General features: G+C 57.9%; 57 protein-coding genes (1 of these 57 cut by a window edge). 12 read left to right on the top strand and 45 right to left on the bottom strand.

Annotation, left to right across the window (positions count from 1 at the left end):
• From FZF01_RS03755 to FZF01_RS03705, 11 genes are all read right to left on the bottom strand, one after another.
• Positions 1-387 carry the start of a DNA polymerase III subunit delta' gene (locus FZF01_RS03755; RefSeq protein ID WP_150276792.1) on the bottom strand. Its footprint begins 600 nt before the window's first position, so the window shows 387 of its 987 coding nt (coding positions 1-387); the start codon lies at positions 385-387; its stop codon lies off the left edge, out of view.
• Positions 380-1,012, bottom strand: a complete 633-nt coding sequence (tmk, locus tag FZF01_RS03750) for a dTMP kinase (protein ID WP_150276791.1) — start codon at positions 1,010-1,012, stop codon at positions 380-382. The genes FZF01_RS03755 and tmk overlap by 8 nt, the downstream gene beginning before the upstream one ends.
• Positions 1,009-2,079 (bottom strand): endolytic transglycosylase MltG, encoded by a 1,071-nt coding sequence (gene mltG / locus FZF01_RS03745; RefSeq protein WP_188434452.1) that lies wholly within the window; start codon positions 2,077-2,079, stop codon positions 1,009-1,011. The genes tmk and mltG overlap by 4 nt, the downstream gene beginning before the upstream one ends.
• A gap of 2 nt (positions 2,080-2,081) precedes the next feature.
• Positions 2,082-2,927, bottom strand: coding sequence for an aminodeoxychorismate lyase (pabC, locus tag FZF01_RS03740; protein WP_373286446.1), 846 nt, complete (start codon positions 2,925-2,927; stop codon positions 2,082-2,084).
• Positions 2,927-4,165 carry a beta-ketoacyl-ACP synthase II gene (gene fabF / locus FZF01_RS03735; protein ID WP_150276790.1) on the bottom strand — a complete coding sequence of 413 codons (1,239 nt, stop codon included), beginning with the start codon at positions 4,163-4,165 and terminating at the stop codon, positions 2,927-2,929. Before fabF ends, pabC begins: the two co-directional genes overlap by 1 nt.
• Before the next feature lie 202 nt (positions 4,166-4,367).
• Positions 4,368-4,604 carry an acyl carrier protein gene (gene acpP, locus FZF01_RS03730; protein WP_092385036.1) on the bottom strand — a complete coding sequence of 79 codons (237 nt, stop codon included), beginning with the start codon at positions 4,602-4,604 and terminating at the stop codon, positions 4,368-4,370.
• Between the two features lie 184 nt (positions 4,605-4,788).
• Positions 4,789-5,532, bottom strand: coding sequence for a 3-oxoacyl-ACP reductase FabG (fabG, locus tag FZF01_RS03725; protein WP_150276789.1), 744 nt, complete (start codon positions 5,530-5,532; stop codon positions 4,789-4,791).
• A gap of 2 nt (positions 5,533-5,534) precedes the next feature.
• On the bottom strand, positions 5,535-6,482 hold the full coding sequence (gene fabD / locus FZF01_RS03720; protein ID WP_150276788.1) for an ACP S-malonyltransferase: 948 nt from the start codon (positions 6,480-6,482) through the stop codon (positions 5,535-5,537).
• Positions 6,483-6,584: 102 nt separating this feature from the next.
• Positions 6,585-7,607, bottom strand: coding sequence for a phosphate acyltransferase PlsX (gene plsX, locus FZF01_RS03715; RefSeq protein WP_150276787.1), 1,023 nt, complete (start codon positions 7,605-7,607; stop codon positions 6,585-6,587).
• A 3-nt stretch (positions 7,608-7,610) separates the two neighbouring features.
• The gene (rpmF, locus tag FZF01_RS03710) at positions 7,611-7,793 is read right to left on the bottom strand and encodes a 50S ribosomal protein L32 (protein WP_150276786.1); all 183 of its coding nucleotides are present in this window, start codon (positions 7,791-7,793) and stop codon (positions 7,611-7,613) included.
• 21 nt (positions 7,794-7,814) lie between these two features.
• Positions 7,815-8,336, bottom strand: a complete 522-nt coding sequence (locus tag FZF01_RS03705) for a YceD family protein (RefSeq protein WP_150276785.1) — start codon at positions 8,334-8,336, stop codon at positions 7,815-7,817.
• A gap of 115 nt (positions 8,337-8,451) precedes the next feature.
• Between FZF01_RS03705 and FZF01_RS03700 the strand changes: the two genes are divergently transcribed.
• Entirely contained in the window at positions 8,452-9,030 is a 579-nt protein-coding gene (locus FZF01_RS03700) for a Maf family protein (protein ID WP_150276784.1), read from the top strand.
• A gap of 6 nt (positions 9,031-9,036) precedes the next feature.
• Here the strand turns inward: FZF01_RS03700 and FZF01_RS03695 are convergent, their stop codons facing one another.
• Genes FZF01_RS03695 through rluC form a run of 3 tightly spaced genes read right to left on the bottom strand, consistent with a single transcriptional unit; the run spans position 9,037 to position 11,672 of the window.
• The gene (locus FZF01_RS03695; protein ID WP_150277101.1) at positions 9,037-10,005 is read right to left on the bottom strand and encodes a S49 family peptidase; all 969 of its coding nucleotides are present in this window, start codon (positions 10,003-10,005) and stop codon (positions 9,037-9,039) included.
• A gap of 46 nt (positions 10,006-10,051) precedes the next feature.
• Positions 10,052-10,720: an HAD-IA family hydrolase gene (locus FZF01_RS03690; RefSeq protein WP_150276783.1), complete on the bottom strand. Its 669-nt coding sequence runs from the start codon at positions 10,718-10,720 to the stop codon at positions 10,052-10,054.
• Positions 10,713-11,672 carry a 23S rRNA pseudouridine(955/2504/2580) synthase RluC gene (rluC, locus tag FZF01_RS03685; RefSeq protein ID WP_150276782.1) on the bottom strand — a complete coding sequence of 320 codons (960 nt, stop codon included), beginning with the start codon at positions 11,670-11,672 and terminating at the stop codon, positions 10,713-10,715. The genes FZF01_RS03690 and rluC overlap by 8 nt, the downstream gene beginning before the upstream one ends.
• Before the next feature lie 692 nt (positions 11,673-12,364).
• Between rluC and rne the strand changes: the two genes are divergently transcribed.
• Positions 12,365-15,667 carry a ribonuclease E gene (gene rne / locus FZF01_RS03680; RefSeq protein ID WP_150276781.1) on the top strand — a complete coding sequence of 1,101 codons (3,303 nt, stop codon included), beginning with the start codon at positions 12,365-12,367 and terminating at the stop codon, positions 15,665-15,667.
• A gap of 82 nt (positions 15,668-15,749) precedes the next feature.
• On the opposite strand, the gene murB is transcribed toward rne, so the two are convergent.
• The 7 genes from murB to FZF01_RS03645 form a co-directional block, all read right to left on the bottom strand.
• Positions 15,750-16,772, bottom strand: a complete 1,023-nt coding sequence (gene murB, locus FZF01_RS03675) for a UDP-N-acetylmuramate dehydrogenase (protein WP_150276780.1) — start codon at positions 16,770-16,772, stop codon at positions 15,750-15,752.
• Entirely contained in the window at positions 16,769-17,527 is a 759-nt protein-coding gene (gene kdsB / locus FZF01_RS03670) for a 3-deoxy-manno-octulosonate cytidylyltransferase (RefSeq protein WP_150276779.1), read from the bottom strand. The genes murB and kdsB overlap by 4 nt, the downstream gene beginning before the upstream one ends.
• 2 nt (positions 17,528-17,529) lie before the next feature.
• Complete coding sequence (locus FZF01_RS03665; protein WP_150277100.1) at positions 17,530-17,715, bottom strand: Trm112 family protein; 186 nt, start codon at positions 17,713-17,715, stop codon at positions 17,530-17,532.
• Positions 17,716-17,764: 49 nt separating this feature from the next.
• Positions 17,765-18,757 carry a tetraacyldisaccharide 4'-kinase gene (gene lpxK, locus FZF01_RS03660; protein WP_150277099.1) on the bottom strand — a complete coding sequence of 331 codons (993 nt, stop codon included), beginning with the start codon at positions 18,755-18,757 and terminating at the stop codon, positions 17,765-17,767.
• A 23-nt stretch (positions 18,758-18,780) separates the two neighbouring features.
• Positions 18,781-19,215: an ExbD/TolR family protein gene (locus FZF01_RS03655; RefSeq protein ID WP_150276778.1), complete on the bottom strand. Its 435-nt coding sequence runs from the start codon at positions 19,213-19,215 to the stop codon at positions 18,781-18,783.
• Positions 19,212-19,898 (bottom strand): MotA/TolQ/ExbB proton channel family protein, encoded by a 687-nt coding sequence (locus tag FZF01_RS03650; RefSeq protein WP_373286447.1) that lies wholly within the window; start codon positions 19,896-19,898, stop codon positions 19,212-19,214. The genes FZF01_RS03655 and FZF01_RS03650 overlap by 4 nt, the downstream gene beginning before the upstream one ends.
• 65 nt (positions 19,899-19,963) lie before the next feature.
• Positions 19,964-22,291 (bottom strand): DNA internalization-related competence protein ComEC/Rec2, encoded by a 2,328-nt coding sequence (locus FZF01_RS03645; RefSeq protein WP_150276776.1) that lies wholly within the window; start codon positions 22,289-22,291, stop codon positions 19,964-19,966.
• Positions 22,292-22,323: 32 nt separating this feature from the next.
• On the opposite strand from FZF01_RS03645, the gene FZF01_RS03640 reads away from it, so the two are divergent.
• On the top strand, positions 22,324-22,848 hold the full coding sequence (locus tag FZF01_RS03640; RefSeq protein ID WP_150276775.1) for a DUF2062 domain-containing protein: 525 nt from the start codon (positions 22,324-22,326) through the stop codon (positions 22,846-22,848).
• A 5-nt stretch (positions 22,849-22,853) separates the two neighbouring features.
• Here FZF01_RS03640 and lolD read toward each other — a convergent pair whose 3' ends face one another.
• A complete protein-coding gene (gene lolD / locus FZF01_RS03635; protein ID WP_150276774.1) occupies positions 22,854-23,540 on the bottom strand; it encodes a lipoprotein-releasing ABC transporter ATP-binding protein LolD in 687 nt (228 codons plus the stop codon).
• A complete protein-coding gene (locus FZF01_RS03630) occupies positions 23,533-24,777 on the bottom strand; it encodes a lipoprotein-releasing ABC transporter permease subunit (protein ID WP_150276773.1) in 1,245 nt (414 codons plus the stop codon). Before FZF01_RS03630 ends, lolD begins: the two co-directional genes overlap by 8 nt.
• 109 nt (positions 24,778-24,886) lie before the next feature.
• On the opposite strand from FZF01_RS03630, the gene FZF01_RS03625 reads away from it, so the two are divergent.
• Genes FZF01_RS03625 through FZF01_RS03615 form a run of 3 tightly spaced genes read left to right on the top strand, consistent with a single transcriptional unit; the run spans position 24,887 to position 26,531 of the window.
• Entirely contained in the window at positions 24,887-25,489 is a 603-nt protein-coding gene (locus tag FZF01_RS03625; protein ID WP_150276772.1) for a PilZ domain-containing protein, read from the top strand.
• Entirely contained in the window at positions 25,489-25,806 is a 318-nt protein-coding gene (locus FZF01_RS03620) for a phosphodiesterase (protein WP_150277098.1), read from the top strand. The genes FZF01_RS03625 and FZF01_RS03620 overlap by 1 nt, the downstream gene beginning before the upstream one ends.
• Complete coding sequence (locus FZF01_RS03615) at positions 25,803-26,531, top strand: glycerophosphodiester phosphodiesterase (RefSeq protein ID WP_150276771.1); 729 nt, start codon at positions 25,803-25,805, stop codon at positions 26,529-26,531. Before FZF01_RS03620 ends, FZF01_RS03615 begins: the two co-directional genes overlap by 4 nt.
• Positions 26,532-26,579: 48 nt before the next feature.
• Here the strand turns inward: FZF01_RS03615 and sthA are convergent, their stop codons facing one another.
• The 9 genes from sthA to FZF01_RS03570 form a co-directional block, all read right to left on the bottom strand.
• A complete protein-coding gene (sthA, locus tag FZF01_RS03610; RefSeq protein ID WP_150276770.1) occupies positions 26,580-27,977 on the bottom strand; it encodes a Si-specific NAD(P)(+) transhydrogenase in 1,398 nt (465 codons plus the stop codon).
• A gap of 55 nt (positions 27,978-28,032) precedes the next feature.
• Positions 28,033-28,281 (bottom strand): (Na+)-NQR maturation NqrM, encoded by a 249-nt coding sequence (gene nqrM / locus FZF01_RS03605; protein ID WP_150276769.1) that lies wholly within the window; start codon positions 28,279-28,281, stop codon positions 28,033-28,035.
• A 3-nt stretch (positions 28,282-28,284) separates the two neighbouring features.
• The gene (locus FZF01_RS03600) at positions 28,285-29,202 is read right to left on the bottom strand and encodes an FAD:protein FMN transferase (protein ID WP_223825376.1); all 918 of its coding nucleotides are present in this window, start codon (positions 29,200-29,202) and stop codon (positions 28,285-28,287) included.
• A gap of 106 nt (positions 29,203-29,308) precedes the next feature.
• Complete coding sequence (nqrF, locus tag FZF01_RS03595) at positions 29,309-30,535, bottom strand: NADH:ubiquinone reductase (Na(+)-transporting) subunit F (RefSeq protein ID WP_188434454.1); 1,227 nt, start codon at positions 30,533-30,535, stop codon at positions 29,309-29,311.
• Between the two features lie 13 nt (positions 30,536-30,548).
• Positions 30,549-31,157 (bottom strand): NADH:ubiquinone reductase (Na(+)-transporting) subunit E, encoded by a 609-nt coding sequence (gene nqrE / locus FZF01_RS03590; protein ID WP_150277097.1) that lies wholly within the window; start codon positions 31,155-31,157, stop codon positions 30,549-30,551.
• 6 nt (positions 31,158-31,163) lie between these two features.
• Positions 31,164-31,835, bottom strand: coding sequence for an NADH:ubiquinone reductase (Na(+)-transporting) subunit D (locus FZF01_RS03585; protein ID WP_150276766.1), 672 nt, complete (start codon positions 31,833-31,835; stop codon positions 31,164-31,166).
• Between the two features lie 2 nt (positions 31,836-31,837).
• Positions 31,838-32,614: a Na(+)-translocating NADH-quinone reductase subunit C gene (locus tag FZF01_RS03580; protein WP_150276765.1), complete on the bottom strand. Its 777-nt coding sequence runs from the start codon at positions 32,612-32,614 to the stop codon at positions 31,838-31,840.
• A complete protein-coding gene (locus FZF01_RS03575; protein WP_150276764.1) occupies positions 32,604-33,818 on the bottom strand; it encodes an NADH:ubiquinone reductase (Na(+)-transporting) subunit B in 1,215 nt (404 codons plus the stop codon). Before FZF01_RS03575 ends, FZF01_RS03580 begins: the two co-directional genes overlap by 11 nt.
• A gap of 3 nt (positions 33,819-33,821) precedes the next feature.
• On the bottom strand, positions 33,822-35,159 hold the full coding sequence (locus FZF01_RS03570) for a Na(+)-translocating NADH-quinone reductase subunit A (protein WP_150276763.1): 1,338 nt from the start codon (positions 35,157-35,159) through the stop codon (positions 33,822-33,824).
• 287 nt (positions 35,160-35,446) lie between these two features.
• Here FZF01_RS03570 and FZF01_RS03565 point away from each other — a divergent pair, with 287 nt between their 5' ends.
• Positions 35,447-36,007: a chalcone isomerase family protein gene (locus FZF01_RS03565; protein ID WP_150276762.1), complete on the top strand. Its 561-nt coding sequence runs from the start codon at positions 35,447-35,449 to the stop codon at positions 36,005-36,007.
• Between the two features lie 85 nt (positions 36,008-36,092).
• Here FZF01_RS03565 and FZF01_RS03560 read toward each other — a convergent pair whose 3' ends face one another.
• Entirely contained in the window at positions 36,093-37,532 is a 1,440-nt protein-coding gene (locus FZF01_RS03560; protein WP_150276761.1) for a glyceraldehyde-3-phosphate dehydrogenase, read from the bottom strand.
• Positions 37,533-37,684: 152 nt separating this feature from the next.
• On the opposite strand from FZF01_RS03560, the gene mfd reads away from it, so the two are divergent.
• Together mfd and FZF01_RS03550 are read left to right on the top strand one after the other, a co-directional pair.
• Positions 37,685-41,179: a transcription-repair coupling factor gene (gene mfd / locus FZF01_RS03555; protein ID WP_150276760.1), complete on the top strand. Its 3,495-nt coding sequence runs from the start codon at positions 37,685-37,687 to the stop codon at positions 41,177-41,179.
• Complete coding sequence (locus FZF01_RS03550; RefSeq protein WP_150276759.1) at positions 41,176-41,754, top strand: CsiV family protein; 579 nt, start codon at positions 41,176-41,178, stop codon at positions 41,752-41,754. The genes mfd and FZF01_RS03550 overlap by 4 nt, the downstream gene beginning before the upstream one ends.
• A gap of 11 nt (positions 41,755-41,765) precedes the next feature.
• Here the strand turns inward: FZF01_RS03550 and FZF01_RS03545 are convergent, their stop codons facing one another.
• From FZF01_RS03545 to FZF01_RS03525, 5 genes are all read right to left on the bottom strand, one after another.
• On the bottom strand, positions 41,766-42,506 hold the full coding sequence (locus FZF01_RS03545) for an S-methyl-5'-thioinosine phosphorylase (protein ID WP_150276758.1): 741 nt from the start codon (positions 42,504-42,506) through the stop codon (positions 41,766-41,768).
• Positions 42,503-43,651: a mechanosensitive ion channel family protein gene (locus tag FZF01_RS03540; protein ID WP_150276757.1), complete on the bottom strand. Its 1,149-nt coding sequence runs from the start codon at positions 43,649-43,651 to the stop codon at positions 42,503-42,505. Before FZF01_RS03540 ends, FZF01_RS03545 begins: the two co-directional genes overlap by 4 nt.
• Complete coding sequence (gene nagZ / locus FZF01_RS03535) at positions 43,648-44,658, bottom strand: beta-N-acetylhexosaminidase (protein ID WP_150277096.1); 1,011 nt, start codon at positions 44,656-44,658, stop codon at positions 43,648-43,650. The genes FZF01_RS03540 and nagZ overlap by 4 nt, the downstream gene beginning before the upstream one ends.
• A gap of 32 nt (positions 44,659-44,690) precedes the next feature.
• Positions 44,691-45,209, bottom strand: a complete 519-nt coding sequence (locus FZF01_RS03530; protein WP_150276756.1) for a L,D-transpeptidase — start codon at positions 45,207-45,209, stop codon at positions 44,691-44,693.
• Positions 45,210-45,338: 129 nt separating this feature from the next.
• The gene (locus FZF01_RS03525) at positions 45,339-46,028 is read right to left on the bottom strand and encodes a TetR/AcrR family transcriptional regulator (protein WP_150276755.1); all 690 of its coding nucleotides are present in this window, start codon (positions 46,026-46,028) and stop codon (positions 45,339-45,341) included.
• A gap of 167 nt (positions 46,029-46,195) precedes the next feature.
• Between FZF01_RS03525 and lexA the strand changes: the two genes are divergently transcribed.
• Complete coding sequence (gene lexA / locus FZF01_RS03520) at positions 46,196-46,804, top strand: transcriptional repressor LexA (protein WP_150276754.1); 609 nt, start codon at positions 46,196-46,198, stop codon at positions 46,802-46,804.
• Positions 46,805-46,815: 11 nt separating this feature from the next.
• Positions 46,816-47,340 (top strand): SOS-induced cell division inhibitor SulA, encoded by a 525-nt coding sequence (gene sulA / locus FZF01_RS03515; RefSeq protein WP_150276753.1) that lies wholly within the window; start codon positions 46,816-46,818, stop codon positions 47,338-47,340.
• Positions 47,341-47,415: 75 nt separating this feature from the next.
• On the opposite strand, the gene FZF01_RS03510 is transcribed toward sulA, so the two are convergent.
• The 7 genes from FZF01_RS03510 to FZF01_RS03480 all read right to left on the bottom strand — a co-directional run bounded on the left by FZF01_RS03510 (position 47,416) and on the right by FZF01_RS03480 (position 55,794).
• Positions 47,416-47,652, bottom strand: coding sequence for a hypothetical protein (locus FZF01_RS03510; protein WP_150276752.1), 237 nt, complete (start codon positions 47,650-47,652; stop codon positions 47,416-47,418).
• A 63-nt stretch (positions 47,653-47,715) separates the two neighbouring features.
• Positions 47,716-48,225 (bottom strand): DUF6586 family protein, encoded by a 510-nt coding sequence (locus FZF01_RS03505; RefSeq protein ID WP_150276751.1) that lies wholly within the window; start codon positions 48,223-48,225, stop codon positions 47,716-47,718.
• Between the two features lie 10 nt (positions 48,226-48,235).
• On the bottom strand, positions 48,236-50,860 hold the full coding sequence (gene topA / locus FZF01_RS03500) for a type I DNA topoisomerase (protein WP_150276750.1): 2,625 nt from the start codon (positions 50,858-50,860) through the stop codon (positions 48,236-48,238).
• 104 nt (positions 50,861-50,964) lie between these two features.
• Positions 50,965-51,183: a DUF1653 domain-containing protein gene (locus tag FZF01_RS03495; protein WP_150276749.1), complete on the bottom strand. Its 219-nt coding sequence runs from the start codon at positions 51,181-51,183 to the stop codon at positions 50,965-50,967.
• 505 nt (positions 51,184-51,688) lie between these two features.
• Positions 51,689-52,864, bottom strand: coding sequence for an acetyl-CoA C-acyltransferase FadA (fadA, locus tag FZF01_RS03490; protein WP_150276748.1), 1,176 nt, complete (start codon positions 52,862-52,864; stop codon positions 51,689-51,691).
• Between the two features lie 30 nt (positions 52,865-52,894).
• Positions 52,895-55,042 (bottom strand): fatty acid oxidation complex subunit alpha FadB, encoded by a 2,148-nt coding sequence (gene fadB / locus FZF01_RS03485; RefSeq protein ID WP_150276747.1) that lies wholly within the window; start codon positions 55,040-55,042, stop codon positions 52,895-52,897.
• 314 nt (positions 55,043-55,356) lie between these two features.
• The gene (locus tag FZF01_RS03480) at positions 55,357-55,794 is read right to left on the bottom strand and encodes a hypothetical protein (protein ID WP_150276746.1); all 438 of its coding nucleotides are present in this window, start codon (positions 55,792-55,794) and stop codon (positions 55,357-55,359) included.
• 114 nt (positions 55,795-55,908) lie between these two features.
• On the opposite strand from FZF01_RS03480, the gene FZF01_RS03475 reads away from it, so the two are divergent.
• Complete coding sequence (locus FZF01_RS03475) at positions 55,909-56,352, top strand: universal stress protein (RefSeq protein WP_150276745.1); 444 nt, start codon at positions 55,909-55,911, stop codon at positions 56,350-56,352.
• The last annotated feature ends 64 nt before the right edge of the window (positions 56,353-56,416 follow it).

Below are 56,416 nucleotides of genomic sequence, written 5' to 3'. Positions count from 1 at the left end.
CTTGAGCAAGGCGTTGGCCGCGTTCTGGTTCATCGCCTCGGCTGGATGCAGAACAATGACTTTGCTACCTCCCTGCTGCGCTGTCTGCCCCATAAAGTCGACCAACTGCCTGATAGCATCGACACGAATTGCTTTGCCTTCCTCCTCCGGCGTGATCAAAAGCAGGTCCGGGTGGGTACCGGCTTCGCGCAGCAGGCAACTGCGACAGCGCCCGCATGCCATGCCCTGGGCGGGTTTTTCGCATAACAGAAAAGCAGCAAACGCATGGGCGAAGCGCCGTTTACCTACGCCCGGCAACCCGCTGAACAGGTAGGCGTGGGCGTGCTCCTGCTGCTCGGTCAACTGCGACCAGACCTCCTGCTGCCAGGGAAAGGCGATCTCAGGCATGCCATTGCTCCAAGACCTGAGCAACCAGAGGCCGCATAGCCTGGGCAACCTGATCGAGCGTACCACTGGCGTCGATTATCCGGTAACGGCCCGGATCTGCCGAGGCACGTTCAAGGTAGGTCTGACGAACCGCCTCGAAAAACGCCGTTTGCTCCACTTCAAAACGATCCAGCTCACTGCGCGCCCGGGCTCGCTGCATACCAACTGCAACGGGCACATCGAAAACAACAGTCAGGTCCGGACGCAAGGGGCCCTGGACCCATTCCTCAAGTGCGGCAATACGCTGGACCGCTATTCCGCGGCCACCGCCCTGATAGGCATAGGTAGCATCTGTAAACCGGTCACTGATCACCACCTGGCCCCTGTCCAGGGCTGGACGAATAAGACGATCGATATGCTGCGCACGCGCCGCAAACATCAACAGCAGCTCTGCATCCGAGCACATGGGCTCATCGTGGTGGCTAAGCAGCACCTCACGAATCTTCTCGGCAATCGGCGTACCACCCGGCTCGCGGGTCAATAGCGGATCACAGCCAGACTCGCGCAACGCCGCGGCAAAGAGCTGCAAATTGGTCGACTTGCCTGCCCCTTCCGGCCCCTCGAACGTGATGAACAGCCCGCTCATTCTGCACTCTCCCCTGTGCCGCCCGATGCCGCCGGGCTCGACCTGTAGCTCTCGGCCCGCTGCCGTATCTGGTATTGCTGAACAGCACGGTTGTGCTCGCGCAGGGAGTCAGAGAACACATGACTGCCATCGCCGCGGGCAACGAAATAGAGACTAGTCCCGGATTTCGGATTCACCGCCGCTTCCAGCGCTCCGCGGCCCGGCATGGCGATAGGTGTCGGCGGCAATCCGTCAATAGTGTAGGTGTTGTAGGCAGTGGGTCGGCGCAAATCACTGCGCCGGATGTTGCCCTGGTAGGCATCGCCCATGCCATAGATAACCGTCGGGTCAGTCTGCAGGCGCATGCCAATCCGCAGGCGTCGGGTAAAGACACCGGCAATTTCGCCACGCTCCTGCGGCACCCCTGTTTCCCGCTCGATGATCGAGGCCAGTATCAGCGCCTCGTAGGGCGTCTTGACCGGCAGATCGTCAGCCCGCTTCTGCCAGACATCAGCCAACACCTCTTCCATGCGCTGGTAGGACCTGAGCAGAATGTCACGGTCACTCATGCCGAAGGTGTACTGGTAGGTATCGGGGAAAAACCGACCCTCCGGATGTACCCCCTCCAGACCCAATGTCGTCATGACCTGCTCGTTGCTCGCCTGCGGATCCAGTGACTGCTCAAGGCGCTCCGCCTTGGCCAGCTGTGCGCGAACCTGCTGGAAGTTCCAGCCTTCAACCAGCGTCACGCTGCGTCGCACTACCTCACCGGCATCCAGCCGGCGCAGAAGCTCCGCAGCTGACATGCCGGGCTCAAGCTGATACTCCCCGACCTGCAGCACCGAATCGGGCATCTGCCATTGCCAGTAACGACGCAGCCACTGGGCCCGATCAATCCGACCGTCATTCTCGAGGTTCGCAAGAACCCTGGCTGGTGTACTTCCCGGCACTACATCCAGACTGACGGGCTCATCCACACGAACAGGTTGCTCCAGCACATCCTCAAGGGTCAGATACGCCCAAAGCCCCACAGCAAGAAAAGAAAAAACCGATAAAACAATAAGTAAACGGACAATACGCAGAATCAACTTCACTTTATCACCTGCTCTGCCAGACGCTGCGCCTGGCGTGTTCGGGATCCGATCGACCAGCTTGTATCCGCCAGGCCAATTACCGGCCAGACACCGTAAAGGCTGTTGCAGCAGAATACTTCGGTGCTCTCAAGCAAGGTCGAAAAGTCGACTTTTCTGACTTCAACCGACTCACCGGCCTGCCCCAACCGGTCAATCAGGTAATCACGCATGACCCCCTGCACTCCACACCCGGACAGATCAGGCGTCACCCAGCGTTCTCCGTGAAGCATGAACAGGTTGCTCATGGTGCATTCGATCACGTTCCCCAGTGTATCGCGCACCATACCCTCAGCATGGATGGAATCGGACCATTCGCTTCGCGCGAGCACCTGCTCGAGACGGTTCAGGTGCTTGATTCCGGCCAGCAGGGGCTGAACGGCCAGGCGTGTCTGGCATTCGAACAACCTGATACCGGTGCGGGCATTTTCAATGGGGTAACCCGTGGGGGCAAAACTCTGACAGATGCGCGTGGGCTGGGCCTGTGCAGGAATGCCGTAGCCCCGCTTTCCAATCCCCCGGGTCAGGGTCATCTTGAGAACACCATCACCCAGTTGCCCCGCCAGCGCATTGAGCTCCGAGATAATGGCAGTCTGATCTGCATCCATCTTCAGGGCCAACAGACCACGACGTAACCGGGCCAGATGGTAGTCGAGCAACGCAATGCGTCCGTCAACGACGCGCATGGTTTCAAACAGGCCGTCACCATAGGCAAGGCCTCGGTCCAGCACCGACACCTCGCTACGCTGCTGACCGTTGACCATCGTTTGCGGCAACTGCAAATTATCCAGACTTGGGTCCGCCATCAGAGACGACGGAACACCAGACTGCCGTTGGTGCCACCAAAGCCGAATGAATTGGACACCACGACCTCAAGAGAACGCTGCTGAGCCTCATGAGCCACATAATCCAGATCACAGCCCTCATCGGGATTATCGAGATTGATGGTTGGCGGTGCTACCTGATCACGCAGAGCCAGAATACTGAAAATCGCTTCGACGGCCCCGGCCGCACCAAGCAAATGGCCGGTCATGGACTTGGTGGAGCTGATCGCCAATGCCTGAGCATGGTCGCCAAACACCGTTTTGACCGCGCGCGTCTCCGCCAAGTCGCCTGCCGAGGTAGAGGTACCGTGGGCGTTGATATAACCGACTGCCGAAGGATCCACACCGGCATCACGCAGTGCATTGGTCATGCACTTTGCACCACCACGTCCATCTTCCGGGGGTGCGGTCATGTGATAGGCATCGCCGCTCATGCCAAAGCCGATAAGTTCGGCGTAAATGTGTGCGCCACGTGCCTTGGCATGTTCGTACTCCTCGAGCACCAGTGCCCCGGAACCATCGGACAAGACAAAACCGTCCCGGTCGCGGTCCCATGGCCGGCTGGCAGCCGTCGGGGCATCATTGCGCGTGGAGAGTGCCCGGGCAGCGCTGAACCCCCCCAGACCCAGACCACTGGTAGCCATCTCCGAACCACCGGTAATCATCACGTCCGCTTCACCGTAGGCAATATTGCGGGCGGCCATGCCGATGCTGTGGGTACCTGTGGTACAGGCTGTAGTCAGTGCATAGTTCGGGCCTTGCAGGCCGTACTGTATGGAGAAGTAACCGGCAACCATGTTGATGATCGAGCCGGGCACGAAAAACGGTGAAATGCGCCGCGGCCCACTGGCCAGCAACAACTCGTGATTCTTCTCGATATTGGTCAGGCCACCAATTCCCGACCCCATGGAAACGCCGATCCGGTCGCGATTGTCGTCGGTAACCTCCACGCCCGAGTCGGTGAGCGCCTGGATGCAGGCAGCAATACCATACTGGATGAACAGATCAAGCTTGCGCGCCTCCTTGGGCGCCATGTACGGCTCGATATCGAACTCGCGGATTGATCCGCCGAAGCGCGTGCCAAAGGCACTCACATCCATATGCTCGATAGGCCCGATACCGCTCTTGCCCGCCAGGGCTGCCTGCCAACTGCTGTCCACCGTGTTGCCCAAAGGGGTCAACATGCCAAGGCCGGTTACCACGACGCGTCTGCGCGACACAGGATGCTCCTTATTCAACTCTCAGGGATGACGAGACAGTACATAATCTCGCGGCAATCGGACGGTATTGTCCGCATAAAGGGCGCACTCGGCAATAACAGCAACCGAAGTAAGCAGCGGCTCATGGTGAAATGGATGCAAAAAAGCCGCAGTTCAAGGAAAGAACTGCGGCTTTTTTGTATTCAGTCAGCTGACTTTGTGATTACTTCTGGTGAGCATTCACGTAGTCGATGGCTTCTTGAACGGTGGTGATTTTCTCGGCATCTTCATCCGGGATCTCGGTCTCGAATTCTTCCTCGAGAGCCATGACCAGCTCAACGGTATCAAGCGAGTCAGCGCCAAGGTCTTCAACAAAAGAAGCGCTGTTGGTCACTTCTTCTTCTTTGACGCCGAGCTGCTCGGCAACGATTTTCTTGACGCGTTCTTCGATGGTACTCATACCTTGTTCTCACTCCTGGTTGCAGTTCCGGAAAGCCGGACTGCGCGTAGTTTATAGAAACAATTTACGTTATTTCAAGCATCAATCGTTTCTATCTCAAAGAGGTAAAGGCCAGCAGGCCCTCACCGCGTAAAATCTGTTCCAGTCTGGAGGGCGCAAAAGCCCATGCCAGAGGGGTTACATCTTAGCTCATAAACATGCCGCCGTTCACCGGAATAACCGCGCCGGTAATGTAACCGGCCGACTCACCAGTCAGAAATTCGACTGCTGCGGCGATTTCTTCGGCCTGACCAAGACGACCCAGCGGGATCTGCTCGAGCATCGCAGAGCGCTGGCCTTCATTCAATGCCTTGGTCATGTCGGTGTCAATAAAGCCCGGCGCCACCGCATTGACCGTAATCGAGCGAGAGCCAACCTCGCGGGCCAGGGCACGGGTAAAGCCTTCCATGCCCGCCTTGGATGCTGCGTAATTGGATTGACCGGCGTTACCCATGCCCGCCACCACAGAGCTGATGTTGATGATACGCCCCCAGCGAGCCTTGGTCATACCCCGCAGTACCGCTTTTGACAACCTGAAGACCGAGCCCAGGTTGGTACCGACGACGTCGTCCCACTCGTCATCTTTCATGCGCATAAGCAGATTATCGCTGGTGATGCCCGCATTATTGACCAGAATTGCCGGAGCCGCGAACTCTTTGCTGATGCGCTCCAACACCTCGGATACCGACTGAGGATCACGCACATCCAGCTTCATTCCTGCACCCTGGTATCCGGCAGCATGGAGCTTTTCGGCAATCGCGGCTGCACCGGAATCAGTGGTTGCAGTGCCAACAACGATCGCTCCCTTGGCAGCGAGCGCGTGGGCGATTGCCTGCCCGATACCCCGGCTGGCGCCGGTAACCAGTGCCACTTTTCCTTCGATACTCATAGTCAGGCTCCTTGCTTTAACGTATTGCTGGCAGCGGTGAAAGCCTCTGCCGAATCAAGATTGTGGGTACCAATACCCTTGACGCAGCGCTTGTTCAAGCCTGATAAAACGCGTCCGGGTCCACACTCGACCAAATCGGTAACGCCCTGGGCAGCCATCCATTCAATGCTCTCCACCCAGCGTACCGGATTGTAAAGTTGCTCAACCAGCTGCTGACGCAAGCTATCCAGGTCAGCAGCAGGCCGGGCCGATACGTTCTGCACTAGGATGATCTGCGGCTCTCGCCAGCTCAGTACGTCCAGATCAGTGCTCAACTGCTCTGCAGCCGGCTTCATCAGGGCACAGTGCGAGGGCACGCTGACCGGTAGCGCAATAGCACGCTTGGCGCCAGCTGCCTTGCACTGTTCAATAGCGCGCTCAACAGCGCTGGCCTGACCGGCTATAACCACCTGGCCCGGCGCATTGAAGTTGACAGCGCTGACTACTTCTCCCTGGGCTGCCTGAGCACAGATATCAACAATCTGATTGTCTTCCAGCCCCAGAATGGCAGCCATACCGCCCTGCCCTTCAGGCACGGCCTGCTGCATCAACTGGCCGCGACGCTCGACCAGTCGCAACGCATCAGCAAAGCTGATTACCTCTGCTGCCACCAAAGCGGAATACTCACCCAGGCTGTGGCCAGCAACATATGCCGGGCGGACAGGATTAGTTGAGCACCAGAGGCGCCAGAGCGCGACGGAGGCCGCCAGAATCGCCGGCTGAGTACGATCGGTACGGTTCAGATCGGCTTCCGGCCCATCCTGACAGAGCGCCCAGAGATCATAGCCGAGCACCTCGGAGGCTTCGACAAAGGTCTCGGTGATCTGGCTGTGCTCCTGAGCAAGCGAGGCAAGCATGCCAACTGCCTGCGAGCCCTGACCGGGAAAAACAAATGCAAGGGTTTGAGACATTCCATCATCCTCGTTTATTGTCATATTCGCTGTTAGCCATTTGCTAGTAATTGTTTGGATGGCCACGGACCTGCACGGGTCACAGATTAACCCGCCCATATGTCACGGGCTGCCAGGTCCGGCCGACCCGAGCCGACGGGCAATATGCTGAGGAAGGTTGCTTCGGCCGGCCTGGGCTGCGCGGTCAATGGCCGCTGTAAAAGCATCTTCGTCGGCACCTCCGTGGCTCTTGACCACGACCCCCTTGAGACCAAGCAAGCTAGCGCCATTGTAGCAACCGGGATCGTGCCGCCGATTCATGGGCCGCAGGGCGAGACGCAACAGGGGTGAAAGGCAACGCAATAACAGGTTGGCTGTCAGCGCCTGGCGAAGCTCTTCCTGCATATAACTGGCCAGCCCCTCGCTGGCCTTGAGCACCACATTGCCCACAAAACCGTCACAGACCACCACATCCGCATCACCCCGGAACAGGCCGTCGCCCTCCACGTGACCGACGTAATTAAGCGAGGCGTGCTGGCGCAGCAATTCGCTGGCCTCTCGTACCCGCTGACTGCCCTTGTTGACTTCACTACCTATGTTCAACAAACCAACGCGCGGCTCCTGCAGCCCGGATAACTCACGTGCGGCCTCGGACCCCATCACGGCAAACTGGACGAGCTGCAGCGCAGTGCAATCCACATTGGCACCCAGATCAAGCAGATAGCAGGCTTTACCCGCCACCGGCAGCGCAGCCATGATCGCAGGGCGCTCGATTTGATCTAGGGTGCCAAGAATGGAGCGCGACAGGACCATTAGCGCACCGGTATTACCGGCGCTCAGACAGGCATCAGCATGCCCGTCACGCACCTGTTCGATAGCCACGCGCATGGATGCATCCGGCTTGCGGCGCAGAACGCTGGCAGGAGAATCGCTGGCATGAATGATTTGCGTGGTAGGAATACACCGTATGCGTCCGGACGGAAGCCGATGTTTGTTACATAGGGACGCCAACTGCTCGGCATCACCAACCAGAAGCACGTACAGATCAGGTATCTGCCGGAGGCTACGGGCTACCGCAGGGATAATGCAACGGGGACCGAAGTCCCCGCCCATCACATCAATCGCTAAGCGGATTGACGTGGACAAGACTTACTCTTCGCTGTCCTTGTTGACAACCTGACGGCCACGGTAGAAGCCATCTGGGGTCACATGGTGACGGAGGTGAGTCTCGCCGGTGGTGCTGTCCACAGACAGTGCTGCTGAAGACAGCGCATCGTGTGAACGGCGCATGCCGCGTGCTGAACGAGACTTTTTGTTCTGCTGTACTGCCATGGCGATAAGCTCCTAAGCTTTTCAGGTATCACGTTTTAACGATGCAAGCACACTGAAGGGGTTGGGCTTTTCAGCCGGTTCTTCAACGTCCACCGGGTCAGGGGTATAGCCCGGAGGATGCTCGCATGTTTCCATTGGATGCATCGGAACTGGTGGCAGAGCCAGTAACAGTTCGTCCTCGATCAGCGCATGCAGATCCAGGGGTTCATCATCCACAATAACCGGTTCGTAGTGCTTCGGCAGATTTTTGGCTGCCTCATCACTTTCGACAAAACCCACGTCACACTGACTATCGAGCGGTACCACGACCTGCTCGAGACAACGCTGACAAATCAGCGCAACCTCGGCCTGGTAGTGCCCGTGCAGAGTAGCAATACCCTGCTCGTCCCGTGCGAAAGCGAGCTTGACCTGAACGTCCCCTGCGGGGGCGTCCAAAAGCGCGCTCAACCTGGGCATCTTGACGGCAGCCACCGTTCCCTCGAGAACGATTTCACGGTCAACCAGCTTGCGCGGCTCTATGTGTGCGGGTATGGGTCCAGACATAAGCGCGCAATTCTAGGCATCATGCACCCCGCTGTCAAAACTATTTGCAGATTTATGCAAGGCTTGGCCACAGAGGTTAGGATAGTCGACCATTCAATCCTCGCAGGACAGACCCATGCTGCCGCTGATACTTGCCTCGGGCTCACCCTACCGCCGCGAGCTACTCGCCCGCCTGGGCCTGCCCTTCAAATGGGCCGCCCCGGACATCGACGAGACCCCTACGCCCGGCGAGAGTGCCGCAGAGCTGACCCAGCGGCTGGCACTTGCCAAGGCACAAGCTCTCGCACCGGCCTGGCCAAATCATCTGATTATCGGTTCAGATCAGGTGCTGCTGCTGGATGGCATTCCAGTAAGCAAACCCGGCAACCACCAGGCTGCTGCTCAACAGTTGCGACGCTGTAGCGGAAGAACCCTGCGATTTTCAACCGCACTATGCCTGCTCAACACTCAGACAGGTAGCCATCAGATAGCCGTAGAGCCTTTCGACGTAGTTTTCCGGGACCTCTCTGATGAGCAGATCGACAGGTACCTGCAGCGCGAGCAACCTTATGATTGCGCTGGCAGCTTCAAGATGGAGGGCCTGGGCATCACGCTGTTTCGCGCACTGCGTGGAGAGGACCCCAACAGCCTGATCGGGCTACCTCTGATCAGGCTGTGCGACATGCTCATGCAGGAGGGCTTCAGCCTGCCCTGAGTACGCCTAACGCAATAAAGGCGCACTCAGACCGAGATGAGTCGAAAGCGTATTGCCCATGCTCGCACCTATCTGACGAGCGAAACGCTCGAATGCTGACTCCCGGTGAGTGAAATCCACTAACTCTTCCACCCCTACCACCTCACGCGCAACCTGCGAGGTACTGCCAAAGCCATCGATCAGACCCAGCTCCAATGCCTGCTCACCAGACCAGATAAGACCACTGAACATATCAGGGTGCTCCTTGAGTCTGTCACCACGACCCGCCTTGACCTGATCGATAAACTGCTGATGCACGGTTCCCAGCACATCCTGCCAGAACTCAGTTTCTTCAGGCCTCTCGGGCTGGAAAGGATCGAGAAAGGTTTTGTGTTCTCCGGAGGCATAAATGCGGCGCTCGACGCCCAGCTTGTCGAGGGTCTCAACAAAACCGAACCCCGCGGCAGTAACACCTATGGATCCAACCAGGCTCGCCTTGTCAGCATAAATCTCATCAGCTGCAGCCGCGATATAATAGGCACCGGAGGCCCCCAGATCGGTAATGACAGCGTAAACGCGCGTATCAGGGTAAAGGCCACGGAGCCGCACAATTTCATCGTACACGTAGCCGGATTGTACCGGACTGCCGCCCGGGCTATTAATTCGTAACACAATTCCGCGCGTATTTTCGTCTTCGAAGGCCTCGCGAAGACTGGTAATCAGATTATCGGCACCGGCTTCCTGCTGGTCAGCAATCGGTCCACGCAACTCGATTACGGCTGTGTGCGGCTCCAGGGAAGCGGCACCTTCCATCGATAATAAAGGTGAAAACAATGCTATGCCGCCAAACAGATAGATGAATATCAACAGCTTGAAGAAGATACCCCAACGCCGCGCCCTGCGCTGCTCCTGGACCGAAGCCAGCATGGTGCGCTCGATCAGTTCCCAGGCCTTGACGTTATTCGCGCCTGCCTGAGCCTGATCACGATTGAGCATGGGACCATCGGTCCATTTATCCTGTGACATCATCTATCCTCTGCTGCTACACAGCCTTTGACGCGGGCATAACGAAGCCCGGAAATTCGTTGAAAGCATCAATACAATGCTCGGGGCGGCTTTGCAACAGGTGTTCCCGGGACTGTGCGCCGTAGGTTGCGGCAATAGCCCGCACCCTCGCACCATGGGCCATGCGCATGTCGAATTCGCTGTCGCCGAGCATCAACGCGCAACTGGCCGGCGTTTCCAGTCGGTTGAGAATTTCCTCCAGCATGCGTGGATGCGGTTTACTCAGGGTTTCATCGGCGCAGCGGGTCATATCGAAAAACCCCGTCAAGTCGTGAGCAGCCAGAACGCGATCCAGGCCGCGACGACTCTTGCCAGTGGCCACTGCCATCTTGAACCCCGCCGAGCGGAAGCTGTCCAGCGCTTCCAACACGCCGGGAAACAAGTTCGCTGGCTGCTGCTCAAGCGCCACATAATGTTCGCTGTATTCCTGACGCAGCTTCTCCACCAACCAGGGCTCATTCAGACCAGGAAACAGAATCGCTATAGCTTCGGGCAGACCCAGGCCGATGATATCGCGCACCGCCCGCTCGGAAGGCACGTCCAGACCAGTCAGCTTCGCCGCAGCCACCATGGACTCGACAATCCGGCTGATGGAGTCACACAGCGTTCCATCCCAGTCAAAGATCAGTGTTTTTAGTTCAGGCATTGGCCAGCCTGCGCAGGGTGTCATCCCACATGCGGCCAGGCTCGGCCTTCACGTCCAACTGAGTGCCGTCGGGCAACTCGACATGCAGCGAGGCTGCATGCAGAAAGAGCCGTTTACCCCCCAGCTCTTTTATCTGCTGGGAAAATTCGTCGCTTCCATATTTCGGATCGCCAGCAATCACATGACCGGCATGCCGAGCATGCACACGGATCTGGTGGGTACGGCCGGTAATCGGACGAGCTTCCACCAAAGTGGCGAAATCGCCAAAGCGCTGAACCACGCTGAACTCGGTCAGAGATTCCTTGCCCTCGGCATTTACCTCGACCATTCGCTCGCCGGACCGCAGATTATTCTTCTGCAGAGGCGCGTGAACTTTTCGCGTGGTAGCAGGCCAATGGCCGCGCACCAGTGCCAGATAGCACTTGCGCACGCCATCACCGCGTAATGCCGCATGCAGATGACGGAGCATACTGCGCTTCTTGGCGATCATCAGGCAGCCGGAGGTGTCGCGGTCCAGCCGGTGTACCAGCTCCATCTGCGGCACATCGGGACGCAACTGGCGCATCGCCTCGATCACACCGAAATTGAGGCCACTGCCACCGTGCACGGCAAGACCCGCGGGCTTGTTGATAACAATCAGCCCCTTGTCCTCATACAGAATGTTCTGCTCCAACGCCTGCAGAATGCCCTGACCGACCAGCGCTGGCTCATTGGGTTCCGGTAAGCGTACTGGCGGTATACGTATGCTGTCACCCGCCTGCAAACGGTAGTCCGGCTTGACCCTTCCTTTATTGACGCGCACCTCGCCCTTGCGCAGGATCCGGTAGACCAGCGTGCGCGGCGCGCCCTTGAGACGAGTGATCAGATAGTTGTCGATGCGCTGCCCCGCGAGGTCCTCGGAGATGAGGTCAAACTGTACGGGGGGAGCTGCTGGAGTTGTGCTTTCATTCATCCGCGCATGATACATTTTTTCTTGCAATTGAAGCACTTAAAAAATGCTGTTATATTCGCTAAAGCTGCGTAACAGGCAGCCGGGGAAACAGCAGGCGCATCACCATCGCGCAGCCCCCAGAAACAACGACATTTGGGGCTTTGCCAGGCGTTTATCAAACAGTAGGCCGGCAAGCACCATTGATCGACACGCTGGTTGCCAGTTGGCAGCCAGAATATAAACCCGCTCCCGACAAAGCGATGAGCGGCACCCGATCAAGATGGGTAAGTGTCAGGTGGAGATGCACAGCTTCAGGATCATGTGACGAGCGCTGACAGTTGCCCTGCAATGTGTCCCCGTTCCCAGTCCGGCTGATTCCTCCCGAAGGCAGTTTTTGAACAGGCCCCCGCGCTGACATGGTCACCGGCGACCTGAAACGTCATCCCAGGCATGCAGCATATTTGCATGGGTAGGCATCCGGCGCTGTCGTGGCATGGTTGGATAGATAGTCACGCAGGCTTTTTCAAAGACTTCCAGAAACGGTTTATCTGTACTCGCCGTAACAGACTGTATTGCCCTGCCCTGTGGCAGCGACATGAAATCTGAACAAGGGCAAGGTTGGCCCAAGCAGAAACACCCCTGACACCTGTCATACGAGTCGCAGGTGCCGTCATTGTGTGATCCGGGCAGCATTGGAAACACAACGGTACTTCATGAAAAGAATGCTGATCAACGCAACTCAACCCGAAGAGTTGCGCGTCGCCCTGGTAGATGGCCAGCGCCTGTACGATCTGGATATAGAATCCGGAGCACGTGAACAGAAGAAAGCCAACATCTATAAAGGCAAGATCACCCGTGTCGAACCCAGCCTCGAGGCTGCATTCGTTGATTTCGGCTCTGACCGCCACGGCTTTCTGCCGCTGAAGGAAATCTCCCGCGAATACTTCTCCAAGCAGCCTGAAGGCCGCGTCAACATCAAGGAAGTACTGCGCGAAGGCCAGGAAGTCATAGTCCAGGTCGACAAGGAAGAGCGCGGCAACAAGGGCGCAGCTTTGACGACCTTTATCAGCCTGGCTGGTCGCTACCTGGTGCTGATGCCCAACAACCCGCGCGCCGGTGGCATTTCCCGTCGCATCGAGGGTGAAGAGCGCAACGAGCTACGCGAAGCCATCAACAGCCTCAACGTTCCCGCCGACATGGGCATGATCGTGCGCACCGCCGGCCTGGGTCGCAGTGCTGAAGAACTGCAATGGGATCTGGATTATCTGCTGCAACTCTGGGGTGCCATCAAGGGCGCCTCCGATGAGCGCGCCTCCCCGTTCCTGATCTATCAGGAAAGCAACGTCATCATCCGCGCCATCCGCGACTACCTGCGCCAGGACATCGGCGAAGTGTTGATCGACAGCGAGACCGTCAAGGAAGAAGCGCTGAACTTCATCAGCCAGGTCATGCCGCAGTACGCGAGCAAGGTGAAGCTGTACGAAGATACCGTACCGCTGTTCAACCGTTTCCAGATTGAAAGCCAGATTGAAACCGCCTTCGAACGCGAAGTGAAACTGCCTTCCGGCGGCTCCATCGTGATCGACCACACCGAAGCTCTGGTCTCCATTGATATCAACTCCTCGCGCGCCACCAAGGGTGCCGATATCGAAGAGACTGCACTGCAGACCAACCTGGAAGCGGCTGAAGAAATCGCCCGCCAGTTACGCCTGCGTGATATCGGCGGCCTGATCGTGATCGACTTCATCGACATGTCCCCTGCCAAAAACCAGCGGGCCGTTGAAGAGCGCGTCAAGGAAAGCCTGGAAGCCGACCGCGCCCGTGTTCAGGTGGGTCGGATTTCCCGTTTCGGTCTGCTGGAAATGTCCCGTCAGCGCCTGCGCCCATCCCTGGGCGAGACCAGTGGTATTGTCTGCCCACGCTGTAATGGCCGAGGCACCATCCGCGACGTCGAGTCCCTGTCCCTGTCGGTACTTCGCCTTATCGAAGAAGAAGCATTGAAGGAACGCACCGCAGAAGTTCGCGCCCACGTGCCGATCGCTGTAGCCACCTTCCTGCTCAACGAAAAGCGCGAAGCGCTGGCCAAAACCGAAGAGCGTACCAAGGTACGCCTGCTGATTCTGCCCAGCGAGCACATGGAAACCCCGCACTTCGACGTTCAGCGTCTGCGCGACGACCATGAAGCCGTTCTCAATGGCGAAACCAGCTACACCATGAGCAGCGAAATCGTTGCCGAAGAGCCCACACCCGTCAGCCAGACCAAGGCTATCGTGCGTCAGGAAGCAGCAGTCAAGACGCTGGCGCCCTCACGCCCTGCGCCAACGCCTGTTGCCGCCGCAGCTCCCGTGGCTGCCACCAAGGCGATTCACGATGCGCAGCCGGGATTGTTCAAGGGTTTGATCAAGTCACTCGTGAGCCTGTTCGCCTCTGAAGAAGAGCCAGCACGCGAAGAGCCGGCCAAGCCCGCAGAGCGCTCTGCCAGCAAGCCCGCCCCACGTGACAACAAGCGAGGTGGTGACGAGCGCCGTGGTGGTCGTGGCCGCCGCCCCCGTACCGAACGCAGTGACCGCCCAGAACGCAATGAGCGCCCAGAACGCGCCGAGCGTCCTGAGCGCAGCGAACGTCCCGAGCGCAAAGCTCCAGCAGCTCGCGCCGAGGCGCCGGTCCAGACCGAGAAGCGTGACGCTCCGGTAGCAACGGAAACCAAGTCGGGGGAAACGCCTACCCGCCGCCGCCGCCGCGGTACGCCGGAAACCCCGACTGAAGCCAAGCAAGCGGCGCAGGAGCAGGGTCCAGATCAGAACCAGGACCGGACTCCTGATCAAGGCCGTTCCGAAGCACCTGCCGAGCGTCGTTCGCGTCGCCCTGTCGAGGAAAAGGCAAACGAAGACCAGACGATCGCTGAAGATCAGACAGATCTGGACACCACGGATGAGACAGGCGAAAGCGATCGCCCCAAGCGTCGCTCGCGTAATAGCCAGCGTCGTCGCAATAATCGTCGCAGCCGCGTTAATCAGGATGACACTACAGCCGGCTCCGAGGGCGCCCAGGAAGGCGAGCAGACGCCTTCCAGCGAACTGCCGAGCAACGAGCCGAGCCAGCCTGTAGCAGACAGCGCTGTCGCAGTGGCAGCCACAGCTGCAGCGTCGGTTGCCCGTGTGGAAGAAACGGTAGCCGAGCAGGAGCAGGAGCAACCTGGCAGCCTGAGTGATGTGACTGATCCTGTAGAGGCCGGCTTGAAACAGGCCGCATCCGATCTTGAGTCCTCCATTGAGGATGCGGTTCAGGCGTTCAGCCAGTCGCAACCCAAGGCGGTTGATGAAGATACAACCGAGCAGCAAGCCACTCCGGCTCCTGTCGAGGAAGTGGCTGAGATCAAGGCCGCTGATGCAGAGCCAACGGCAGTACCGGCTGAATCCGTCAATGAGGCGCCCACTGAGCCTGCGGTCCAGATTACCGCCGCAGCGGTCGAACCAACCGAGCAGGAACCGCAAGTTCTGGTACACGCAGAGCCTGTAGCGCCAGCACCGGCACTGGAAGAAACGGTTGCCGCACAGACGGAAGTTCAGCCCGAGCCAGTGAAGCCTGTGGAGCCGGTGAATCCGCCAACAGAAAGCGGACGCGCCTATAACGATCCGCGGGAAATTCGCCGCCGCCAGCAGGAAGCCAAGCTTTTGGCTGAACAGCAGGCAGCCAGCGAGGAGCCGGAAACAGCAATGGAAACGGCAACGCCGGTTCAGGATGTCACACCCCTGCCCGATCAGCCCGCACCGGTAGTAGACCCGGTCGCTCAGCAGCCTGCAGTCGAAGAGCAGTCGGCGCCAGCCGAGCAAGCCGACAGTCCGCAGCCCGAGCGTTCCGAACGGGAGCGTCCAGCCAATCCGCAACAGGCTGACCTGCCGATCGATACGGTCGAGTCACCCGCTAGCGCGGATGCGACGGGTGATGAAGATCATCCCGAGACCCATGATCTGCGTCAGCAGCAGGAAGACCAGGAAGATAAGCCCAAGCTCTGATAGGGGACGGCGAACGAAAAAGGGGATGCTTGATGCATCCCCTTTTTTTGTCTGAGTGACCCTTGAAACATCGGCAAAGTCTTCAACCCAGCCGTTGCGGCTCCATTTCCAGCTCCAGGCCAAACCGGGCATGGACATCATCGCTGATACGCTTGGCCAGCGAGAGAATATCCTCTCCCCGTGCGCCACCGTGATTTACCAGCACCAGCGCCTGTCGTGCATGCACGCCCACATGGCCAGCGCGCACACCCTTCCAGCCAGCCTGGTCAATCAACCATCCGGCTGCAACCTTGTATCGACCATCCGGCTGCAGGTAGTGCGGTATGTCGGGATAAAGGGCCTTGAGCGCATTCAGTTGGTGCCGGGTTACCAGCGGATTCTTGAAAAAGCTTCCCGCATTGCCCAACACCGCGGGATCCGGGAGTTTGGACTGGCGGATATGGCAGACCAGACTGGCGACAACACGCGGATCCGGTCGGTGCAGGCCGGTCGCTTCCCAGGCAGTGTCCAGCGGGGCATAGTCGACACGAACCTGAGCATGACGGCGCAGTATCAGCCGCACCCGCAAGATCACATAGCGCCCGGGCGACTGTTTGAAAACGGACTCCCTGTAGCCGAAGTGGCAAGCTGCACGGTCAAATTGTCGGATCTCACCGGTCACCCGGTCCAGTGCGTCCAGACTATGAAAGACATCCTGTAACTCAACACCGTAAGCGCCGATATTCTGGACCGGAGCTGCGCCCAGCGTGCCCGGTATAAGTGACAGATTTTCCAGCCCGCAGAGCCCCAGATCCAGCGTCCAGTTGACCAGGTCGTGCCAATTCTCACCGGCCTCACCCTCGATCAGCAGCGCATCTGGCGCGCGCCGCAAAACCCGCCGGCCGCGGCTGCGCATGATTATGACCACACCAGGCAGCGATCCGGTAACAACGACGTTACTGCCGCCTCCCAGCACAGTGACCGGCCAGGCATGTTCAGCCGCCATATCCAGTGCAGCCACAAGCTCCCGATCGCTGTGGATCTCCACCAGATGCTCGGCGCGCTCGGTAATACCCAGGGAGTTGTAGGCCCGCAGGTCAACCTGCTGTCGCACGGCGAACATCAGGATCCGGCCAGCATTGCGCGTACCCGCTCCAGGTCGTCCCGGGTATCAATGCCCGGTGCCGGCACCTCACAGGCATCAGCAACCTGAATCCGGCAGCCAAACCAGAGTGCCCGCAGTTGTTCCAGGGATTCTGCCGTCTCCAGGGGGCTCGGTGCCCACTGGACATAATCATGCAGAAATCCGACCTTATAGGCATACAGGCCGATATGCCGGCGGAAGGTCATTCCCTCAGGGATGCTGCGCGGCTCGGTTGCAAAGGCATCCCTGGACCAGGGGATCGGCGCGCGACTGAAGTACAGGGCAAAGCCCTGTTGGTCGGTCACCAGCTTCACCACATTGGGATTGAAAACCGATTCGATATCCGTCAAAGGCTCGGCCAGAGTGGCAATGCTGGCCTGCGGGTGCGCGAGCAGGTTTGCTGCCACCTGGTCAATCAAGCTGGGGGGGATCATCGGCTCGTCGCCCTGCACGTTGACCACACAGTCTTCGGCATCAAGCCCCATCAACGTCACCACCTCCTGCAACCGGTCGGTGCCCGAGGGGTGATCGGCTCTGGTCAGTACAACGTTGGCGCCGAACTGACGACAGGCCTCAGCTATGCGCTCGTCGTCGGTGGCCACGGTCACGCTCAAGGCCTGGCTCTTGCCGGCCTGCTCCCACACGCGCTGAATCATTGTCTTGCCGCCAATATCAAGCAGGGGCTTGCCTGGCAGGCGGGTGGAAGCATATCGAGCCGGAATGATGACGTGGAACATGTTCAGGTATCCAGCCGCTCATCGGCATCCAGGGCACGGGCCTCGCCTTCCAGCATGACCGGTATGCCATCGCGAACCGGATAGGCCAGACCATCGGCGCGGCACCACAACTCGGTCTTGTCGGCGTTCTGTACCAGCGGGCCCTTGCAGATCGGGCACGCCAGGATATCAAGCAGCTTGGGGTCCATCATAAAACTCCTGAGAAAATGAAAAGAAAATGCCGAGTAGCCAGACCAGTCAGGCAGGCCTCGGATTGAGAGTGGCCAGGCGCTGTTGCAACTGGCTGGCAAAGGCGTCACTCATGGTCGCCTCTACGCACAGATACCACCAGTTGGGTCGGGCAAAGCCGGTGCATTTGATCGCGTCCTTTTCGGTCATGATCAAGGGCCTGTCCAGATCGCAAGCAGCAAAACTGGCTACCGAATAATGTGCATGATCGGAAAAAATGTGCCGCTCCACCTCGAAGGATAGCTGCTCAAGACTGATAAAAAAACGCTCGGGGTTGCCGATTCCTGCCACCGCTGACACCTGTTTGCTGCCCTGCCAGTGTTCAGGCCGTATGCGCTCACCCGTCAGCAGGTTGACCAGCGCCACCGGCTTGAGCTGCATCCCGAAATCCGTGGAACTGTCAGATACGGCACCATTGCGCACCACGAAGTCTACCGACTTCACCCTGCTGGCAGGCTCACGCAACGGCCCCTCCGGCAGACATCTGGCATTGCCCAGCCCCCGCGCAGCATCGACCATGAGTATTTCCAGATCGCGCCCCAGTCGGTAATGCTGCAGGCCATCGTCACTGACGATGACGTCCACCTGCGCGCTGGCCAGCAGGTGCCGCGCCGCCTGCGGACGATCCGGATCAATGACCACGGGCACCTGGCAGCGCTTTGCGATTAACAAAGGTTCATCGCCCACGGTCACCGCGTCGTCATGGTCGGGATCGAGCAACCAGGGCGTTGACTGGGGGGAGGCGCCGTAGCCACGACTTATCAGACCGGGACGTAGCCCCTGGGCCTTGAGATAATCAAGCAGCCAGATGCACATGGGGGTCTTGCCGGTACCACCCAGGGTGATGTTACCCACCACGATCAGCGGCACGGGGGGCTGCCAGACACGCGCAGCATCCTCCATGTATGCTGCGCGACGTCTGGTTACTACCAAGCCGTAAAACGCGGACAAGGGCCTGAGGGCCAGCAGCCAACTCTGCCGTCCATACCAGGCACGGAGCATGAACTGCTCGAGGGAAAATCCCTTCACTGCCCTTCGCCCGCCTCCGCCTGGGTCGTCGTCAGCCTCAACCGGGTGAAGCCCAGTTGACCTGCCGCGTCCATCGCCATGATCACTGACTGATGGGGCGTCTGCGCATCTGCGGTAATAATCAAGGGCAACGACAGGTCACCAGCCGATTCGCGCTGAAGCGCTGTCTTAAGCGTATCCACCCCGGGAGCAATAAGCGCCTTGTCGTTGATTGCAATATCCCCGCTGGCCGATATGGTCAGTTCGATCTGCTGCTGGTCACGATTTTCCACCTGCTCGCCGGACACCGCTTCCGGCAGATCCAGCTTGAGCTGGGTCTCGCGGGTAAAGGTGGTTGAAACCATGAAGAAAATCAGCAGCAGAAACACTACATCGATCAGGGGCGTGAGATTGACGCTGGCCTCTTCCTGTCTCTGGCGCCTGAAATTCACGTCCTGGCTCCCTTGCGAGTGCTACCAACGCGTGAAACCGGCTCCTTGCTCACGGGGCCAGCGATCGGCGCTTCCACTTCACGATTGCCCTGCAGAACCTCGACCAGCTTGGTCGCCTCCTGTTCCATGGCCACCACCAGCTCGTCCACCCGACGCACAAAGAAACGATGAAAAAACAGGGCCGGAATGGCTACGGTCAGGCCCGCAGCGGTGGTTATCAATGCCTTGGAGATACCTCCTGCCAACACGCCGGTATTGCCGGTACCCTGAATCATGATTGCGCTAAACACGTCGATCATCCCGATTACCGTACCCAGCAGACCAAGCAGCGGCGTAATTGCAGCGACTGTACCGAGGGTATTGAGGTAGCGTTCGAGCTCATGAATGACCTTGCCGGCCGCTTCCTGGATGCTTTCTTTCATGATCTCCCGACCGTGCTTGGAGTTGTTCAGGCCGGCCGCCATGATTTCGCCCAGGGGCGAGTCACTACGCAGGGTTTTCAGACGTTCGGCGTCCAGCTTGCCCTCACGCACCCATTGCCAGACCTGACCAAGTAACGCCGGAGGCGCCACACGCGCGCTGCGCAGTGCCCAAAGACGCTCTATCACGATGGCGGCAGCAATAACCGAAGACAAGATAATCGGCAGCATCAGCCAGCCGCCCGCACTGATCAGTTCCCACACAAGCGATCCCTCCCCAAAAGTCAGCATACTCTAGCACAGGGCCAGCTGCTCCCTGCGCGCTCTTGTTATTCATGCCAGAAGCGCCTGGCGCTGTCTCTCCAGCTCCAGTCACGGCGCCCGCCGTGGTCTTTGTCAAACACGAAACGAACAGCACCGGCGCGGCTAGTATAAACAGGTTCGACGGCCAATTCCCGATAGCGCGCCACAACATTTGGATGCGGATGGTTGAAGCGGTTCCTGTGACCGGCACTGAATACCACCCAATTTGGATCCACCGCACGAATCAGCGCATAGGAAGAAGAGGTTCGACTGCCATGGTGCGGGGCCAGCAACAGATTCGCAGACAGATCATGGGCAAGCATCTGATATTCACCGCGTATGCCTACATCACCGGTTAACAGCACCCCACTGTCGCCCGTCGTCACGCGCAGGACGCAGGATCGCTCATTGGCTGGCGCGGGAGCCGGTGCGCTGTAAATGATCTCGAATGTCACCGCATTCCAGCTCCAGCTCTCACCTGGCTGGCAGGCAATCGCTTGCAGTTGGGGGCTCTGATCCTCAATCTGACCGGCGACTACTCGGCCCACGGGCATGTGCCGAATTATTGCCTGCGCCCCACCTGCATGGTCATTGTCTGCATGACTGACCAGGAGCCTGTCCAGATCGGTTACCCCAAGGGATACAAGGGCAGGATGCACCACGGCTTCACCCAGATCAAAACCGCTGGAAAGCCGCGCACCCGCATCGTAAAGAAGCGCATGCTGTCGGGTCTGCACCAACACTGACAGCCCCTGCCCCACATCCAGGACAGTTACCCAGAACTCCCCCTCGACCGGCCTTGGTTGCGGTGCTGCAAGCAGCACGGGCACGCACGCCAGAGCGGGCAACCACAACAACCGCGATAACGGGCTCAGCAGGGCCAGAATACCCGCTACGCCCAGCAGCCAGTTGATCCAGCCAGGAAAAGCCAGGTACGTGGGGACATGCAAGCTAGCTGCCTGCTCCAGCGCAAGAAATAATCCATCGAGTAATTGGGCAGCGAACCAGAGAAGCCAGGGGACCCCCAGCACAAGCTCCAGCAGCGTCCCCAGTAGTGCAGCGGGCACCACCAGCAGACTGACGAATGGGATTGCCAGAATATTCACCAACGGCGCAATGAGGCTGCCGGGCATCCCCCATAACAGCAACCAGGGCCAGAGACCGATAAAAATAACCCACTGCGCGCGACCCCAACGCCACCAGAGCCCCCTTTGATCGAGCCTGCCAGCCATCCCGAAAACCAACAGACCCACCGCCATGAAAGATAGCCAGAACCCAGCCAGCAGGGGCGCAGCAGGATTTATCATCACCACCAGACACATGGCCAGCAACCAGAAGAACCAGGGCCCGGGTTGGCGATAAAGCAACCGGGCCAGCAACACCATGGCCACCATCAGCAAGGCGCGCTGGGTGGGGACGGCAAAACCCGCAAGTGCGGCATAAATAGCAGCGGCAAAGATGGCCAGGGGCGCTGCCAGCCAGATACGCGCAAAGGGCAGGTGTAATATGCCCAGTCGACCCGCAAGCGTAACCAGACCAAACACCGCCGCGGCGAACAGACCTACGTGCAAGCCGGATATCACCATCAGATGACTGGTGCCGGTTGCCTGCAGTACCTGCCAATCCTCCCGACTGAGCACGCTTCGGTCACCAACAATTAATGCCAGCAGCCTTTCAGTACCCGGGGTAGCCCCCAGGGCCTGCAGCAATCGGTCACGGATATGACTGCGCATTCCGTCAACGCCTCCATACCGCATGCCGTCCAGCCGTTGACCACTGCGTATGCTGCCAAGGGCGCCAATACCCTGGGCATAAAGCCAGGCTTCGTAATCGAATGCACCGGGGTTGGACATGCCGCGGGGACGGCGCACCCGCGCCTCGAACCGCCAGTACTCGCCCTGCAGCACGGGCTCACCGGCGTACCAGTGAACACGCATGAAAGGCAGGGATTCACCGGTGTCAACTATCCGTGCGTCCGCGAGCTGAAATCGCCAGCCGGTTAGGGTGGCTTCGGGCAGACCTGCAATACGCCCCTCGATCGACAGGGTTTGTTGATCGAGCCGGTCCGGCAGCCGCTCATGCAATACAAGATGATGAACCAGCACTGCCCAGACCAGACCAGTCAGACCTGCGGCAAGCAGCCGGTTATCCGGGCCCTTCAGCCAGACTACCGGAATCAGCAGGCTCAACACCCCGAGAAGCCAGGGCGATGGCAACTGCTCCAGCATCAATGGACTGATCAGGCCCAGAAAAAAACCCGGCAGGATAACCATGAGTTGTGGGCGGCGGAATACATCCAATGTACGGCCTTCCTTTGCAGTCAGGCAGTAGTCTGCGCCTGACATTCCATGCATAATTGAGCGACATTTCCCTGGCTACCATAGTAATGCCGCGTCGGTTCCTGAAACGCTACATGCCCAGTCCCGAACGCATAAAGCAAAGCAAATCGCTTCGCTTTATGGGCAGCATGCTGCACGATCCAAACCTATGGCATCTCAACCGCCACAGCGTTGCGCGGGCAATGGCCATCGGGCTTTTCGTTTCGATGCTACCCATTCCAATGCAAATGCTGGTTTCAGCCTGCGTTGCAATGCCGGCACGTGCCAACCTGCCCGTCTCGGTGGGCCTGGTCTGGCTGACCAATCCGGTCACCATGCCGATGATTTTCTTTGCGGAATACAAGATCGGAACCATGCTTCTGGGCGCACCCGAACGCAGCATGCCCATGGAATTATCAATGACCTGGCTGGCCAGCGAAATCCACCATATCTGGCAGCCGCTGCTTCTCGGTTCCGTTCTTCTGGGGGCCGTCTTCGCCGTGGCGGGGTATGCCGCCACCATGTTGTATTGGCGAATATGGGTCGGGCGCAACTGGCAAAGGCGTAAAATGCGACGCCGTCATCAGAACTGACGTTTTTACTCTACGCGCGCCGCCAGTTTACCTTCCACCAGGGTCAGGACCCTGTCCATTTGTGACGCCAGTGCGAGGTCATGGGTAACCACCATGAAGGCGGTCTTGAGACTCTGGCTAAGTTCGAGCATCAACTGCTGAATGCTTCTTGCCGTGTGCTGGTCCAGATTGCCGGTAGGTTCGTCGAGTAGGACACAGGCCGGCTCGTTGATCAGCGCCCGTGCGATGGCCACACGCTGACGCTCACCACCTGACAATTCGCCCGGCTTGTGTCCGGCGCGCTGGGCAAGACCAACACGTTCAAGCATCTGCTGCCCGCGTTGGTGCGCTTCACTGATAGGCGTGTTGCCAATCAACAGCGGCATGCATACGTTTTCCAGGGCACTGAACTCCGCCAGCAGGTGATGGAACTGGTAGACAAAACCCAGCCCGCTGTTACGGAGCTTGCCACGTTCTGATTCGCGCAGTGAGGACATCTGCCTGCCGGCCAGCCAAACCTCTCCTTCAGTGGGCGTATCCAGCCCACCGAGCAGATTGAGCAGTGTCGTTTTACCCGACCCCGAGCTGCCGACAATGGCCACGCGCTCACCGGCTACCAGTTGCATGTTTATGCCATCGAGTACACGCAGGCGCTGCGGTCCGATTGCATATTCCATACTCAGGTTCCGACATTCCAGGACAAAATCAGTCATAACGCAATGCCTCCGCAGGCTCGGTGCGCGAGGCGCGCCAGGCCGGATACAGTGTGGCCAGGAAGCTCATGCCCAGAGCCGCAGCACAGATCAACACAACATCACTCCAGATAAGCTGGGACGGCAGGTAACTGATGAAGTACACATCGGAACTGAGGAACTGGATGCCGAAAAGTTTTTCCAGCCCAGCGACCATCGCCGACACGTTCAACGCCGCAAGTACCCCGAGGACACAACCAGCCAGAGTTCCCACCACACCAATCACGGAGCCCTGCACCATGAATATGCCCATGATGGTGCCAGGCGATGCGCCAAGAGTTCGCAGAATAGCGATGTCCGCTTTCTTGTCGGTGACCACCATGACCAGAGTGGAGATGATATTGAATGCAGCCACTGCGACGATCAGCAGCAGAAGCAGGCCGATCATGGTCTTTTCCATCCGGATCGCGGCAAACAGATTACCGTGAGTACGGGTCCAGTCCTGCGCGTAGTAGTCACCCGGCAGCAAGGATGCCAGCTCCCAGGCAACACGGGGCGCCTGGAAGAGATCACCCAACCTGACACGCAAACCCTGCACCTGACCGGGCTCCCAGCGCGACAAACGTGCAGCATCGCCGGCATGGATCAGCGCCAGGGAACCATCCAGCTCCGCTCCGACCTTGAAGGTGCCCACCACATGAAAACGTTTGAGGCGGGGAAACACGCCGGCGGGGGTTACCGATGCTTCTGGCAGAACAAAGGTCAGCTTGTCGCCAATCCCCACGCCAAAGCGACTGGCAATCTGTTCACCGACGATAATGCCAAACTCCCCGTCCTGCAGGTCGCCCAGGGTGCCACGGGTCATGTGCTGACCAACAATGGACACATCTACCTCCTTGTCCGGCAGAATGCCGTTCACCAGAACAGGAGCTACACTGCCATCATGCGTGAGCATGCCCTGCAGCTGGACAAAAGGCGCCACTGCTTCGACATCGGGATGCTCAAGCAGGGTATCGGCCAGCAGAGGCCAGTCGTTGATCGGCTGCTGGGAGCTGACGGTCGCATGGGGCACCATACCCAGAATGCGGGTCCGCAACTCGCGGTCAAAGCCGTTCATCACCGACAGCACCAGGATCATGACCAGCACGCCAAGGGTCAGCCCCAGCATGGAGATCAGGGAAATGAAGGAAATGAAATGATTGCGGCGCTTGGCGCGGGTATAGCGCAGGCCGATAAAAAATGGCAAGGGTCTGAACATGAAGTAACGGTTACCTGAAGGGCCGTGCCCGTTGAATGGCAGTTCGGATTGGCATGGTACACTGAAAAGCATATTTGTTCAGCGCTTCGCAAAGGCTCAGGCGGGTCAAATGACAGACAAAGAAGAAGACTCAACAGACGACAAGCGGGATTTCTTCAGAATTCGCGACAGCCTCGCCCTGGATGTGCGCAAGGTGAGCAGTGCGGACATTGAAGAGGCTGCGTTCGAGGAGCAATCACCACTTTTCAGCCTGTTAAGTGACCTCCATACCCTGGACTACGAATCGCAGCATCTGCTGCGTCAGATAGCCGAGCGTGACCGAGCCCTGGCGCACTATCTGAAGATAATCAACAAGCGAGTCGATCTGCTAAGTAACGCTCTGGCGCTACAGCTGGTGGATGAAATCGGTGATCCCCAGGAAGTTACCCTGAGTGAAGGCGGTATTTCCTTTGCCTATCCGGAGGCTTTCGAGATTGGTGCCTGGCTGGCGCTACGTATGGTGCTGCTGCCCTCACCACTTGGGCTGGTGTTGCCGTCACAGGTTATTCGCTGTGAGCCTGATACCGAGTCAGACAACTGGATCATTGCCGTGAGCTTTCACACCCTGGCAGATAATCAGCGTCAGATGCTTGCCCGGCATATACTGCAAAAACAGGCTCAGGAAATCCGTGCCAACAAGACTCAAGCCTCAATCCAGGAAAGGACACCATGATGAAACACCTAACCTCGACACTATGTGCCACCTCTCTGATGCTAGGTATGATGCTCAGCGCAGCACCCCTGCAAGCAGACACCCTGGTCATTCCACTCGGCCACCAGGCAACCGACAATGTGTCTGCTATGCCCCAGCGGGGTCAGACCAAAGGCTCCGTGGTCCAGCGCCATGGCGAGCCGAGCACTCGACATGCCGCTGTCGGGCAACCACCGATTACCCGCTGGGACTATCCCGGCTACAGCGTTTATTTTGAATACGACAGGGTCATCGATAGCGTTCGCCATCGCCAATCGGGGAGCGCGCTGACCCCATGACGTTGATTTACGGCCATCGGGGTGCCCGCGGCGAAGCACCGGAAAACACCCTCCCAAGCTTCAGACGCGCACTGGCCGCCGGCGTCACCCGTGTCGAGCTTGACCTGCATCTGTCCGCAGACCGTCAACTCATGGTAATTCATGACCCTACCCTCAGGCGCACCACAGGCCTGGGCGGCAAGGTCAGCAAACATACTGCTGCTGAATTGATGCGCCTGGACGCCCGCCGGGATGGTCCATCCTGGCCGGAGCCTTGCCCAATACCCAGCCTGGAGCAGCTTTTCCAGGCCTGCCCAGAGTTCGAGCACTACCAGCTTGAAGTCAAGAGTGGCTCCAGCGGCCAATCACGTATTGTGCTGGACGCTGTCAGTGAACTGGTCCAGCGTTTCGGGTTGAAGGACAAGGTAGTCCTTACCTCAAGCAGCCGCACCTTGCTGAAAACGGCCAGCCAGGACAATTACTCGCTTCCCACCGGGCTGGTCGAAGAGTATGGCCTGATTGATCCCCTGAAGAGCGCACGTCGGTACGGTTGCCGCTATCTGATCCTGAACTGGAAATTATGCAGGCTTGCACGTATACGAAAAGCCCAGGCCATGGGTCTGCATGTATCAGTCTGGACAGTGAATGACCCTGCGATGATGCAGCGCCTGGCAGAGATGGGCGTAGACAGCCTGATTACCGACCTGCCGCACCTGGCAGTCGAGACCCTCAAGCAGCGGGCATAAAAAAGCCCCGGTTACGGGGCTTTTTCGTTGCACACACGAGCATAGTGCCTAAAAAAGTCGGTTCAATCCGTCCAACGCCGCAACCCGATAGGCTTCAGCCATGGTCGGGTAGTTGAAGGTGGTGTTGACGAAGTACTTGATGGTATTCGCCTCCCCTTTCTGGTTCATGACGGCCTGGCCGATGTGCACAATTTCCGATGCCTGGTCGCCAAAGCAATGAATACCCAGAACTTCGAGAGTTTCGCGATGGAACAGGATCTTCAGCATACCCACCTGTTCACTGGTAATTTGCGCGCGCGCCATACTCTTGAAAAATGCCTGTCCAATTTCGTAAGGCACCTGTGCATCGGTCAACTCACGCTCGGTCTTGCCCAACGAGCTGATCTCCGGAATCGTGTAAATACCTGTGGGCACATCATCCACAAAACGCCAGGCGTCATTGCTTACGATATTACCCGCGGCAGAACGGCCCTGGTCGAAAGCCGCACTGGCCAGGCTCGGCCAGCCAATCACATCTCCGACAGCGTAGATATTCGGCACATCAGTGCGGTAGTTTTCATCCACACTCAACTGGCCACGGTTATTGGCCTTTAACCCGACATTTTCCATGCCTAGCCCATCAGTATTACCAGTACGGCCGTTACACCAGAGCAACGCATCGGCCTTGAGCTTCTTGCCAGACTTTAGATGCAGAACAACACCCTGGCTGTCCAATCCCTCAATCTTGTCGTATTCCTCGTTATGCCGGATCAATACGCTGTTGTTACGCAGGTGGTAACTCAAGGCATCAGAGATCTCGTCGTCAAGGAAACTGAGTAACCGGTCCCGGTTGTTGATCAGGTCTACCTTTACGCCCAGCCCGCAGAAGATTGATGCATATTCACAACCAATAACACCCGCACCGTAAATGATCAGGGTACGTGGAGTATGGTTAAGCTTGAGGATGGTGTCGCTGTCATAGATGCGCGGGTGACTGAAGTTCACGTCCGCCGGACGATACGGCCTGGAGCCCGTGGCAACGATGACTTCCTTGGCGATCAACTTGTCGACCACACCTGCGGAATTGACCAGTTCGATGGTGTTCTCGTCGGCGAAACTGCCCTTGCCAAAAAACACATCGACCCGATTGCGGGCGTAATAGCTGGTCCGGGAGGTAACCTGTTTGGCCATGACCTTTTCGGCACTTTTCAGTACGTTTGGAAATGAGAACCAGCGGGGCTCACCGATGGTGCGAAACATCGGATTGGTATTGAAGTGAATGATCTGTTTGACAGAATAACGCAATGCCTTGGACGGAATGGTGCCCAGATGGGTACAGTTACCACCCACAGAGTCACGCTCTTCAACCACAGCCACCTTGCGGCCGTGCTTGGCCGCGTTCATTGCAGCGCCCTCGCCAGCTGGGCCAGAGCCCAGTACCACTACGTCATAATTGTATACAGCCATTCAGTAAGTTCCTTGTTGTGCTCGAGGGTATGCTCTCATCTGAAAACCGATGAAGCTAGTCGACCTTGGTCGCGTCATATCCCAGATCACTGGTTGCACGCTTGGCCCGCGGCTCGATACCCGCGTTTTCACTTGCTTCTTCGCACCTTGTGACGTCCCCGCCGCAGATGCCACAGGACTTGTCGAGTCCAGTCGCACCAATACCACCGCAGGACCCGGCAATAGGCTTGCGACCCATCATTACGCCCACGGACATGCCAACCACGACCAGAGTCATCAACAGGAATGCCAGAAACCAGACCATAGGTTACTCCTCGCTCTTTACCAGAGCCTCAAACAGGGGTGTGGGCCGGGAAACAAACTCGGCCCCCTCGCGCAGCACAAAAAGTGCCGCAACATTGTTTTCCTGTGCATATTCCCAGCCCTTCTCCGGGCCAAGAATCAGCAATACGGTGGAAAGCCCATCAGCCACCATGGCAGAGGGATCCATCACGGTCACTGCAGTCAAATTATGCATGACCGGCCATCCGCTCCTGGGATTGACAGTGTGCGAATAACGCTGCCCCTCGTATTCAAAGTAATTACGATAGTCACCTGAAGTGGATACCGCATAACCGTCGAGCTCAACGATCAGACTCGCTGTGCGCTCATCATCACGCGGCTCCTCTATGGCAATGCGCCAAGGATTCTCGCCCGGCTTGACCCCGGCCGCCTTGAGTTCGCCGGTAATCTCGACCATATAGTCTTTGATTCCCAGTGACAGCAGGTGTTCCGCAACCCGATCAACCATATAGCCTGCGGCAATGCTGCTGAGATCAACCTTGAGGTCATTGTCCTTACACAACTGGTCCTTCTCGATGCGCAAATGCTGCTGGCCTACATTCTGCAACGCCTTATCAATCTCGGCCTGCACAGGCACGACCTGCATTCCGTCGCCACGCTGAAAGCCCCAGACTTCCAGCAACGGGCCAACGGTCACGTCGAAACCGCCTTCGCTGTCCCTATTGAGCCTCTGTGCAAAACCGACCAAATCCAGAATCGATTGCGGCATGGACTGACAGGCACCAGCAAGCAGTGCGTTGAATCTCGCCAAATCCGAATCGTCACGCCAGGTAGAAACCTCAGCATCAAATTCGTCGAACTGGTTTTCCAGACTGGCCTGCAGCTTTTCCGGACCGGGAGAACCATCCGCCGCAACCCATTTGATCGAATAGGTGCTACCCATGGTGCTACCGGAAATTTCCGAAACCGGCACCGTAGAATTGAAACAGCCCGCCAGAGCTGTTGCCAAGGCAACAACAATAGCGGGCCGAAGGTTTCGAAGTAGCACTCTAGCCGCCGAAATCATCAAGCATGATGTTTTCCGGTTCGACACCCATATCCTGCAGCATCTTGATAACCGAAGCGTTCATCATTGGCGGACCACACATGTAGTACTCGCAATCCTCAGGGGCCGGATGGTCCTTCAGATAGTTATCAAGCAACACATTGTGAATAAAGCCCGTTGGACCATTCCAGTTGTCTTCCGGCAGCGCATCGGACAAGGCCAGATGCCACTTGAAGTTCTCATTTTCTTCCTGCAGCTTGTCGAATTCCTCGACATAGAAAGCTTCACGCAGCGAGCGCGCACCGTACCAGAAGGAGATCTTGCGCTTGGTCTTGATGCGGCCCAGCTGATCGAAGATGTGCGAACGCATGGGCGCCATACCGGCGCCACCACCAATAAAGACCATCTCGGCATCGGTATCCTTGGCAAAGAACTCACCAAAGGGACCATAGACCGTGACCTTGTCACCGGGCTTGAGCGCGAAACACCAGGAGGACATCTTGCCCGGGGGCAGATCGTCACGGCCTGGCGGCGGCGAAGCCACACGCAGATTGAACTTCACTACGCCACGCTCTTCCGGGTAGTTGGCCATGGAATAGGCACGAATGACGGTTTCATCAACCTTGGACACAAAGCGCCACATGTCGAACTTGTCCCAGTCACCACGGAATTCCGGCTGAATGTCGAAATCCTTGTAATGCACGGTATGCGGCGGGCATTCCAGCTGCACATAACCACCAGCACGGAAATCGACGTTCTCGCCTTCCGGCAGTTTGAGCGTCAGTTCCTTGATGAAGGTCGCCACATTGGGGTTGGCCTCAACGGTGCATTCCCACTTCTTCACGCCGAAGACTTCTTCCGGCACTTCAATCTTCATATCCTGCTTGACCGGGGCCTGGCAGGACAAGCGCCAGCCTTCGTTGGCTTCACGCTTGGTGAAATGCGACTCCTCGGTGGGCAGCATGGAACCGCCGCCCTCCTCGACAATGCACTTGCACTGGGCGCAGGTACCGCCGCCGCCGCAGGCAGAAGACAGGAAAATGCCGTTGTTCGACAAGGTGTTCAGCAATTTGCCACCGGCAGGCACGGTAATGGTGCGCTCGCCATTGATTTCAATGGTCACGTCGCCACTGGTGACAAGCTTGGAGCGAGCGATCAAGATCACGGCAACCAGAAACAGCACGATCGCCGTGAACATCCCCACGCCCAGAAAGATTTCCATGTTCATCAGTTACAGCTCCTGTTTACAGTTGCACGCCGGAGAACGACATGAACCCCAGGGACATGAGCCCCACGGTGATGAAGGTAATGCCCAGACCGCGCAGGCCATCAGGAACATCGCTGTACTTGAGCTTCTCGCGAATACCCGCAAGCGCAACAATCGCCAACGCCCAGCCCACACCGGCACCAAACCCGTAAACGGTGCTCTCGCCGAGAGAATAATCACGCTCGACCATGAACAGGGACGCACCGAGAATGGCGCAGTTCACGGTGATCAGCGGCAAGAATACACCCAGCGCGTTGTAGAGCGAGGGAACAAACTTGTCCAGCAACATCTCCAGAATCTGCACCAGTGCAGCGATAACGCCGATGTAGCTGAGCAGACCCAGGAAGCTCAGGTCCACATTGGGCAGACCGGCCCAGGCCAGCGCGCCATCACGCAACAAGTAGGTATAGATCAGATTGTTGGCCGGTACGGTGATGGTCAATACCACCACTACCGCAATACCCAGACCCAGCGAAGTCTGCACCTTTTTTGAAATAGCGATAAAGGTACACATGCCGAGGAAGAAGGCCAAAGCCATGTTCTCAACGAAAATGGCCCGGACCATCAGGCTTATATAGTGTTCAATCATGGCTTACATAGCCTCCTTCAACGCACGGCTCTGTGGTGCCATCTTGAAATCCGGCTCCTCCACCTGCTCAGTCTTCCAGGAGCGTAGCGCCCAGATGATCAGCCCGATTATGAAGAACGCAGACGGTGGCAGCAGAAGCAGACCGTTGGGCTGGTACCAGCCACCCACGTTGACCAACGGCAGGATTTCATAGCCGAGCAGCTTGCCGGCACCAAACAGCTCACGAATCACGGCAACCACGATAAGTATGAAGCTGTAGCCCAGGCCGTTACCGACCCCGTCAAGGAAACTCATATGTGGCGGGTTCTGCATGGCAAAGGCTTCAGCCCGGCCCATCACGATGCAGTTGGTGATGATCAGACCAACGAAAACCGACAACTGCTTGCTGATGTTGTAGGCATAGGCCTTGAGAACCTGATCTACCACGATTACCAACGACGCAATGATCACCATCTGCACGATCATCCGGATTGAGCCGGGGATGTAGGTGCGGATGCTCGAGATAAACAGGTTGGAAAAAGCGGTTACCGAGGTGAGTGCCAGACACATCACCAGGGTGACGTTCAGGCTGGTCGTAACCGCCAGCGCCGAGCAGATCCCGAGGATCTGCAGGGCAATTGGGTTGTTGCTGAAAATTGGGTCGAAGAGCACCTGTCTGGCGCTTGCTTTAGCCATGATTACGCTTCTCCCGCGCTGAGATTATCGAGGAACGGACGAAAGCCATTCTCGCCCATCCAGAACTGAACTAATTTTTCCACCCCACGACTGGTCAAGGTGGCACCGGCAAGACCGTCGATCTTGTGCTCGGCGTCAGCCATACCCGGATCCACGCTACCCTTGATGACCTGGATAGCAACATCATCCTGCTCATCGTAGACAACCTTGCCGGTCCATTGCTGTTTCCAGTTCGGATTGTCGACTTCACCACCCAGACCGGGCGTTTCCGCGTGCTGGTAGAAGCCCAGACCCACAACAGTCTGCAGATCACCCTCAAGGGCAATAAAGCCGTAAAGGGTCGACCACAGGCCGTAACCATGGATTGGCAGAATCATGGTCTCGATACCATCTTCGTTCTCAACCATGTATACGGTTGCGTAGTTGGCACGGCGACGGATGCTGGCAATATCTTCGGAAGCATCAAGTTGCTGAGACAGCGCAGGCTCCTTGGAAGCCTTTTGCTGATCGTAGGTCAACGGATCGATTTCATCACTGAACTCGCCAGTGCGCAGATCAACCAGACGAGCAGTCACTTTCTCGAACTGCTCCTCGACACTAACGCCCTCTTCCAACAAACCGGCGATAGACAGAATGTTGCGCTTCTTGTCCAACAACTGGTTGGTTATCTGCACCGGCTTGAGCGACACGGCGGCAACCGAAACAACCACCGAGCACACCAGACAGACCAGCAACGCCACCATGATGGTGCGGCTGACGGATTCTCTATTACTGGACATTGCGTACAAGCCTCCGCTTTATATTGGCCTGGACGACGAAGTGGTCGATCAGGGGAGCGAACAGGTTGGAGAACAGAATCGCCAGCATGATGCCCTCGGGGAAGGCCGGGTTGACCACACGGATCAGTACAACCATGACACCGATCAGGCCACCGAAGATCCATTTACCCTGGTTGGTCATGGACGCAGATACAGGATCAGTGGCCATGAAGATCATGCCGAAAGCGAAGCCGCCAACCACCATATGCCAGTACCAGGGCACTGAGAACATCGGGTTGGTAGTGGAGCCCAGCATGTTGAACAACAGACTCAAACCAATCATGCCAAGCATCACGCCTGCCACAATACGCCAGTTGGCGATCTTGGTTGTCAGCAGTACGGCGCCGCCCAGGAATATAGCCAGGGTCGAAGTTTCACCTATTGAACCGTGGATGTTGCCGACAAAGGCATCAAACCAGCTGATTCCCTGTGACATGATCGCTTCGACGCCACCGGAAGCCGCCAGACTCAGTGCGGTTGCACCGGCGTAGCCATCAATCGAAGTCCAGACAGCGTCACCGGAGGAGGCCGCAGGATAGGCAAAGTACAGGAACGCCCTGCCCGTCAGCGCCGGGTTGAGGAAGTTCTTGCCAGTACCGCCGAAGACTTCCTTGCCGATCACGATACCGAAGCTGATACCCAGCGCGACCTGCCACAGAGGAATGCTTGGCGGCAGAATCAGCGCAAACAGGATAGAAGTAACGAAGAAGCCTTCATTGACCTCATGCTTGCGGATCGAGGCGAACAGGACTTCCCAGAAACCACCGACCAGAAAGGTCACGGCATACACCGGCAGAAAGAACGCCGCACCATGAATCAGGTTGTCCCACAGACTCGCTGCGTCAAAACCTGCCAGCGACCCGATCAAGCCAATGCGCCAGCCTTCCTGAGCTGCGAGCAACTCGGGGTTGGCTGCATAGATGATATTGGCCTGATAACCAATGTTGTACATGCCATAGAACATCGCCGGGAAAGTACATACCCATACGGTGATCATCATGCGCTTGAGGTCCAGACCATCGCGCACGTGCGCAGTGGTGCGAGTTACGCTACCGGGACGGTAGAAAAACGTGTCGATCGCTTCGTAGAGGGCGTAGAACTTTTCGTGCTTGCCACCCTTCTCGAAGTTGTGCTCGATCTTGTCGAGGAATGCACGCAAACCCATGGCTTAACCCTCCTTCTCGATCAGCGTGAGGTTGTCACGCAGAATCGGGCCATATTCATATTTGCCAGCGCACACGTAACTGCACAGGGCCAGATCTTCTTCGTCCAGCTCCAGGCAGCCCAGTTTCTGGGCCATGTCAGTGTCACCGACGATGAGGTAGCGCAAGAGTTGCGTTGGCAGGATGTCCAGCGGCATGACCATCTCGTAGTTACCGAGTGGGACCATGGCCCGCGGGCTGCCATTTGTAGTAGTAGTAAAATCGAATTGCTTGCCGGGTTTCAACTTGGAGACGAAAATATTCAATACCGAGTGTTTATTCACCCCGGGACGCAGGTAGTGAATCATTTCGCGGTTATCGCCTTCGGCCAGTACGGAAACCTGCTGGTGATAACGACCAAGGTACGCGACCGGACCCTGAGCCAGGCGACCACCAAAGACCGACCCGGAAATAACACGGTTATTACCTGACTGCAGCTCGCCAGCGGTGAGCTCATCAAGATTGGCACCCAGACGTGTGCGCAGCAGACGTGGACGCTCGACCATCGGGCCTCCCAGTGCAACCACACGTTCAGTCCATAACTTGCCGTCGGTAAACAGATGACCGATAGCAATAACGTCCTGATAGTTGACCTGCCAGACAGTCTTGCTCTCGCTGACCGGGTCGAGCATGTGGATGTGCGTACCAGGCAAGCCTGCGGGATGGGGGCCGGCGAAGCTTTCGCAGCGAACGCCATCGAGGTTTTCACCCGGTACCGACGCGCCCTCGGCGCGGCACAGCCAGATTCGTCCGAGGCGCGCAAGCACCTTCAGGCCATTCTCGAATGCGCCTGCGTATTCCTTCAACACCAGGGCCGGGTCAGCGGCCAGCGGGTTGGTATCCATAGCCGTTACAAAAATCGAGTGCGGCTCACTGTCAACAGCAGGCACACGGCTGTAGGGCCGTGTCCGCAATGCTGTCCACATACCTGATTCGATCAATTGCTCACGTACATGCTTGGGATCAAGGCCCGCCAGGGCCGTTTCCTCGTGGGCGGTAAAGCTGACCGCTTCATCACCCTCGACGTCGATTACCACCGACTGCAGGATACGCTTCTCGCCGCGGTTGATCGCACTGACTACGCCTGACGCGGGTGCGGTGTAGATAACGCCGGGGGTTTTCTTGTCACTGAAAAGAATCTGGCCTAGCTTGACCCGGTCACCCTCTTTCACTTCCATGGTTGGTTTCATACCGTGGTAGTCGAAACCGACCACGGCAACGCTGCGCACCGGGCGCGCGTCATCCATGATTTGCTCAGGGGAGCCGGTGATTGGCAGATCCAAGCCCCGTTTGATTTTTATCATACGTATAGCCTAATCACTGGTTGGAATCGTCAAGGGCGGATCGGGCATCCGGCGTAGCAAAGGGGCCGCCGAGCGTTTCGGGAGGCAAACAAAACCCAGCAGAATGTGACCACGAACCCTCATCAAAAATCCCGTCAAGTATAAAGACCATGACCTGTCAATGCTACTCAAGGTCTTGGTTTTTTCAGGTTTTTTGCTGTTACACAATCCGTTACCGGGTGAATTGACCATAATTCAGCCGGAGTAGTTAATGGGCGTATTGACTCACCGAAAACGGAGTAGAAAAGATGATTGCACGTACCCTGGCGCTGGTTTGTTGCCTCTTGCCACTCAGCCTTGCCGCCAGCGAAAAGCGCCTGGCCGAAGCGGACTTCCCGCAACGCATCGAAGTTGGCAATCAGGAGCTGGTCTTGCGCAATGCCAGCTTGCTGGAATACCTGTTCGTGGACGTTTACAGCGCCGCCCTGCTGACACCAGCACAACAGCCACTGGAAAACCCGATAAAGGCAGGAGAACCCCTGCATCTGGAGCTGTATTACTACCGGAACATTGATCGCGAGGACGTCATCAAGGCAGCCTGGGTAGCTCTGGAACGGCAGTACGACAAGCCAACCCTTGACGAGCTGCGGCCCATGATTGACGAGCTGCACGCCACATTTACCGACATCAGCGCAGGTGATCGTTACGCACTTACCCTTGATGCAGCCCACTCCCTTAGTTTGAAATACAACGGAGTGGAGTCTTTCAGCTCAGAGGACAGTCAACTGGCTAGAGCATATGTTGGCATCTGGCTCAGGGAAAACGGATTGTCTGACGACCTACGCGAAAGACTGACTGCAACCCGTTGATTTAAAATGGATCAATAGTTCAAAAAAAAGGCGCCAGAGGCGCCTTTTTTATTACTCACTACCTGCACAAGCAAGCAGTGTCTGCTCAGACCGGGAAAGCCGGGGGATTGACGTTCGCCAGATCTTCCAGAATCCGCACAACCTGACAGCTGTAACCAAACTCGTTGTCATACCAGACGTAGAGAATCAGACGATTGTCATTGCAGATGGTAGCCTCGGCATCCACCACACCGGCATGGCGTGAACCCACGAAATCACTGGAAACCACTTCCTGGGAATTGGTGAAATCGATTTGCTTGTGCAGGTCAGAATGCAGCGCCATGTAACGCAGGTATTCATTGACCTCATCACGATCAGTTGCCTTCTCAAGGTTAAGATTGAGAATGGCCATGGACACGTTGGGCGTAGGTACACGAATCGCGTTACCACTCAGCTTGCCGCCCAGCTCCGGCAACGCCTTGGCAACTGCCTTGGCAGCACCCGTTTCAGTGATGACCATGTTCAGTGCAGCGCTGCGACCACGACGGTTGCCCTTGTGGAAGTTGTCGATCAGGTTCTGGTCGTTGGTGTAGGAGTGAACAGTCTCCACATGACCGTTGACGATCCCGTACTTGTCGTTGATCGCCTTGAGAACTGGGACAATAGCGTTGGTGGTACAGGACGCAGCAGAAATGATCTTGTCGTCCGGCGAAATCGTCGCATGATTGATGCCGTGAACGATGTTCTTCAGGTCACCCTTGCCCGGAGCGGTAAGAACTACCTGAGATGCGCCCGGGCACTTCAGGTGCTGGGACAGACCCTCGGCATCACGCCATACGCCAGTATTGTCTACGACAATGGCGTCTTCTATACCGTACTGGGTGTAATCGACTTCGCTGGGGTTACTCGCATAGATCACCTGGATGATCATGCCGTTAGCCGTCAGGGTGTTGTTTTCCTCATCCACCTTGATCGTGCCCTGAAAGGAACCGTGCACCGAATCGCGACGCAGCAGACTGGCACGCTTGGCCAGATCATTAACTGCACCCTTGCGCACAACAATGGCGCGCAGACGCAGGCCGTCGCCCACACCTATCTTCTCGACCATGATGCGCGCCAACAACCGACCGATACGTCCGAAGCCGTAAAGCACAACATCACGGCCCTGGCGGCGCTCGCCCTTGTGCCCGATCACATCAGCCAGCTCTGTGCGCAGGAAAGCGTCCAGATCATCCCCACCTTCACGGCGGAACTTATCAACCAGGCGGGCCAGATCGATCGAGGCAGGACCCAGGTTCAGATCCAGCAGAGCCTTGATCAGCGGGAAGGTGTCATGTACTGACAGCTCGGTATCGTCGATCTGACGCGCAAAGCGGTGGGACTTGAGGATACTGATAACAGAACGATTCACCAGCCCCCGACCATAGATCGAGGTGACCACGTTGTGCTCGCGGTACAGACGGCCGATCAGCGGAATCATCGCTTCGGCGGTGGATTCACGATCCGTCCAGTTTTCCAGACATTGGTCATATTGGGCTTGAGTCACGTCTTTTCCTTCCAGGTCATGGGCTCTAAAGGGCCGATATTATGCTTTTGTTCTGGCACCGAGGCAATGATTCCGGGAAAAGCGCTGTAACCGCGGCATAGTCATGCGTACACAGGTACACTTGGCGTTTTTTACAGATGGACAGTCAACGCATGCCTGCGAACAAAACCATTCTTGCCTCTGCCGATGCACTCGCCGGCCATGGCAAGACGGCCTGGGGCAACCTGACCGGAGCCGCCAGGGCGCTAGCCATAGCCGAGGGCGCCCTGCTGCACCCGGGCCTGAGTCTGGTCATAACCACTGATACGGCCATGGCCGATCAACTGGAACGGGAGCTGCGGTTCTTCGCTCCAGATCTGCCCGTGCTCAGCTTCCCGGACTGGGAAACTCTACCCTATGACCGTTTTTCGCCGCACCAGGACATCATTTCCCAGCGCCTGAAGACGCTTTACCAGCTACCGTCGGTCACCCAGGGCATTCTTGTTGTGCCCATGACGACCTTATTGCACCGCATCGCGCCACGCTCCTTCCTCGGCGGCTCGGTGCTCATGCTCGAGCTGGGCCAGCAGCTGGATATGGACAAGATGCGCCTGAATCTGGACGCGGCCGGCTATCGATGCGTCGATACGGTATACGAGCATGGCGACTACGCCGTGCGCGGCGCGCTGCTGGATCTGTATCCGATGGGCAGCCGCCTGCCCCTGCGCATCGACCTGTTTGACGATGAAATCGAGACCCTGCGCACCTTCGACCCAGAGACCCAGCGTTCGATCGACAAGGTCGAGCGGGTCCATCTGTTACCCGCCAAGGAATTTCCGCTGGACAAGGCAGCCCTGACCGGCTTCCGCGCCCGCTTTCGTGAGCGCTTCGACGTCGACTACCGACGCTGCCCGGTGTATCAGGATCTGAGCGAGGGGCTGGTGCCAGCAGGGGTGGAATACTACCTGCCGCTGTTTTTTGAAGAACTGCAAAGCCTGTTTGATTATCTGCCAGACAATACCCTGCTGTTCAGTCTGCCTGGCATCGAGGGCAGCGCCGAACACTTCTGGACCGACGTACGTAACCGCTATCAGGAGCAGAGCGTCGACAAGACACGTCCGCTGCTCTCACCGGCGGAGCTGTTTCTCAGCGTCGAGGACTGTTTCGCGCTGATCAAGCGCTTTCCACGGATTGTCTGTCACCAGGAATCCATCGGGCCCGCCGCCGGTAACATTCACTTCAGCTGCCAGCCGCCGCCTGAGCTGCCAATAGACAATCGGCTGGATCAGCCCCTTGCAGCCCTTGAATCCTTTGCCAGCTCTTTTGAAGGGCGAATTCTGTACGTCGTGGAAAGCGCCGGACGCCGTGAGGCGATGCTCGACCTGCTGGCACGCATCGAGGTCAAGCCGGGCACGGTGGAAAGCTGGCCAGAGTTTCTCGCCAGCACTGCGCCGCACTCGATCATGGTGGCAACCATTGACCAGGGCATGCTCTGCGGCTCGCCCGCCATCGCACTGATTGCCGAGAATCAGCTGTTTGGCCAGCGCGTCATGCAGCGCCGGCGTCGCGGCAAGGCCACCGACCTGGGCGATGCGGTCATTCGCAATCTGACCGAGCTCCGCGAAGGGTCACCGGTGGTGCATATCGACCACGGCGTCGGCCGCTTCCTGGGCCTGGTCAATCTGACCGTTGAAGACCAGCAGGCCGAATTCCTCACCCTGGAATACGCCGACGAAGCCAAGCTCTATGTCCCGGTAGCCAACCTGCACCTGATCGCCCGCTACACCGGTGGCGAGGACGAACACGCCCCGCTACACCGCCTGGGCTCGGAACAATGGCAAAAAGCCAAGCGCAAGGCGGCCGAAAAGGTCCGCGACGTGGCTGCCGAACTGCTTGATGTCTACGCCCGCCGAGGTGCCCGCAAGGGCTTCAGTTTCAGTGCACCGGAACGCGACTATCAGGCGTTCGCCGATGCCTTCCCGTTCGAGGAAACCGCCGATCAGGAAGCAGCCATCGAAGCGGTAATCAGCGATATGGTCAAGTCACAGCCGATGGACCGGCTTGTGTGCGGCGATGTCGGCTTCGGCAAGACCGAAGTCGCCATGCGCGCAGCTTTCCTGGCGGTACACGGTGGCAAGCAGGTTGCGGTACTAGTACCCACCACCCTGCTCGCTCAGCAGCACTACAACAGCTTTCGCGACCGCTTTGCTGACTGGCCGGTCAAGGTCGAGGTCATGTCGCGCTTCAAGTCCACCAAGGAAATCAAGTCTGCCATCGGCGAACTCGCCGAGGGCAAGGTGGATATCATGATCGGTACCCACAAACTGCTGCAGGGCGACATCCAGTTTCAAAACCTGGGACTGATGATCATCGACGAAGAACACCGCTTCGGCGTCCGCCAGAAAGAACAGCTCAAAGCCCTGCGCAGTGAAGTGGATGTGCTCACGCTAACCGCCACACCCATTCCGCGCACCCTGAATATGGCCATGTCGGGCATGCGGGAGCTGTCGATTATCGCCACGCCACCGGCACGCCGATTGTCCGTGCGCACCTTCGTCATGCAGCAACAGGCGCCGGTGCTCAAGGAAGCCATCCTGCGTGAGCTGCTCCGCGGTGGGCAGGTCTACTTCCTGCACAACGAGGTGCAGACCATCGAGAAATGCGCCGCAGACCTGGCTGAACTGGTGCCCGAAGCGCGCATCGGTATCAGCCACGGACAGATGCCCGAACGCGCGCTGGAACAGGTGATGGGCGACTTCTATCACCGGCGGTTCAACGTGTTGGTGACCACCACCATCATCGAAACCGGTATCGACGTACCCAACGCCAACACCATCATTATCGAGCGGGCCGACAAATTCGGCCTGGCTCAGCTGCACCAGCTACGCGGTCGTGTCGGCCGCAGCCACCACCAGGCTTACGCCTACCTGCTCACGCCCCACGGCAAGAAGCTGACCAGCGACGCCGAAAAGCGTCTGGAAGCGATTGCCGCAGCCCAGGAACTGGGAGCCGGATTCACCCTGGCCACCCATGACCTGGAAATCCGCGGCGCCGGCGAACTGCTGGGCGACGGCCAGAGCGGTCAGATCCAGGCCATCGGCTTTACCCTGTACATGGACATGCTCGATCGGGCTATCAAGGCAATCAAGTCGGGCAACCAACCGTCCCTGGATCAGCCTCTGGGAGGCGGGCCGGATATCAACCTGCGTCTACCGGCTCTGATCCCGGATGACTACCTGCCAGACGTGCACAGCCGCCTGATTCTCTACAAGCGCATAGCCAATGCCACCGATGACGAGGCTTTGAAGGATCTGCAGGTGGAGATGATCGACCGGTTCGGCCTCTTGCCTGAGGCAGCCAAGACGCTGTTCCGCGTTACGTCCCTGAAATTGCGCTGCACTCCTCTGGGAATCAGCAAAATAGATGTCGGGCCCGAGCATGGCCGTCTCGAATTTGCCAGCAACACCCAGGTTGACCCGATGACGCTGGTCAAACTGATCCAGGATCAGCCCAATCGGTATAAACTTGAGGGTGCTACCCTGTTCCGCTTCAGTGCGCCCATGGGAGCATCGGATCTGCGCCTGAATACGGTTGAGGCACTGATTGACCGTCTGGAAGCACCACCGCAGCAATCCCAGCCATCCAAAGGGAAAGGAAAACGTTCATGAACTCCGTTATTCGCACTCTGCAGCTGCCCGCACTCGTCGCTATCTCTGTTCTGGCAAGCACCGTCCAGGCCCAGGATGCGGGCACCTACCAGGTCGAGGCCATTGTGTTCGCCCAACCCTCAGCCCCGATCAGCGGCAACCGTGCCCCCGACTACAACTGGGCCAATGACGCTGTGATGCTCGAAGATACCGCCCGCAGTGATGTGCGCAAACTGGACGTAACCCAGCTTCGCATGGACAGGGAGGCGGACAAGCTCGCGGCCAATGGCTACCGAATACTCATGCATCAGGCCTGGATCCAGCCGGCTGACAGTAACCTGAAGGTAGCGATACACCAGGGGGAAACGCTGGGCGAGCATTATCCCGTCGAAGCGGTGCTTGGTCTGGAGCGCGCCGAGGAATCAATGGCGCTCGAGGTAAAGGCTTGGCGGCACACTGGCACTCGCAGCCAGGATGGCCAGGCCGACAGTATTGTCAGCGAGAAACTGCACCAGTCCCGTCGCTTGCGTCTGAACGAGGTGCATTATCTCGACCACCAGAGCATGGGCATGCTGGTCCGGGTTAACAGTCGCTAAAGGAACTTGGCTCAGGCGCCGGCGACCATCGCATTGATGACAGCCCGCGCCTGCTCCATGCCGCTCTCCATCACTTTTTCGATATCTGCCATGGTGATCACGCCCTTGCCCTTGCCTGCAGCGGGATTGACTACCAGTGACAGACTGGCATAGGGCAACTGCAGCTCTCGGGCCAGCGCCGCCTCAGGCATTCCAGTCATGCCGACTATGTCACAGCCGTCGCGCTCCAGCAGACTGATCTCCGCCGCAGTTTCCAGCCGGGGGCCCTGAGTCGCTGCGTAGACACCATAGGCACTGTGCGCCACGCCGACTCGCGCCAGCACGCCAATCAGCCGCTGACGCAGGCCCTCATCATAGGGATGGGTAAAGTCGATATGCGTGACCTCATCCAGATCGTCCTCAAAAAAAGTGCTGTGCCGGCCCCAGGTGTAATCGATCAACTGATGGGGTACGCAAAAATGCCCTACTCCCATGGCCGGATGAATGCCGCCGACCGCGTTGACTGCCAGTATTTCATCAGCGCCCGCCTCCTTGAGAGCCCATAGATTGGCCCGATAATTGACCCGATGGGGCGGTATACGATGAGGGTCCCCATGGCGCGCCATGAAGAACACTTCCCGGCCGGCCATGAGACCCTTGATGACGGGCGCCGAAGCAGTACCGAAGGGCGTTTCCGAACTGGCTTCACCGGTACGCTTGAGGCCAGGTAGTCGGGTCAGACCAGTACCGCCAATAATGGCCAGGGCGTTCATGAACCCACCTGCGGCGGGTTACCCGCCTGGTTGGCAGACGGAGGCTCGACTTCACCGCTACGCAGCGTCAGCCCGTCAGGCACATGCAGGGTCGATGTGGGGAACGCCACCTGCGCCCCGTGCTCGGACACAATAGCCAGAATCTTCAACAATACATCCTCCTTCACCCGGTGAAATTCAGCCCACACAGGACTGGTAAAACAATAGATGAAAAAATCCACAGACGAGGCCGCACACCGGTCGAAATAGACCATCTGGGTCACATCCTGGGCGATATCCGGATGCTCCTTGAGCATCTCGCGGACAGCCTTGACGATGGGCTCCATGTGCTGGATGTCGTCATAACGGATACCGATATGCTCGAATATGCGCCTATGCGTCATTCGCGACGGGTTCTGCAGAACGACGTTGGTAAAAATCGCATTCGGCACATAAATAGGGCGTTTATCGAAGGTCCGTATGCGTGTCAGACGCCAGCCGATATGCTCGACCGTGCCTTCAATCTCCTTGTCCGGCGAACGTACCCACTCGCCCACCGAGAAAGGCCTGTCAAGGTAGACCATCAAACCACCAAAAAAGTTTGCCAACAGATCCTTGGCGGCAAAACCCACCGCGATACCGCCGATGCCACCGAAGGCAAGCACGCCACCAATGCTGTACCCCAGCGTCTGCAATATGACCAGACCGCAGGTGATAACTACCGAAATACGCAACAACTTGCCAATAGCGCTGACAGTAGTCTGATCCATGGGCTTTTGCAGATAACGGGAATCAACCAGGCGCTCCTCGACTCGACTCGCCAGACGCAGCAGAAACCAGGCGAGCAAACCTATCAGCAGCACGCTCTGGACACTCTCGAGCACGTCCGCAAAGTCTTCGTCCATCTCCAATGCCGTTATCCGCGCCGCCCACAACAGTCCCATACTCCATATGAGTACCCAAAGCGGCCGGCGCAGCGCGATTACCAGCGCGTCATCCCAGACGTTCGGACTGATCGTGGCACGGGCTTCCAGTCGGTCGAGTATCAGCTTGCCCACGTAGGCCAATATCAGCGACGCGAACACGATGGCAAAAACCTTGTAGACCCAGAGCTGCCCGGCCAGCGGCAGGTTGTCCAGAGGCAGATTGTCGATCAAGTCATTCATGCATGCTCCCCAAGCAATCCCACTTCGCGCAACAGGTGAAGCGCGGAAGACCACTGTGGGTCAGCTTTATAGTCAATACCCGGCTGGCGGCGTGCAAGCATGGCTGCCAGATGCTCTGGGGGATTCAGGCCGATCTGCTGGCAATGCGTCAGAGCCTCCTCGGCCGCACCACGATCATTGCATACCAACAGCATGTCGCAACCCGATGACAATGCAGCGTCAACTCGCTGGGTAATGCCACCTACAACATGGGCGCCCGCCATGGTCAGGTCGTCGCTGAAGATCACCCCGCTGAAGCCCAGTTCGCTGCGCAGAATGTCCTGCAGCCAGCGTCGGGAAAAGCCAGCCGGCTGCTCATCGATCGCCGGATACACCACATGGGCCGGCATAATGCCATCCAGCAATGCGGCAAGATCCCTGAAAGGCACAAGGTCGCTTGCGCGGATCTGCGTTTCGCTGCGCTCATCAACCGGCAAATCCGTATGGGAGTCTGCTTCCGCCCAGCCGTGGCCAGGAAAATGTTTACCGGTCGCCGCCATCCCTGCTGTGTGCAAACCCTCTATATAAGCTCGGCCGAGATTGGCCACCTGCTCGGGGTCACCCCCAAGGGAACGGTCACCGATAACATCACTGCGGCCATGATCCAGATCGAGAACCGGTGCAAAACTGATATCGATACCGCAGGCGAGCATCTCGGTAGCCATTACCCAGGCAGCACTTCTCGCCGCCGCCTCAGCCTGGCCCATATCCCCGGAGCTGGCCAGGGCTGCAATACGGCGCAACGCCGGCAAGCGTTCGACGCCATTGCGCAGGCGCTGTACCCGTCCACCCTCCTGGTCTATTGCGATCAGCATATCAGGTCGCACGGCCCTGATTGACTGCACCAGTTCACGAACCTGATGCGGTGATTCGGTATTGCGAGCGAACAGAATGATACCGCCCACCTCGGGCTGTCTGAGCAAATGGCGATCAGCCGCATCAAGCCAGGTACCGGCCACATCAAGCATCAGGGTGCCTTGTTTCAACAGTGTTACTCCGTTCAAGTCTTTGCGGGCATGAGCAGATCTAAAGCCTGCTCGTGAATTTCAACGCGGCAGCCTACTGGCGTGAGATCGAATAGCACAAGCATGTCGCTGTTACGTAAGCGCACACAGCCATGGGATAGCGCCACACCCATAGGTTGGTCGTCAGGGGTACCGTGCAGGTATATATAGCGGCGCTGGGAATCCTGCCTGCCGCCTCGATTGAATCCCGACTCCTCGCCACACAGCCACAATATCCGGGTAAGAATCCAGTCGCGCTGTGGGTGCTGCCGGGCGAGTTCATGGGACCAGATCTCACCCGTCGGACGACGACCGATATACACCGAGGCCAAGGGCTGGCCTTCACCGATCCGTGCCCTGACCCGATGCACGCCCCGCGGAGTACATCCGGACCCGTCCTGCTCCCCTGCACCCTTGAGCGCAGTGGAAACAGGATAATCGCACACCTGCATCCCGCCGCTGAGCCCGATAAGGCGCTGGGAAGCCAGTGAGACGAGGATCAGATCCAGCGACATAGCCACCTCCGTTAAAAGTGCTCACACGATAACGGATCAGCCCGCGCTAGGAAACCGGCGCAGAGGGGAAACCAAAGCCAGCAGGCAATAGTACTGCTGACTCACAGACACAATAGCGATCGGGGAATATCAGACTGGTTCGGGGACGGACCGGGTTTGGGTCCCGGCGGTTATGGACGGCATGACGCTCTCTGCGCGCATGCCCGCCGCGAGAAACGGCACCATCAGCTTGAGCACCTGATCAATACCTGTCTGAGTGTCGAATTCCGCTTCGGCAATCGCGCGCAGCGCTTTCATGCTCGACATCGTGAACGCAGCGCTACCCAGCATGAAGTGCACCCGCCAGAAAAGCTCGGTTGGCGGCAATTGCGGAGCCGCAGTAAACACCAACTGCATGTAACGCTGAAACACCTTGCCATAAACCTCTGCAAGATACTTGCGCAGATGACCCTGACTCTGACTGAAGGCCAGCCCCAGCAGGCGCATGAAAATCGCCAGATCGTTGCCGCTGCGCGGCTTCACGGTCAGTGCCTGTCTCACCAGCATCTCGAGCAACTGTTCCAGGGTAAGCTGAGAAGCACTGCCCTGCTGCTGATGACGGTCGAGTTCCTGCTCCAGGCTGCTGACAAAGGGATTCAGAAAACGCACGAATACCGCCTGAATCAAGGCCTTCTTGGAACCAAAGTGATAATTTACCGCCGCCAGATTCACCCCCGCCTTGCTGGTGATCAGGCGCAACGATGTCTCTGCAAAACCTTTCTCGGCGAAGAGTTGCTCGGCTGCATCAAGAATGCGTTCGACAGTATCAGACTGGGCCATGGGCGATTCCGCTAGTAAACATTTGTTTCAAACATACGTTTCAAACGCATTCAGTGTCAAGCAGCCAAAACGAAACCAGGTCATTGACAGAATTGAGACTGCCCCTTGCCCTCCACTAACAACTGTATATAATCACAGTTACTGTATATACAAACAGGTAGAGCCGGATGCAGAAACTGACCGCCAGACAACAACAGATCCTTGCCTTCATCAAGGAGTACATGGATGCCAACGGCTATCCCCCTACCCGTGTAGACATAGCTCGGGTACTCGGATTCAAATCGCCCAACGCGGCGGAAGATCATCTGCGCGCCCTGGCCCGTAAAGGGGCAATTGAAATGATTCCGGGTGCGTCCCGGGGCATACGTCTACCCGAACAGGATATCGATACCCCCGAGGGGCGGCTACCCGTCATCGGCAGGGTAGCAGCAGGCGCGCCGGTGCTGGCACTGGAAAATATCGAGGATCACTGCCAGATAGACCCGGGGTTTTTCCATCCCCGGGCCGATTACCTGCTTCGGGTGCAGGGTCTGAGTATGCGCGACGTCGGCATTCTTGACGGCGATCTGCTGGCAGTTCATCGCACCGCCGTTGCCCGTAACGGGCAGATCGTGGTTGCCCGCATTGGCGATGAAGTTACCGTGAAACGCTTTCAGAAACAGGGCCGCAAGGTTCTGCTTCACGCAGAAAACCCGGATTTTGCACCGATAGAAGTTGATCTGGGTGAAGAGGAACTGACCATCGAAGGCTTGAGTGTCGGCGTAATACGCCGCTAGAGGGGTTCAATATGCTGTATTCCCACGACCATCACCGATCAATCAGTACCGCCGTACAACCGGAGCTCTTTCATAATGCTCTGATGGCGTCCCGCTACGCACTTCCGTCAAAGCCGGCGCTGGCCAGCACGCGACCGACGCGCCACGCCGAGCCCGAAGACGCCTTCAGCGAGATCCGCCTCAATGGCGCTCCCAGGCAGTGCCTGCAATGGCTGGCACCAGTCCTGCGCGATCTAAGCCAGGCCGATGCACCTGGTTGGCTGACACTGCTTGACCCCCCCGAAACGGTAAGCCACCAGTGGCTGCGTAACGCGGGGCTCAATCCGGAACGGATACTGATCGTCAGATGCAAACCGGGAATGGACAGCCTTGAACTCTGTTGTGAATTACTCAGCCTCGGCTGTAGTCATACTGTGGTGAGTTGGCTGGCAACAGACGGTCAGAGTGGGCGTGCAAGTCAGCAGTTACGCCTGGCCGCTGGCAAAGGTCGCTGTCAGAGTCTGAATGTATGTCTGGATAGCTGTCTGGCGGCGTAAAAGCGCTGAGCGAAGTAGCAAACGGGGGTTGTGAATAGCACCTCAACCCCCTTCAAGCATCACAAGGGCGTGCGCCTAGTGCAGGATACGGCCTTCCGAATAGGGCTCACCCTCTTCCATCACCTGACCGGCAACCTGCATACCAGCGCTGATCATTGCCTTGGCAACTTCGATGTAATGGCCCTGCAGGAAGTCCTGAGCGTCAGCAGAAAACTCGATGACCACCAGGGGCTCGGCTTCTTCATTGGAGCGGCGCAGAGCTACTTTGCCATTTTCCAGCTCTACTATCTCCAGAAACGATGAAGAGGACATGTCGGGTCTCCTGTTGATTGGCCGCGCAGCTTAACACAATGCTGCGAGCAATCGCAGGGACTGCTACCACTCCACCATCCCTTCACGGTAGCAGCCAACGCGCTCGGTCAGAGCGGTGTGAGCTTCACGTGCATCGACCAGAGACCAATCAACCGATGCCTTGACTGCGCTGACCGCAATCAGGTCATCGGCAGGCGCCTTGGCCTCCTCTGGTCGCGGCGGTAGATTCAGGATATCCCACCCTTTCAGCAGCCGCCCCAGCCAGGTGTCCGATGCCTTGGCCAGCTCGCTCAGTTCAGCCAGTTCAGGCCCTGGGAAACGCTCAACGGTCTGCGGGTCGAGCATCATGTCCAGCGAGCGAACCTCCAACAACGGCCAGCGATAGCGGTCAGCAACTTCATGGGCAACCGCCAGTACGGCACGATGCAGATGAAACAACGCATGCTCGCGGTGGTAGCGCGTCATAGTGAAGGCAGACAGCGCATCCGAGGTTTCAGCCTCGGACCAAGACTCGATCGCCAGGCGGGCAAAATACAAAGCCTGGTTGGTACGGGTATAGACTTCATTGGCCATGGGTCAACCCTCAGCTCTTGGCTTTCGGCCGCTTGTCATCCTCGACCCAGCGCTTGCCGTCATGATAGGCGCGCCATCCATTGGGCTTGCCGTCGACTTCACTCTGAACATATTGCTCTTTGGTCTTGCGGCTGTAACGAATAACCGTCGGCACGCCGTCCGGATCCGCTACCGGCGCCTCCAGCAGGAAATGATACTTGGGATCGATTTCCTTGCGATGCGGTAGCAATTCCTTCACCAATGGCGCGCGGGTTTCGCGGTTCTTCGGAAACTGGCTGGCGGCCAGGAACATGCCCGAAGCGCCATCGCGCAGCACGTACACGTCATCGACCTTTTCACAGGCCAGCTCGGGCATGGGCACCGGATCCATCTTCGGCGGCGCAGCCTCGCCATTTCTCAGCAATTTGCGGGTGTTCTTGCATTCGCTATTGGTACAGCCAAAGTATTTGCCGAAACGACCCGTCTTGAGCTGCATCTCGCTGCCGCACTTATCGCAATCCAACCTTGGACCATCATAACCCTTGATCTTGAAAGCACCTTCTTCAATTTCGAAACCGGGGCAGTCGGGATTGTTACCGCATACGTGCAGCTTGTGCTGCTCGTCTACCAGGTAGCTGTCCATCGCGGTGCTGCACACCGGGCACCGACGCTTGTTACGCAGTACACGGGACTCACCCTCTTCATCATCGGCGGCCACTTCGTTACCAGGCACCAGATTCACGGTCGCCTTGCAGCGTTCCTTTGGCGGCAATGCATAGCCCGAACAACCCAGGAACACACCGGTTGACGCGGTGCGAATCATCATCGGCCGGCCGCAGTCCTTGCACTTGATGTCTGTCAGGGTCGGCTCGTTGGAGCGCATGCCCTTGCCTTCCTCGGCCGACTCGGCGGCACTCAGCTTGAGGCTGAAGTCAGCATAGAAATTATCCAGAACCTTTTTCCAGACCACGCCGCCCTGGGCCACTTCGTCCAGGGACTCCTCCATGGTCGCGGTAAAGCTGTAGTCCATCAGATTGGGAAAACTTTCTGCCAGGCGCTCGGTAACAATGTCACCCATCTTCTCGGCATAGAACCGGCGGTTATTCTGAGAGACGTAACCCCGATCCTGAATGGTCGAAATAATGGACGCATAGGTAGAGGGCCGGCCGATGCCGCGCTTCTCCAGCTCCTTGACCAGATTGGCTTCGGAGTAGCGCGCTGGCGGCTTGGTGAAGTGCTGTTTGGGATCGAGCTTCTGCAGCGCCAGCTTGTCCTTGACCTTCATGTCGGGCAGCACTTCGTCCTCGCCACCCTTGCCCTGGGTCGGCATTACCCGGGTATAGCCGTCGAACTTGAGGATGCGACCCTTGGCGCGCAACTCGAAATCCCCGGCTTCAACGGTGATCAGCGTGGACAGATACTGGGCGGGCACCATCTGGCAGGCCAGAAACTGACGCCAGATAAGCTCGTAAAGCCGCTCAGCGTCTTTTTCCATACTCTTGAGATCGCCGGTCTTGAGTTTGACGTCCGACGGCCTGATCGCTTCGTGGGCTTCCTGAGCGCCTTCCTTGCTGCTGTACATGTTGGGCTTTTCAGGCAGGTATTTCTCGCCGAAATTGGTTTCGATATAGCCGCGCGCCATGGCAATCGCATCGGCGGAGAGGTTAGTCGAGTCCGTACGCATGTAGGTGATGTAGCCCGCTTCATACAAGCGCTGAGCCATCATCATGGTCTTCTTCACGCCGAAGCCCAGGCGCGTACTCGCCGCCTGCTGCAGCGTAGAGGTAATAAAAGGTGCGCTGGGCTTGGAGCTGGTCGGCTTGTCTTCACGCTTGGCAACGCTGTAGTCAGCGTCTTTGAGCACCTTCAGGGCGGCATCGGTCTCAGCCTTGTTGACCGGGCGGAAGTTGCTGCCGTTGTGCTTGGCGACTTCAAAACGCACCGAATCGCTCTGCGGTGTATCCAGCAATGCGTGAATTTCCCAGAACTCTTCAGGTATGAACGCGCGAATCTCACGCTCGCGATCCACAATGAGCTTCACTGCCACCGACTGAACACGACCGGCCGACAGGCCACGGGCTATCTTCTGCCAGAGCAAAGGCGAGACCATATAGCCCACGACGCGATCCAGAAAGCGCCGCGCTTGCTGGGCATTGACGCGGTTGATGTCCAGCTCGCCGGGCTTGGCAAACGCACCTTGAATGGCTTTCTTGGTGATTTCGTTGAACACCACACGCTTGTAGCGGCTTTCATCACCACCAATGGATTCGCGCAGGTGCCAGGCAATAGCTTCCCCTTCGCGGTCCAAGTCCGTCGCGAGATAGATGGCGTCGGCGTCCTTGGCCAGGCGACGAAGCTCTTCTACGACCTTCTCCTTGCCCGGCAGGATCTCGTAGTGCGCCTTCCAGCCATTCTCGGGGTCGACGCCCATGCGCTTGACCAGCTGCATGCGTGCCTTGGTTTTCTTGTCTACCTCGGGAGCGGCAGAAGCTGCCTTGCGGCCGCCCTTGGCTTTGGTCTCGGTCTTGCCGCTGCCACTGGTGGGCAAATCGCGTATGTGACCAATGCTCGACTTGACGATGAAGTCGTTGCCAAGATACTTGTTGATCGTCTTCGCCTTGGCGGGAGACTCAACAATGACCAGTGCTTTTCCCATGGGTAACTGTATTCCTAGCTCTATCGAATCTGGATGTCCTGTCGGACATGGAGTAATGCGCCGCGGCGTCTGGAAGCTCGCACAGACCCACGGAGGGCCAGAGCCTACACGTCTTCGCTGATAAAGGTAAAGCGTGGCGTAGGCTCGCCGTCAAGCACGACGTTGCCCGTAAACATGTCCAGGGGCCGCACCCACAGATCAAAATCCCCATATAACGTGCGGTACACCACCAGGGATTCTTCTGTCTCCGAGTGTGTCGCCACACCCACGACCTGGTAATCCTTTCCTTTATAGTGGCGGTAGAGTCCTGGCTTTAGTGACATGTCGTGTTCCTTGTTTGCTTATGACTTGGCTCGGCGGCTTATAGGTTAGCGTAGAGTGTGGAGTCGATACTGATTCTGCATCTTATGTGCTCGGCACAGCGCCCCAAAGGCCTTTGCGCGACACGCTACTAGCCATCCCTGGGGCTCGTCGTCGCACGTCCCTGTGCTCCGACGGTCGCGCAAAGGCCTTCGGGGCGCTGCGCTGATACTGACTCGGATCCTGGACCAACGAACGAACCCAAAGAACGGGTTCCGTGCAGGAGGCTCGATTTAAGTTGGCGCCGGCGACCAAGGGCCTGTGTGAGTGCCGTCGATGGCCAGGGACGGCCATCGACGAGCCCCATGGATGGCTTGTAGCGTGCCGAACACAGGCCCTTGGTCGTCGGCGCCGCACACAGAGCTCAAACAATCAGCAGTCCAGCAACCGCACCGAGCTACCAAACTTGCAACCCACAAACAAAAACCGGGGCACTAGGCCCCGGTTTCTGGTCACACCACAACCGTATCAGACACGCTCGAATACGGTAGTGATGCCTTGCCCCAGACCAATACACATGGTCGAGACACCAACAGTGCCGCCATTCTGCTTCATCACGTTCAGCAGAGTGCCGGAGATGCGGGCGCCGGAGCAGCCGAAGGGGTGACCCAGTGCGATCGCGCCGCCGTGCAGGTTGACCTTGGCTTCCATCTGGTCCAGCAGTTTGAGGTCTTTCAACACAGGCAGGGCCTGGGCAGCAAAGGCTTCGTTCAGCTCGACAAAATCGACGTTATCCATGGTCATGCCAGCGCGCTTGAGCGCCTTGTGGGTAGCCGGGACCGGACCGTAGCCCATGATCGCCGGATCAACACCAGCAACAGCCATTGAACGGATAACCGCCATCGGCTCAAGACCCAAGGCCTTGGCGCGCTCGGCAGACATCACGATCATGCAGGAAGCACCGTCAGTGATCTGCGAAGAAGAACCGGCTGTCACGGTACCGCCCTTGGGATTGAACGCCGGCCGCAGGGCCGCCAGGCTTTCCAGGGTAGTCTCGGGACGGATGGTCTCGTCTTCAGTGAACACTTTCAGGAAACCGTCAGCATCGTGGCCGTGCATCGGGATGATCTCATCCTTGAAGCCACCATTGAGGGTTGCCTTGTGCGCCAACTGGTGCGAACGCAGGGCGAACTGGTCCTGCTGCTCGCGGCTGATACCGTGCATCTTGCCCAGCATTTCCGCAGTCAGACCCATCATGCCGGACGCCTTGGCAGCGTACAGGGACAGGGTCGGGTTTGGATCAACACCGTGCATCATGCTCAGGTGGCCCATGTGCTCCACACCACCTACCACGAACACATCACCGTTACCGGTCTGGATCGCCTGGGCAGCAGTGTGCAGCGCGCTCATGGAAGAACCACACAGACGGCTCACGGTTTGCGCGGAGCTGGTGTGCGGGATCGGCGTCAGCAGGGAGATCATGCGGGCAACGTTCCAGCCCTGCTCCAGGGTCTGGTTTACACAGCCCCAGATCACATCTTCCACTTCTGCGGGATCAATTTTCGGGTTACGTGCCAGCAGACCGGTGATCAGGTCGGCGGACAGGTTCTCGGCACGAACATTACGGTACATGCCACCCTTGGAACGGCCCATCGGGGTGCGGCCGAAGTCGACAATAACGACGTCTCTCGGATTCAGGCTCATAGATTCACTCTCGCTCTGTGCGTTCCGCGGTTAACCGAAGAATTTCTTGCCGTTCTTGGCCATTTCACGCAACTTTTCAGTCGGCGCGTACATGGGACCAAACTCGGCATACTTGTCAGCAATGGCCACAAACTCGGCCACACCCAGGGTGTCGATATAGCGCAGCGCACCACCACGGAAGGGCGGGAAGCCGATACCGTAGATCAGACCCATGTCGGCGTCGGCAGCACTTTCAACGATGCCGTCTTCCAGGCAGCGAACGGTCTCAAGGCACAGCGGAACCATCATGATCTCAATGATTTCCTCGTCAGTGAACTCACGGTTCTCCTGAACCACTGGCTTGATCAGCTCGTAGGACTGCGGATCGACAACCTTCTTCGGCTTGCCCTTCTTGTCCATCTCGTACGCGTAGAAGCCCTTGCCGGTCTTCTGACCCAGGCGACCTTCGTCATACATGACGTCAGCGGCGGTGCGCACGTTATCAGCCATGCGATCGGGATAGCCTTCAGCCATCACATCACGACCGTGGTGCCCGGTGTCCAGGCCTACAACGTCAAGCAGGTAAGCCGGGCCCATGGGCCAGCCAAACTTTTCCATGACCTTGTCGACGCGCTGGAAGTCGGCGCCCATGTTTACCAGGCGAGCAAAGCCGCCGAAGTATGGGAACAGTACGCGGTTGACCAGGAAGCCGGGGCAGTCGTTGACGACAACCGGGGTCTTGCCCATTTTCTTGGCGTAGGCAACGGTAGTGGCAATCGCCTTCTCGCTGGACTTCTCGCCACGGATAACTTCAACCAGGGGCATCATGTGCACGGGGTTGAAGAAGTGCATGCCGCAGAAGTTTTCCGGACGCTTGAGCGCCTGGGCAAGATAGGTGATGGAGATGGTCGAAGTGTTGGAAGCGATAATCGCGTCCTCACGTACATGACCTTCCACCTCAGCCAGCACAGCGTGCTTGACCTTGGGATTCTCGACAACGGCCTCAACGACGATATCGACGTTGCCAAAATCACCGTAGGACATGGTCGGACGGATCGCATTCAGTGCCTTGGCCATCTGGTCAGGCTTCAAGCGGCCCTTGGCAACGCGGCTACCCAGCAGCTTGGACGCTTCGTCCAGACCCAGCTGAATACCTTCCTCGCGGATATCCTTCATCAGGATAGGCGTGCCTTTGACGGCAGACTGGTAAGCAATACCGCCACCCATGATGCCTGCGCCCAGTACAGCGGCCAGCTTCACGTCTGCAGCTTGCTTGTCATACTGCTTGGCCTTGGCTTTCAGTGCCTGATCGTTCAGGAACAGACCGACCAGTGCCTGGGCAACGGAGGTCTTGGCCAGCTTGGCAAAACCAGCGGCTTCGATTTCCAGTGCCTTTTCGCGGCCATGGGCAGCGGCTTTCTGGATGGTCTTGATCGCTTCAACCGGCGCCGGATAGTTCGGGCCAGCCTGACCAGCAACGAAACCTTTGGCAGTTTCGAACGCCATCATCTGCTCGATGGTGTTGAGCTTGATCTTTTCCAGCTTGGGCTGACGCTTGGCCATGTAGTCCAACTCGCCACTGATGGCACGCTTGACCAGATCCAGAGCACCTGCCTTGAGCTTGTCGTCGGCTACAACAGCGTCAACAGCACCCATTTTCAGGGCCTTGTCGGCACGGTTTTCAGTACCACCACAGATCCACTCGATGGCGTTATCGACACCGATCAGACGTGGAGTACGTACGGTACCGCCGAAGCCCGGGTAGATACCCAGTTTGACTTCAGGCAGGCCGACCTTGGCACTGGCGGCCATGACACGGTAGTCACAGGCCAGGCACATTTCGAAACCGCCACCCAGCGCCATGCCGTTAATGGCAGCAACGGTGGGGATTTTCAGGTCTTCAACGGCATTGAAGATCTTGTTGGCATCGAGGTTGCCGGCGACCAGATCTGCCTCGGGCAGTTGGAAGGTGTCAACGAACTCGTTGATGTCGGCACCGACAATGAACACGTCCTTGCCGCTGGTGACGATGAGGCCCTTGATGCTGCTATCGGACTGGATGGCCTCGACGGCAGCTTGCAGCTCCGCCAGGGTCGCACGATTGAACTTGTTGACAGACTCGCCCTGCAAATCGAACTTGAGCTCGACGATGCCGTCTTCAAGGGCTTGAACCGTGATGGCTTTACCTTCGTAAATCATCAACTGATCTCCACGCTGTGTAAGCACTTGAGAAAAAGCAATTCCGACGCTGCCCGCAGCGTTGGCTGAAGCAGCTCATCGGAGGATGCCATGATAGTTCCCGGGGCGTTTGCTCGGTGAGAATGCCGAACAATTCATACGCTCGTTTGATTCGGGTGCGCACACCTTCGTGCAAATCCGGGCTGTTGTCAATCTAAAGCAGACATGGGCGCGTCTTGCCCGGCTGTTAGAAATGAGCATATTTCATTTTTTTATCTTTTAAATTCAGATAATTAGCAGCTATACCTAGAACGGATCGAGACAAGGACCGGCGGTCAGCCCGCCTGCGACTGGCGTAAAGGAGCCAATGCGAGATCCAGCTGTTCAAGCGTAGCTATGGAATCCGGCTCGATCCAGAATACCAACACCGAGAAAGACTGACGGTCAATGCGTTGCACAGCCTGCGGCAATGTATCCAGTACCGCCAGCGCCAGCGCGTTGTCCGCAGAACCCAGTAACCAGCGCCAGCCTTGCCCATCCCGCTCGCAACTGAACTCCTGCTGTACTGAACAGCGCTCCAGTGACTGTCTATAGCCAACGCAATGTTCCAGCTGGGCACCAGCTGCCGTTTCAGGCTGCCGCTCCACTCTGTAGCCAAGCTTGCGCGCCGCTTCACGCAGACGCTGTATATGCAGCATACGCCCACGGGGCAACAGTTTGAGCAGGTTCGCAACCAGTATCGCAGCAACCACCGCCACTATTACCCAGGTCACAGGCGCGCGCCCGGCGCTGGGGCGGATATTGCGCTGTCGCCCAGAAGGCCGCTGCAGAGCTGGACTGCGCGAAAAAGACTGTTACTATCGGGCTGAAAAACAGGAGAAACCTGCATGCTCTATTCCCACGTATTGGTCGCCGTCGACCTGATCGATGAATGCCGCTCGGTAGCCGACCATGCCATGGCCCTTGCCAAGGCACTGGATGCCAAACTGACGCTCCTGCATGTGGTCGAGCCCCTCGCCATGGCCTATGGCGGTGATGTGCCCATGGACCTGTCTATGCTGCAACAGCAGCAATTCGACCAGGCCAGAGAGAGGATGCAGGCGTTTGCCGGCGACTATGGGCTTCCGGAAGACCGTTTGCAAATCGCCTTCGGCCATCCCCGCCACGAGATCCACCGGGTGTCGACAGAACAGAATTGTGACCTCATCGTCGTCGGCAGCCACGGCCGCCACGGTCTCGCGCTACTACTAGGCTCCACAGCCAACGACGTCCTGCACGGCGCGCCCTGTGATGTTATTGCTGTGCGGTTGGGTAAAAAAGAAAAGAAGTAACGGGACCGCCCCAACCCAACGCAATGTTCAACCCCGCTTTCTCAAAATCAAAATGGATCCCCGC

It is taken from the genome of Halopseudomonas salina (assembly GCF_008641105.1).
The sequence above is the reverse complement of the archived record's forward strand: the minus strand, read 5'-3'. Positions and strand labels throughout refer to the sequence as shown.

What these genes read in the sequence shown, in the direction of transcription:
- tmk (WP_150276791.1), bottom strand. Translation starts at nt 1,012, where the DNA reads ATGAGCGGGCTGTTCATCACGTTCGAGGGGCCGGAAGGGGCAGGCAAG.
- pabC (WP_373286446.1), bottom strand. Translation starts at nt 2,927, where the DNA reads ATGGCGGACCCAAGTCTGGATAATTTGCAGTTGCCGCAAACGATGGTC.
- acpP (WP_092385036.1), bottom strand. Translation starts at nt 4,604, where the DNA reads ATGAGTACCATCGAAGAACGCGTCAAGAAAATCGTTGCCGAGCAGCTC.
- fabG (WP_150276789.1), bottom strand. Translation starts at nt 5,532, where the DNA reads ATGAGTATCGAAGGAAAAGTGGCACTGGTTACCGGCGCCAGCCGGGGT.
- fabD (WP_150276788.1), bottom strand. Translation starts at nt 6,482, where the DNA reads ATGTCTCAAACCCTTGCATTTGTTTTTCCCGGTCAGGGCTCGCAGGCA.
- rpmF (WP_150276786.1), bottom strand. Translation starts at nt 7,793, where the DNA reads ATGGCAGTACAGCAGAACAAAAAGTCTCGTTCAGCACGCGGCATGCGC.
- FZF01_RS03705 (WP_150276785.1), bottom strand. Translation starts at nt 8,336, where the DNA reads ATGTCTGGACCCATACCCGCACACATAGAGCCGCGCAAGCTGGTTGAC.
- FZF01_RS03700 (WP_150276784.1), top strand. Translation starts at nt 8,452, where the DNA reads ATGCTGCCGCTGATACTTGCCTCGGGCTCACCCTACCGCCGCGAGCTA.
- FZF01_RS03695 (WP_150277101.1), bottom strand. Translation starts at nt 10,005, where the DNA reads ATGCTCAATCGTGATCAGGCTCAGGCAGGCGCGAATAACGTCAAGGCC.
- FZF01_RS03690 (WP_150276783.1), bottom strand. Translation starts at nt 10,720, where the DNA reads ATGCCTGAACTAAAAACACTGATCTTTGACTGGGATGGAACGCTGTGT.
- rluC (WP_150276782.1), bottom strand. Translation starts at nt 11,672, where the DNA reads ATGAATGAAAGCACAACTCCAGCAGCTCCCCCCGTACAGTTTGACCTC.
- rne (WP_150276781.1), top strand. Translation starts at nt 12,365, where the DNA reads ATGAAAAGAATGCTGATCAACGCAACTCAACCCGAAGAGTTGCGCGTC.
- kdsB (WP_150276779.1), bottom strand. Translation starts at nt 17,527, where the DNA reads ATGTTCCACGTCATCATTCCGGCTCGATATGCTTCCACCCGCCTGCCA.
- FZF01_RS03665 (WP_150277100.1), bottom strand. Translation starts at nt 17,715, where the DNA reads ATGGACCCCAAGCTGCTTGATATCCTGGCGTGCCCGATCTGCAAGGGC.
- lpxK (WP_150277099.1), bottom strand. Translation starts at nt 18,757, where the DNA reads ATGCTCCGTGCCTGGTATGGACGGCAGAGTTGGCTGCTGGCCCTCAGG.
- FZF01_RS03645 (WP_150276776.1), bottom strand. Translation starts at nt 22,291, where the DNA reads ATGCATGGAATGTCAGGCGCAGACTACTGCCTGACTGCAAAGGAAGGC.
- FZF01_RS03640 (WP_150276775.1), top strand. Translation starts at nt 22,324, where the DNA reads ATGCCGCGTCGGTTCCTGAAACGCTACATGCCCAGTCCCGAACGCATA.
- lolD (WP_150276774.1), bottom strand. Translation starts at nt 23,540, where the DNA reads ATGACTGATTTTGTCCTGGAATGTCGGAACCTGAGTATGGAATATGCA.
- FZF01_RS03630 (WP_150276773.1), bottom strand. Translation starts at nt 24,777, where the DNA reads ATGTTCAGACCCTTGCCATTTTTTATCGGCCTGCGCTATACCCGCGCC.
- FZF01_RS03625 (WP_150276772.1), top strand. Translation starts at nt 24,887, where the DNA reads ATGACAGACAAAGAAGAAGACTCAACAGACGACAAGCGGGATTTCTTC.
- FZF01_RS03620 (WP_150277098.1), top strand. Translation starts at nt 25,489, where the DNA reads ATGAAACACCTAACCTCGACACTATGTGCCACCTCTCTGATGCTAGGT.
- FZF01_RS03615 (WP_150276771.1), top strand. Translation starts at nt 25,803, where the DNA reads ATGACGTTGATTTACGGCCATCGGGGTGCCCGCGGCGAAGCACCGGAA.
- sthA (WP_150276770.1), bottom strand. Translation starts at nt 27,977, where the DNA reads ATGGCTGTATACAATTATGACGTAGTGGTACTGGGCTCTGGCCCAGCT.
- nqrM (WP_150276769.1), bottom strand. Translation starts at nt 28,281, where the DNA reads ATGGTCTGGTTTCTGGCATTCCTGTTGATGACTCTGGTCGTGGTTGGC.
- FZF01_RS03600 (WP_223825376.1), bottom strand. Translation starts at nt 29,202, where the DNA reads ATGGGTAGCACCTATTCGATCAAATGGGTTGCGGCGGATGGTTCTCCC.
- FZF01_RS03585 (WP_150276766.1), bottom strand. Translation starts at nt 31,835, where the DNA reads ATGGCTAAAGCAAGCGCCAGACAGGTGCTCTTCGACCCAATTTTCAGC.
- FZF01_RS03580 (WP_150276765.1), bottom strand. Translation starts at nt 32,614, where the DNA reads ATGTCCAGTAATAGAGAATCCGTCAGCCGCACCATCATGGTGGCGTTG.
- FZF01_RS03575 (WP_150276764.1), bottom strand. Translation starts at nt 33,818, where the DNA reads ATGGGTTTGCGTGCATTCCTCGACAAGATCGAGCACAACTTCGAGAAG.
- FZF01_RS03570 (WP_150276763.1), bottom strand. Translation starts at nt 35,159, where the DNA reads ATGATAAAAATCAAACGGGGCTTGGATCTGCCAATCACCGGCTCCCCT.
- FZF01_RS03565 (WP_150276762.1), top strand. Translation starts at nt 35,447, where the DNA reads ATGATTGCACGTACCCTGGCGCTGGTTTGTTGCCTCTTGCCACTCAGC.
- mfd (WP_150276760.1), top strand. Translation starts at nt 37,685, where the DNA reads ATGCCTGCGAACAAAACCATTCTTGCCTCTGCCGATGCACTCGCCGGC.
- FZF01_RS03550 (WP_150276759.1), top strand. Translation starts at nt 41,176, where the DNA reads ATGAACTCCGTTATTCGCACTCTGCAGCTGCCCGCACTCGTCGCTATC.
- FZF01_RS03545 (WP_150276758.1), bottom strand. Translation starts at nt 42,506, where the DNA reads ATGAACGCCCTGGCCATTATTGGCGGTACTGGTCTGACCCGACTACCT.
- FZF01_RS03540 (WP_150276757.1), bottom strand. Translation starts at nt 43,651, where the DNA reads ATGAATGACTTGATCGACAATCTGCCTCTGGACAACCTGCCGCTGGCC.
- nagZ (WP_150277096.1), bottom strand. Translation starts at nt 44,658, where the DNA reads ATGCTTGATGTGGCCGGTACCTGGCTTGATGCGGCTGATCGCCATTTG.
- FZF01_RS03530 (WP_150276756.1), bottom strand. Translation starts at nt 45,209, where the DNA reads ATGTCGCTGGATCTGATCCTCGTCTCACTGGCTTCCCAGCGCCTTATC.
- FZF01_RS03525 (WP_150276755.1), bottom strand. Translation starts at nt 46,028, where the DNA reads ATGGCCCAGTCTGATACTGTCGAACGCATTCTTGATGCAGCCGAGCAA.
- lexA (WP_150276754.1), top strand. Translation starts at nt 46,196, where the DNA reads ATGCAGAAACTGACCGCCAGACAACAACAGATCCTTGCCTTCATCAAG.
- sulA (WP_150276753.1), top strand. Translation starts at nt 46,816, where the DNA reads ATGCTGTATTCCCACGACCATCACCGATCAATCAGTACCGCCGTACAA.
- FZF01_RS03510 (WP_150276752.1), bottom strand. Translation starts at nt 47,652, where the DNA reads ATGTCCTCTTCATCGTTTCTGGAGATAGTAGAGCTGGAAAATGGCAAA.
- FZF01_RS03505 (WP_150276751.1), bottom strand. Translation starts at nt 48,225, where the DNA reads ATGGCCAATGAAGTCTATACCCGTACCAACCAGGCTTTGTATTTTGCC.
- topA (WP_150276750.1), bottom strand. Translation starts at nt 50,860, where the DNA reads ATGGGAAAAGCACTGGTCATTGTTGAGTCTCCCGCCAAGGCGAAGACG.
- FZF01_RS03495 (WP_150276749.1), bottom strand. Translation starts at nt 51,183, where the DNA reads ATGTCACTAAAGCCAGGACTCTACCGCCACTATAAAGGAAAGGATTAC.
- fadA (WP_150276748.1), bottom strand. Translation starts at nt 52,864, where the DNA reads ATGAGCCTGAATCCGAGAGACGTCGTTATTGTCGACTTCGGCCGCACC.
- fadB (WP_150276747.1), bottom strand. Translation starts at nt 55,042, where the DNA reads ATGATTTACGAAGGTAAAGCCATCACGGTTCAAGCCCTTGAAGACGGC.
- FZF01_RS03475 (WP_150276745.1), top strand. Translation starts at nt 55,909, where the DNA reads ATGCTCTATTCCCACGTATTGGTCGCCGTCGACCTGATCGATGAATGC.